Below are 57,671 nucleotides of genomic sequence, written 5' to 3' on the forward strand. Positions count from 1 at the left end.
CAGAATGGCCTTCAGAGCGCCTGTAAACGGCTCACGTTGAGAGAAAAGGGCCCGGGCCTTCAAAAAAGACGGCCAGAGCGACGCGTAACACCCCGCCAATGGGGTTGTTCAGCGATTAGATGATCGCGATGACGACCAGCAACTCGATGAGGGTGAAGCCTCTGGTTCTCATACGTACCACACCCCTCTCGGCAAGCATTTCGCGGCGAATTTTCGACAAGCGTGGCAGATTGAGTATCCACCAATACGGCCCCCGGGTCAAGCATTGAATATCTGCCGCGGTGCAGCCACGGAACACAGGTGGGCTCGGCCGAGCCGCAGCCGCATCTCTTTCCTCGGGCGGAGCGGGCAACGAGAAGAGAGGCCGCCGTTATCTCGAAGCTCGCGATAGTGGCCAAAGGCCCCGGGACATTGGCGCCCGGAAACCGCCCGGGAGCCCCGGAAGAGCAGCCGAGTCCACTGGTTCCGTTCCGCTTCGCTCCGCTGCATCCGTGGCTACCGGCTGCCGCCCGCTTCGCGGGCCGTGAGGCAAGAGTCCCACCAGCGAGATGCCAACACGCCCGGCCAGCTGAGCCCACACCAGACAGGAAGAGCGCCTGACTTCGGCAGGTCCAGACACGCCCGGAACAGGAAGGGATGACGCGCGGCTGCCTGACAACGAAACCTGATGAGCTCGGTACGTCCAGACGGATTCGGGACAGTGACAGATGACGACCAGATCACTGCAAGACTGCAATGCCACCTGTCGGCCGCATCACCCCCAAAGCTTCCGATCAAGGCTTCGGTACTGTACGGCTTCGGCGATGTGGGGCACCTTTATGTCGTCCGCCCCATCGAGGTCGGCAATGGTTCGGGCTAGCTTGATTATCCGGTCGTGGGCACGGGCCGACAGGCTGAACTGGTCAATCGCGGCCCGCAAGAGGGCCTGGCAGTCGGAAGACAAGGGGCAGAAATCACGCAGCGCCTTGGATGGCATGTCACCATTATGCCTGAAGCGGGTGCCCTGGAAACGTTCCCGCTGTCTAGTCCGTGCGGCCATGACACGCTGCTGGATCTGTGCGGAAGGCTCTCCCGGGCGGCGGTCCATGAGCTCATCCGGGGTCAGACGCGGGACCTCCATGTGAATGTCGATGCGGTCCAGCAGGGGGCCACTGATACGCTTCTGGTAGCGCTGGATGGCGCCCAGGCTGCAGTTGCAGGGCTTGATCGGGTCACCGTAGAACCCGCAGGGGCAGGGGTTCATGGCGGCGATGAGTTGGAAGTTTGCCGGGAATGTCAGGGCCATCTGCGCCCTCGAGATTGTGACCTGCCGGTCCTCCAGTGGCTGGCGCAAGACTTCCAGGGCGGCGCTGGAGAACTCAGGCAATTCATCCAGGAACAGCACGCCGTTGTGCGCGAGGCTGATCTCGCCCGGCTGTGGGATTGACCCGCCGCCCGCAAGGCCGGGCGTGCTCACCGTGTGGTGCGGCGAACGGAAGGGCCTTTGGCGGATGAGGGCGTTCTTCTTGGGGACCTGACCTACTATGGAGTACAGCTTCGTGACCTCGAGGGCTTCTTCCAGCGTCATATGCGGCAGGATGCCGGGCACTCGTCGGGCCAGCATGGTCTTGCCGGAACCCGGAGGGCCGATCATGAGCACATTGTGGCCGCCCGCAGCGGCGACTTCCAGCGCGCGCTTCACGTGCTCCTGACCTCTCACATCCGCGAAGTCGATGGCGTACGGCTCGGCCTCGAGGTCGATGTCCTCCTCGCTGACTTGCACTGGGTCTGCCATGAAACCTTTCTCCAGCAGACAGACGCAGTCATACAGCGTCTCGGCCGTATAGACCTCGAAATCATCCACGACAGCCGCTTCCTTGCCGTTATCCGGCGGAACAACGACGCAGGCCTTGCCCCAGGATTTCGCGCCAAGGGAAACAGGAAGGGCCCCACTGATCGGCCGCAAGATGCCGTCCAGCGACAGTTCGCCTACCAGCACGGTGCGGTCGAGGTCGTCATCCATGCTCACCTGCCCACTGGCGACGAGAATGCCAAGGGCGATGGGCAGGTCGAATGCCGGACCCGCTTTCTTCACATCTGCGGGCGCCAGGTTGACCACGATCTGCTCCATGGGAAACTCGAAACCCGAGTTCTTGATTGCGGCCTGGACCCTCTCCCTGCTCTCGCGCACTGCGGGGTCAGGAAGCCCCACAATGTCAAACTTCTTCAGACCCCGCGAGATGTCGACTTCGACCTCAACTGCGTAGGCGTCTATTCCGAGTATTGCGGCGGAGTGAACACGTGCGAGCATGTAACGCGGCCCCCCGGAAGTGAGATTTCCACATTCTTTTCCTCCAATCAGCGAACACAACCTCCCCGGGCCATGAAGAAACGCGGAGACGGTGCAAGGCATCGAGTCGGGACAAGACCCGGGAAATCATCCGAACCAGACCTGATACGAGCGAAACGCCTCGCCGCCAAAGGCGCCGATGAGACTCCACACCCCACCGGCGACCACGAACTGCCCCAGCACGATGCCCAGGGCCGCCGGAATCAGCCTTCGGTAAAGGCCCACTCCACCCAGACGCAATGCCAGGCCTTTGACGATGGACGCCATGAGCAGGGCAGCCCATGTCCGGTATCCACGCACAGTACCCAGGACGAATCCCAGCGGGTGAATCGGGAACCTGAGGAAGCGGTGGCGCAGGAAGGTAAGCCCGAAGGTGGCGATCAGCCCCCACAATGCCGCAATGCTTTCCCCCACATTCGGGGCTTCATGTTTCTTCGCGTACCCTTCCAGCATCTTGAAGGCGTAGCTCGCGGAGCTAACTCGCATGCCGCCGCTGTGCGCGCCGCCCTCGAGGAAGTTGGCCCCGTACTGGTAGTACGTGTGCAGCTGAATAACCAGCGAGATCACCGTGCCCATGAGGACCGCGAGAGTGAGCGCGGCACGAATGTCGAGCTTGCCCAGGCCGGCGCGCCGCGACAACTCAATGCCTTCGAACTGGTACGCCCCGAGACCGGACAGATACCCTCGCGGCAGAAACCAGGCCAGCGACATGATGGTGAGGTTGCGGAAGGTGCCGTCCACCACGAAGGCCTTGGACCCAAACAGCGCAATGAGCAGGCGGTACTGCTCGGTGACCGGAAATGCCCACTGCAGTGGGGCCCCAGCCTCGCAGCGCAGGCGCGAGTAGCTCAGGGCGAAGATGTAGATCAGGCCGAAGAATCCTAGCGCCGTGAGAGGCGACATTCCGGCAGCCCACCACCAGGCCATGCTGCCGAATGCGGTCAGGAAGAACCCAGCGATGAGCCAGGGGCGCTCGCGCCAGATACCTGCGAGATGCTCCCTTGCTGCGAAGACGATAATGCCGGCCATGGCGATGAAGCACCCCGCCGACTGGGGCTCGAGGTGCGGGAAGCGCGGGATATCGTAACCCATGGCGGCGGCGCCGACCTGCTCGCACAGCAGCAGCCCATAGGCGAAAAGTGCGGAATTGACAATCTCCAGGGGCATGAGATACCCGAAGCCCACGACCTCGGGGCGCCACCAGGCGAGGAGAGGCTGCAAGGCGTTGAGGGGGCGATCATGGAACAGCGCGCCGACGTCATAGGACACGCCGAGAGCGGGGACGCCGGGGTTGAATGCATGCAGGATATTGAGCCCGTTGTGGATCAGCGCAAGAGAGAACCCGATCCACATGACCGGGTCTCGCCAGAGCGGGGGCGTCTTGCCGCCGGCGCTCGAATCAGTGATCATCAGCGGGATCTCATTGATTGCGAAAGCCAGACGCTCGCGGTTCGCCCACTGGTCCACGAATAGCTCTGCCATGAAGTGCAGAGTGCCGAACAAGAGCAAGATGAAGACCAGCCAGGTGAACATGGGACGCAGCCAGAGCGCCCAAGGAACGCCGCCCTCGGTGGCTTCGAAGAACTGGCGGATGACTTCGTCATCAGTGGGGGCGACCCAGGCAGGGAGGAACCGGCGGAACTCGTCCCATCCGTTCTCGGGGGTCGCGAAGTACTGCAGTGCCACGAAATTCGGGGCCATCTGGCGAAGTGCGCCACCGGCAGAGAGAGCAATTCCCAGAGCCAGGTACACGTAGATGAAGAGGATTTCGCCCCGCGAAAGAGCCAGTGAGGGCCAGCGACGCCGGGCGATTCCCGCCAGGGCAATGAGCAGCACCACACCCGTCAGCGCGGGCACGGGCGGCACGCTCATGCTGACCTGGCAGGTGACCGTGAGAAGCTCGGCCTGACGCACCCAGAGGTTCCCGGCGACCAGAAGTGCGGTCCCCACGATGAACGCCCGCAGGGTAAGGCACTTTGCCCGTGGCGGGTGTGTTATTGAAGATGAGGACTGCGCGCAAGAGCCATCCATGGACAAGCCGCGAACCTCGCGCCTGCGTGCTCACGATCCGCCTGCCGGCGGGGAGGGATTATATCATGCGAGCAATGGCAGTGGCCGCTGCTTTTGCGGTCGCCGCGATGTCCGGAATCCGCGCCGAAGCGAACGCCGTGTCGCTCCAGAGGACCGTGGTCATCGACGGGCACGAACTGGTGCTGGATACTTCGCCGGTAAAGATCAGCTTAGAAGCAGCGCCGGTGTTCGAAAACGAGCCCAGACAGGCGGACCTTGCCCGGAAGCTCTTTCGCAGCCATTCCGAGGCCTGGCATGCGGCGCAGAAAGCCGGCGTCACCGTCCTGCCCTCGGTCTCGCTTGTTCAGGCCAAGTGCAAGAAGCTGGACGACGGCATCTACGCGGCCGTGGAACTTGCGGCGGAAGACGGCATCGGCAAGATCCGCCCCGGCAAGCACGAACTGCTGGTCCAGCTGCTTACCGCGGTGAACAACTCGGACGTGAGTTCCTCCTTCGGTGAAGAGGCGGCACGCCTCGCGGTCTCCCGCATCTATGGCGCCTTCAAGAACGCCGGCTTTCCCCTGGAATTCACCAGTGCACGACTGGTCGGCCGCCTGCCGGACGAGTCACGCAAGCCGGTGGGATTCTACACCTGGAACCTGCAACTTGAGCGCATCTTCAAGCGCGACACCGCACTGCAGTCCGGGTTCAACCTGACTGACCCCGAAGAGCTTGCGGCGGCGTGCCTGATCGTCAAGGCCCTGTGGGACAACCCGAGCCTGCGCGGGTCACTGGAAGCGACCTGGAACCTGTACGCGAGGCTGACCAACCCGCTCGTGAGCATCTCCCCCGAGGAAATCCGCCACCTGGCCGAGTCTGTGGGAGGGCTTGCGGCTGCGACGGATGACCCGAAATCGGCGCGCCGGCTGGCCGACAAATTCCGAGACGCTCCTGCGCCGCCCTTCGCACTTCTGCCCCGCTCCTTCTCGCGGGAAGGATCGCAGATCCAGACTGGTGGCATGGACGCGTTCATCTCATCCGTGCGCGATGGATCGGTCTCGCTGAAGCCCGACGCCGACTCCGGCTGGTACCAGCACCAGATGTTCTCACTGGAGCCGCTCCTCATGCCCGACAAGTTCCCTGAAGGCGCGAAGCTGGAACTCAGTGAAGAGTACCGGAAGCTGATGGAGGCGCAGTTCCGGTCCATCGCCAGCCAGATACGTGAGACCCACGCCAAACAGATTCCGCCCGAGGCAGCCGCGCCGCCGGTGGAGTTGCCGACGCATCTCTCCGTGGAGCCTTTCCCCACTGTCTACCAGCGGCTTGCGCAGTCCTACGAGTTCCTGTCGAAACAGCTGGTTGAGCGCATTGGCATTGAGGCGCTGTCCCTGCACGCGCGGGATGAAGGCGGCGTGGAGCGCCCCGACAGTATTGGAGATGAGGTGAGAAGACTCCGGGGTCTTCTCAGCGGGTTGGAGCTTCTCGCGCGGCGGGACATCGGCGTCGCGATGGACGGAGCAACGAAGGGTCCGGACGTCCGGGCAGAAGGCTGGAAGGAATTCGCAGAGCGCTGGCTCGCCCGCTGGCATGAGGACCCCGACATGGCCCGCGACGTGCGCATGATGGTGCCGGTGGGGCTGGACCCGCCGCGACACTGGGCGGTGCTCGGGGTGCGGCTGGCACGGATCAAGGCGAGATACCTGGAGCCGCCGAAGGTCGTGAAAGGCGACGCATACGTGAACTTTGGCGAGACGGAATACTGGCTGCCCATCGAGGAGATGGTGGAAGTCACGGGCATGCGGGAGCCACTGAACCACGAAGAGTTCCGGGCCCTGTGTGACCGCGCCGGAAGCGCGGAGGAGATCGTGCGAAGCCTGCAGCAAGCGGGCGGCCAGGCCCAACTGCCGCCAGCCGAGCAGGGGAAACAACCGGCGATACCGATGGTTTCCGGCCCCGCGTGGGTACTGCTGAGCGTGCTGATACTGGCCCTGATCGGGCTGGTGGTCTGGCGGTTGATCCAAGGGGCATTGGGGAGGTAGCGGACGGCCGGCAGTGGAGACCCTCGCCCCGCACCGCTGAGGTCGGTTGCCTGCCCCCACCAAGGGCGCACGGCCGCCCGTAGTTGCTCACTCCAGGAACGGGGAGGTTTGCAAAGGGCGAGGACGTTCCGTCGGGCGGGATGTCTGGCCGAAGGCGTGCAGCCCCGGGCTGCGACCCGGGGCGTGTATGCCGCACTGCACAGGTCCTTCCAATGCGCCCCCTCTGCTTTACTCCTGTTTCGCCCCAACCATGCGGATCAATGTGGACAACGGGAAATCCCGGCCCCGGAAGTCGTAGTTGAACTCCAGGAACAAGGCCGCGTACCCTTCCTCAGGGGTCTTCAGCAGATGCCCGAATGAGCCCTGCTTCGGCTCCACCTCGACGCTCTCCCACTTTGCTTTCCGGAAGTCGCTGGTGGGCGAGGTCGCGGTCCAGGCCAGGACATTCTTCGGCTCCACGTCGCTTCGACCGCAGATCGTAACACCCGCATCGTCCTCGTCCACTGTCCAGCTCAACTGGGGTAGCTTTGCATCCCCCGCGATGGTGGCGACGAAGCCTGCCAGCCCGTTGAGCACGCGCACCCGGTCGTCCAGACCGTGGCCGGAGTTCGGCACGTAAAGGATCCGCCGGGGCTCGGGAAGCTCAGTGAAGTAGTTGTCCGCAGCGCCCAGTGGCCAGTATGGGTCATTAGTACCGGCAATGATGAGCTTCGGCATGGTGGCGCGGTCGCGGTACGTGTAGGGGTCCACCATGGTGCTGAGCGCGCGGCCTTCCTCGCCAGCAAGCATATCGGGCAGCCCGCGCTTCGTGTAGTCGTCGATCTGCTCGCTGTACGCTCCCCACTGCCGCAGGTGGTGGGCCATCTGCGCGGGCAGATTGAGATTGTCGTAGACCATAGGCGCGATACCCTTCACTCGCCTATCGACTTCGCCGGTGAACCATGTGGTCCAGCCGCGCTTCGAGCCGCCGGTGACCACAAAACCATCCACCTTCCTGCCCCAGTCACGCTCGGAAAGACCCTGGATCGCGTCCATTGCGCGCACCGCCGCCTTGGTCATTGGGAACAGAAGCGGCCAGGATGGATCGCCTGTCTCGAGGTACTTCGTGAAGGTGTAGGAGATCGCGGCATCCTCCCGCAGTCCGTCGAACAGGGGCTGGTTGGGGATGTCCCCGAGTACTGCAATGGGCATGCCGATCATGTTCGCGATGAGGGTCGCCAGGGCGAACTCGGCACCCACAGGATTCCCGCCGGTGATCACGAGTACGCAGAGCTCGGGGTGCTTCACCTGCGCCGGGCGAGCGATAGCGATGCGGTGCTTCCACTCGCCGCCCTGCCACCGTTGCGACACCATGTTGAGGGTGGTCACTGACCCGCCGTCTGCGGCTGAGGTGGACCCTGCAACTTCCCAGGTGAAGCTGTCGTCGGGCGCGGCGACATAGTCAAAGATCGGCTGGCCGAGGGCGGAGACGGCGAGCAACGACGCAGCGAGGACGGCGAACAGGGCAAGCATACGCATGGATCGGGGCTCCTATCTGATTGGTGGGCGCGGCTGGTGCTATTGCAAGGGCGAGTTCTCGCCAACGACCCGCTCCCGGGTTTCGGCCACTGCGCCACGGAGCAGTTCCAGCTCGTTCTCAACCTCATCTGACGCTTCCTGCTCCACTCGGGCATCCATCTGCAGCCTCAACTGGGATAGTTTGAGGCGCAGGTTGTCGAGGGTTGCCTCGGCCCCGGACAGGCGCAGGAGGTAATCGGATTCCCGCTCGGCGTTCGCCTGCAGGTACTTGAGAGTCTCCTGCTTGTGTCTGATCTCCCGGGCGATCTGCTCCCGCGCGACTTCAGTATTCGCTTCCTGGAGATCATGTTCCAGTCGGTCGATATCGTCTTGTACGTCGGCTTCACTATGAACCAGGCGGGCTTCGCGGAAGGCAATGACGTGCCGCGCGAGCTCGTCCGCGTCACGGCCGAGCTGGCGCAGCTGACCGCGCAGGTGCGCCAGCGACGTTTCGGAGGTTCCAACCTCCTCCAGCGCCAGCTTCATCTTCCGCTGGATGCGCCGACGCATGGCGTGAACGTCTTCATACGGACGCCGTGCCGCGTGTCGGGAGGCCTGCACGCACGCTGTGATCACGAAGGAAAGCAGCAACAGCGGGACCGCGACGGAAGGAATGATGACCCCCAGCGGCACCGCGGGAGGGACGTACAGCAGCTCGGCCTCAAGATCCCCCGAGAGGGATTCGCGCACTTCGGAAGGGGTGCGAATGAACTCGTCCACGAGACGGTCGACGTCCACCCGAATTGTGATGGACTTGCCCGAGTGATCCTTGCCCGACACCGGTCCGAAGGTATATGTGTGCCTTGCGCTATCCTCGGCGATGGTCTCGACCGGCGGGTCCAGCACAACGAGGTCGTGGGGCTGGACGAAATCGCCGGTGGCATCCTGGCGGTATCGGGCATCGTACCTGCGACCATCGATCTCACACTCGAATGTCCCGGACAGGCGCACCTGGTACTCGCCTTTGCCCTGCATGGCAGGAAGGGAGACGACGGTGCCATCCAGGGGAATATCTGCTGCCCCCGCAGGGTGGGCACTGCGCGCGGCAAGCGCCGGGAGTGCGGACAATACCAGCAGCATGGCGGCAACGGGTGCGGCGGACATCATAGCAGTATGCCTCGCTGTTGGCGGCAAGGTCGCAGGCCCTCTCGGCATCGGAGGTTCTTCCCTGTGGACCGAATGTTCACTCACAGGTAGAAACCTGTCCGTGCCCAAGATGTTCCCACATCCACGAAGCAGGCCCCCGGTCACTCGGTCCATGTGTCGTACATCACAATTTGCTCCAACGGAATACGGGATTTCGGCCGCGGCGCATCCGCCGGATAACCCAGGGGCATCAGTTCCACCACCCGGATCTCACCCCCGCGCGGGATCCCGCAGACATCCTTCACCGCGGCCTCATCGAAGGCGCCGATCCAGCAGGTCCCCAGTCCCTCGGAGACCGCTTGGAGGGCAATGTGCTCCAGGGCGATGGCCACATCAATCGGGTAGCACAACTGGCCACAGCGCATCGTGTGACTGTCCGTCTTGGCGCAGGCAACGATGACCACAGGCGCCTGGCCTACGAACTTCTGGCCGCTTGCTGCCTGCACGAGCTGCGCCCTGAGCGCCGGGTCCTTGACCAGGATGAAGCGCCATTCCTGCCGGTTGCTGGCCGAGGGTGCAAGACGCGCTGCTTCCATCACCCGCTCAAGCTTCTCCGGCTCGATCTCCCTGTCCTGATAGGCACGCACGCTGTATCGTGCACTGATCGCCTCAAAGACATCCATGGGCTTCTCCTCCTCCAAAGGATTTGGTGTATAATTCGCCCGAAGCCCCCCGGCTCCTTTATGTTGAGCCGGAACCCGTGCAGTGCCTGCCGCCTCGGCAACAAGCGGCGGCGTGAATCTGAGGCCCGAGCGTGTGGAATCCATTTGCACCACGCCATACGGTGACGGACGTCAGCCTCGACCATGTGCCCGTGATGCAGCAGACGGAAGACGCTTTCACCACGCTGGCCCATGCGGTGGCAGCCCTGCTTCGGCTGTACGGCCGGCCGCGCTCCGTGGATGAAGCTGCGCTGCACACGGGTGACTGTTTCGCCATCGACCTGTCCACGGAATCGCCCGGTCTGGGCCTTACCGCTTCCTGCGAGTTACTGACCGAGGGCCTCCAGGACCTCGGACTACTGGCGCGTCTTGCATGCCACAGCGCAGACCCGGACCAGTACACGAGGCTGTTCACTGTGGTGCGCGCCGGACTACGTAACTACCGGCCCACCCTGGCTTGCGGAGGCTGGCCCAATCCCAGCACTACGGGCAGACGAGGCTACTTCTGGGGGATCGTCCACGGGTTCGATCTCAACACAGCGGACTTTGTGGGCTCCACGGTCCGCGACCCATTCCTGGACAAGCTGCTCGCAACGGACCTCGTCTGGCCCGTGCAGCCGGAAACAATCCGCGGCGCCTATCTTATCGAGGGCTGGCAGGAGCCGCCGCTAAAGCCCGGCAAGCTGATCCGGCGTGCATTAGCGCGAGGAGTGAGCCTTCTTGCCGGCGAGGGTGGGATCGGCGGCCTCGCCGCGTATGCGCGCCTCCTGCGAGTACTGGCGAAGGAGGAGTTGGCCCCCGATAGCCCCCTGGCGTCTCGTTACCCATTCCCAATGATGGTAGCGGTGCGGACGCAGTTCGAGCAGATCGCCCGAAACCTGGACAACGCAAGCGCAGTTGTGCCCCGACGTCTGCGAGCGACCATGTCCACATGCCGTTCGCTGGCGCACGATGCGGCCAATCTCCTGCTGAATTCGGAACCGCCGCGCGTGTATGGGCGCAGGGCCCGAGGAGCGATCCGGGCAGGCAAGTGGCCGTGGGCGGAGGATGCGTGGCAGAAGCGTGTGGAGGAACTTGCCGACCCGAGTAGTGATGCGCGTGAAGCTGAAATAGAGCGCATCGAGACACTCAGGGACCTGCACGGACGGCTTACTGAGGCGCTTGACCTTCTCGTGTCATAGACACGGAAAACGTCCCGGGCGGAGGCCCGAATAGACCTCCGCCCTCGGAAGTCTCATTTCCCCGACAGGGCGCTACTTCGACTTCGCTTCTTCCATCATTGTGATGAGTTCCTCGGGCGTCTTGAACCCCGTATCCTCGAGGACTACGCTCCCGTCGGCCTTCGCGAACACCACGTGGGGGATGAACTGAGTCCCGTACTTCTCGGGCACTTCCTGGTTCTCGTCCGAATTCACCTTGATGCACACGAAGTCCCGGGACGCGGCCACAATCTTGGGATCGGGCCAGGTCTTCTCATCCATTTGACGGCAGGGCGGGCAGTAGTCACTATAGATGTCAATCAGGACCAGCTTGCCGGACTTATCGGCCTCGTCGAGAGCCGCTTGATAGTCACTCAGCCATTTCACTCCATCATCCGCGGAGTCGGTCTCAGCGGAGGCCTCGTCGGTTCCGCCGGCATCCGTCTCGGCCTCCTGCGCTTCCGGAACGGCTGCCTGTGCTTCGGGAGCAGTGGGTGGTGTGGGATCCGGGCTGCTCTCCGGAGCCTGTACAGGAGCTTTGCAGCCTGCAGCGATGACAACAACCAGGATGGTCACTGCATACCGCCAGACGGTTGCGAACCTCACGGAGGACCATCTCCCTCGCGCGGAAGCGCAGCCCGCGCTCAAAAGGTAACTACAGAGACATAGCATGAATGCAATAACGCGGTCCGCGCGGAGAAATATCCCGCCCCTCAGTCCCATTCCAGCAAGACCCCGAGGCACTCGCCGGGGCTCTCATAGAGCAAGTCGAAGGCGTCTTTGGCCCGCGCGGCGGGGAACCGGTGTGTGATCATTGTCTCTCCGGCGATCACACCGCGCGAAAGCAGTTCCAGAGACTTGTCCGAGCACGTCGGCCGATGGGTACCGGCGCTGTTGGCGCCGATAACCCTGTGCCCCATGAGCAACGAGGCATCCAGCGGCAGGGGCTGATCCTGATACAGGCCGATGACCACAATCTGCCCGCCGTAGGCTACCATCTTCTGAAGTTGCGGGAACACTCGCGCCGCCCATTGCCCGCCGACGGCCTCATAGACAACCCGCGCGCCCTTGCCGTCGGTAGCGTCCCGCACGGCGCTCACGGCATCTGTCATGGAGGCATCGATCACCAAGTCCACGCCAAGGTCTCGAGCGATGCGGCAACGCAGGGGGAGTGCATCCACGCCAATGATCTGGGCCGGCTTCCATTCCCGAACGATCTGCGCCATCACCATGCCGATGATCCCCTGCCCGACGATCACCACTGTGTCCCCTTCGCGAATATCGCCGGCAATCGACCAGGACCAGCCGCTGGTGCCAAAAGGCCAGAATGTGCCGAGTTCCAGGGAGACATTGTCCGGCAGGCGAACAATCGACGGGTTATGTTGTTTGTCATGTTCAGGCGCGAGCACATACTCTGCATGGGGGCGCAGAGCAGCCACTCGGTCCCCTACGCGGAACCCGGTTACATCAGCTCCCACCGCCTCAACGTAACCGGCGGCCGCGTAGCCCATCACGCCAGGATCCACGGCTTTCTCGGACAAGTACCTGCCGCCAAGTTCCGAGCCGCGACTGATGAGACTGCAACTGACCTTGACTAGCACATCGCCCGGGCCAACCTCCGGAATAGGGGCAGGCTCCAGAAAAACGTTGCCGACTCCTTCGCCCTTGGCAAGCCTGAGCATAGCGGGGCACCATCCTCTCAGCGAGGTTGAGGCCGTCCGGTCAGCGTCTTCCGCGAGTACGCGTCCAACTTTCCGCCCCGTACTTCGTCTCCACGAGTTCGGCCGCTCTTGCCCGTTCTTCATCAGTCAACGGCTGTTCCGCGATGAGCACCCCGAAGGCCTCGGCGAACCCGCTCACCACGGCCCGCCCGAGTTCATCGAAGCTAACCCTCCTGCCAAGCACCTCCGCCACCGTAGCGGCGTGGCGAGACAGTCCGTTGGCATCGCCCACATCACTGGGGCGCTTCCCGAGGATCTCCAGGTGCTCGGAGGCGGCCAAGGTGATCGGGATCGACCCATGCTGGAGGATCGCCCCGGAACGCCGCATCTGGGCGCTGCCCACGATCTTGCGACCGGCGACTTCCATATCCCCGCCCAGCGAGCTTGCAAAACAGATGGCTGGCAGGTCGACGGGCTTGCGCGAGGAATCCCTGCGGCCGGCCGGAATGCCCGCACTCACTCCCAGCAAGGCGAGCCCGGCTTCGATGCCCCGGGAGATCTCCCGGTATGACGCCACCACCGAGTCACCGCAGGCAAGCTGGTCGACGCGGATGCAGACGCTGTAGGTGACTTCGTCGCGGTGGATGATAGCGCGTCCACCGGTTGGCCGGCGTACCAAGCCGTATCCGCGTCGCTGGACTGCTTCCAGGTCCACGCCCTGCTCCAGGTCCTGCGCGAAACCAATCGAAACGCCCGGCGGATCCCAGCCGTATATGCGCAGCGTGGGCGGCGCGCTGCCACCCGCTACCTGTTCGAAGAGCGTCTCGTCCACGGCCATATTCACATCAGCCGGGGCGAAGCCGCTCCACACCAGTCGCCAGACCTCGGCGTCACTCATCCCTTTACCGTCCGTGCGGCAGGAAGAAGCCCGGGATCCGTGTCAGCGATCCCGGGCGGTAAATGCGGAGCCCCTGTCTGTGGCGTGCGGCCGTCTACTCGTCGTCCTCTTCGAAGAACAGGTCGTCCTCTTCGTCCTCTTCATCGTCCTCGTCCGCACTCTCTTCCGCCACGTGCTTCTTGTATTCTTCGTAGGTCATGAGCTTGTCCAGGTCCTCGCCCTCGGCAGGCTTGACCGCGATCAGCCAGCCCTCGCCGTAGCAGTCGTCATTGACAAGCTCGGGCATGTCCGCGAGTTCCTCATTGACGCGCGTGATCGTGCCCGAGATCGGCGCGATGAGGTCCTCGACGGCTTTCGCGGACTCGATGCTGCCGAACACTTCCTCTTTCTCCACTTCGGCCCCAGCCTCGGGAAGCTCGACGAAGATGATGCTTCCAAGCTGGTCCTGCGCATACTGCGTGATCCCCACGAGTACTTCCTTACCTTCGTCGCGTACCCAGGTGTGGCTCTCGTCAAAACGCAGTTCCGACATGTCCATACGGGAGGACCTCCTTCGACCGGTTCTTCCCTTGTGGTGCGTAAGCTATTCACCGCATTCCCGGTCCCCAGAGGCCCCGGGTCAGCGCGTATGAGTGTAATACTTCACGCAACCGGGAGGCAAGGGGGTTTTTGCGGTCCTGGCCTGAAAGAAGCCGGGCGCGAGGAATTGCGTCGTCCACGGGAATCCAGTATCCTCACGATGTCCATTCAACACCACGGTCAGGGATTGGGTAGTTCATGGCCGATCAGGCGAAACGCAAGCTCAAACGTTCTCGGCTAAAGCGCGCCGAAAACGAGGCGGCTGCCAGTCTGGTTCAGTTGCTGCGCCCCACGCCAGATGCGCCGGCGATTCGACGATATGTGCCCCGGACGGACCTCGATCACGGCGAACTGCTGGCCCGACTCGGCGCTCTGGACTGGCGAGACCTGGCGCCGGACGCATCCCCCGTCGGCGTCGGGGACATTGCCGACAGGATCATCTGCGGCGACAGCGTGCTGTGTCTGCGTCGCCTTCCCGAGGCCTGCATCGCCTGTGTGGTGACCAGCCCGCCATACTGGAACGTGGTGGATTACGGCGTGGAGGGGCAGATCGGCCCGGGCACCTACGAGGCATACATCGAGGATCTACTGGAAGTCTGGCGCGAGTGCGAAAGGGTGTTGGTCCCCAACGGCAAACTGTGCATCAATGCACCGATCATACCCGTCCCCAAGGCGGTCATGCCCCACCAGCACACCCGGCACCTCAAGAACCTGAGTAATGACATCGAGGTCAGCATTTTGCAGAACCTCACCCTGCAGCGCTATAGCCTTTATATCTGGCAGAAACAAACCACTGAGAAGATGTTCGGCAGCTACCCGTACCCTCCGAACCTGCTTGAGCAGAACACCGTGGAGTTCATCAACGTGTTTGTCAAACCGGGTACCCCGCGCAAGATGTCTCCCGAGGTCAAGGCTGCCAGCAGACTGACGGAGAGCGAATGGATGAACCTCACGCGTCAGGTCTGGCACCTTTATCCGGCTGACGTGAAGCGCGAGGGGCACCCAGCGCCCTTCCCGGAGGACTTGCCCAACCGCCTCATTGCCATGTACACTTTCGCCCGTTGCGAGGACGCGGGAGTGCAATTTCCGGGCGACCTGGTTCTTGATCCCTTCTGCGGCACCGGCGCTACATGCGCGGCAGCCCGGAAGCTGGGCCGGCGGTTCGTCGGCATCGACCTGGCGCCGGATTTCGCGGTAGCCGCCGCCGAGCGCTGCTCCCGTGCCTCCTTCGACGGAAAGATCGCCCTGTCGCGAGGCAAATGAAAGCAGGTCACGTGATGTCGAGACCGATCCTTTGGCTTGTCGTGGTATTGCTGTGCGGCTCGGTGCCGGCGCAGACCGCAACCAAGCCTGCCGCAAAGCCCGGCGGGCAAGCCACCAACGGGAAGGCCGCCACGGGCAAGCCTGAGAAGCCCGAACCTCCCCCGCCTCCACCCAAAGTGAGCCCGGAGGCGATCCGTGATTTCGTGCGCCTGCGAGCGGAGCGGCGCTATGAGGCCCTGCTGGCGACGGCGAAAGCCATGACCGTTGCCGCACCCACCGACCCTGTGGGCTGGGGATACCTGGGTGAAGCGCAGATGCGCGTGGGTGACTGGCAGCAAGCAGCGCAGGCACTGCGGATGGCCGTGACACTGAAGAGCAAGAACCCCGCGGATCGGGTGAATCTGGCGACCGCGCTGGTGCAGGTGGGCATCAATCGCCTGCGGCTGGGGTATGTCGCCACCGAAGTGCAGACGCTGTGGCGTGAAGCTCTGACGCTGGACCCGGAGAACCCGTGGCCTTATGTGTGTCTGGGCGACCTGGCGCTGAGCCAGGGGGACGCCAGACAGGCGGAACGTGATTACCTGCGTGCGGTTCGGATCGACCCAACCTGCTTCGCGGCATATGCGGGGCTCGCCCGGGCGTATGATCTGCTCGGGCAGGCTGCATCCGCACAAGTGTGCCGGCAGACTGCGGAGTTGCTGTCACCGCCGGCGCGGCCGGTTGGCGCAGCGCTCTCCGCTGTTCCGGGAGACCCTCAATCCCCGGCCACGCCGGCCGTGGAGCCGGCCTCCCCCTGACGGTGACACGGCACGCGCAAACCTGCTATACTCAGGATGTGCGCCATCCACAACCCGGTATCCTCTTTCTCATGCCTGCAGCCGCCAAAATCTGCCGCGCCCAAGCCATATCCCTGATCTTTCTGGTCGGGGCGAGTTACACCTGCCATGCCCAGCCTTGCTCTGACCCGCCGCAGGTTCCCCTGGGCATGGTCGGCGACAGCAGCAGCTGGGCTGGCGAGGGCCATCATTGGCGCCGTCTGGTCCTGGAGCGCCTGCCACGTCTGGTGGTGAGACCATGAGCGGCAGCAGCTTCTCACCCAAGCCGCCAAACATGCCAGACGTTGCTTCGCTGGGGGACAGCCGGGGAATAACTATCCAGCGTGTAGGCATACGCGACCTGCACCTTCCGGTAATGGTGCTGGAGAAATCCGGGCGTCTCGCGCGGCTGCTGGGCATCTATGACGCCAGCGTTGAGCTTCCCAAGACGGAGCGCGGGACCCACATGAGCCGCCTGGTGGAAGTCCTGGCCCGCTGGAGCCGCAAGCGGGTCTCCCAGCTCGAGATGGAGCAGATGGTGCGCGAGCTTGCCCAGACCGCCGGTGCGCGAGCCGCCAGCCTCACCCTGGCATTCAAGTACTTCCTCGAAAAAACCGCCCCAGCCAGCGGTATCAAGACACACCTGGACTACGACTGCCGATTCGAAGCCGCTCTGGACGGAGACGCGTACCGCTTCACGCTGGTCACCACGGCACCAATCATCACCCTCTGCCCCTGCTCGCGGGAGATATCCGAACGTGGGGCACACAGCCAGCGCGCACTTCTGACGGTGCATGTCCGCACTGCGCCAGGGGTCTTCCTGTGGCTGGAGGACCTCATCCCGCTCTTGGAGAAGCAGGGCAGTTGCGACATCCATCCCGTACTCAAGCGCAGTGATGAGAAGGTCGTGACTGAAGCGAGCTACGACAACCCGAAGTTTGTGGAGGATGTTGTACGCGACACGATCATTGCAGTACGCCAGGTTCCCGGGGTCGAGTGGCTGCGGGCGGAATGCGAATCCATGGAATCGATCCACAACCACCTGGCCTATGCCATGGCGGAGAGTGAGGCCCGCTAATGGAGTATGCAATCGCGGTTTTCCTGGCGGCGGTGGGCGTGGGGGTGCTGTATGCCCTCTATCGCTTCTACCAGTCCACAATGAACCGCGCTGGGGCGATGTCGGCGGAGGAACTCCGTCCCGAAGTCACCGCAATCCAGGCTTCAGGAGACGTTCATTCCGACGGCCTGGTCTACCTGTTCGCCGACCAGTTCGTGGAGTGCAAGACCTCCGGGCCCATGACCCCCCAGCGTGAGAAGGCCTTCTGCCCCCTGACCGACCGAGAGCTTGACCCAGCGGACTGGTGCCTCAAGCTCCTGTACGCGGCGATCTGCGAACTGCACACCAGCGCGTGCATTGACTACCGTGTGGTCAAGCGCGACGCCACCTTCCTTCCCCCCTACCCCCACAAGGCGTGGGAACTGGAGCTGGTTCAGCGCACACCCTTCCAGCAGTCGCCGGTCATGTCGGCGCTGGAGGTGGCCTTCGATCTGATGCGCGCCCGGAAACAGCAGCGCGTCGCGCAGGGCAAGGAAGAGCCCGGCGAAGTCTGGTGTCCGCTGGATGAGTTGATTGAGCGGGCGATAAAAGTCATGCGCCAGGAAATCGGCTTCTGGGAACGCAGCGGGGTGTACGGAGACGTGCGCAACTACGTGGCCTCCGCGCTCGTGGCCCAGGGGTACCTGATCCAGCCTGCGCGCGAGACCTGGCTGGATCGTGCGCGCTCCCGCAGACCGACCCCGAATCGTGAGGAAGTCGAAAAGCTCCGTCCTGCCGCGGAGAACCTGAAGCGGACCCTGGACCAATTCCGGCGCCGGCACGGTTCGCCTTACGCTTACGGCGAGTTGGAGCCCGAGGAGGGGCAGGCCCAGCATCTGCGGAACGTGGATCCGTCGCTGGTGACCCGCGACCAAGATCTGGACGCGATGCCCTTCGATGACGTCCTGCGAATCAGCATCTTCGAGACGCTCATCAGCCTGAAGCAACTGGAACCCAGCAGCGGCTCCGGCATCTAGAGTAGAGACGTGTCCTGTCCAGCCCGATCCTGCGCGCCGCGTCGCCATCCTGGAAACCACAGGCGCACCATCCGCCATGAGAATCTCCGACCTGATAACCGTACGCGGAGCCCCCAGGGCAGTGGACCTCGCCCAGGTGTCCCAGCTGCTCGAGGCCCTGGCGCGCGAGGGCGCAGACCTCACCCTCGGCACCGCCAGGCAACTTGAGGAACTGCTGGGCGAGTACGTTTCCGCGGACGCTGAGCCGGTGGACCCATTGCGGGCATTGCTTGCCGGCATTGCCGCAGGTGGCGAGGGCGGCAGCGCGGCGCTGGTCATGGGCAGCGCAGGCTCGGGCAAGTCCCACTTGCTGTCACTTGTGGCGCTTCTTGCAAACCACCCCACCGCCTGGTCCGTATTCCTCCAGAGCCACCCTGCATACGCCGACCTGCGCGACCGGCTGGGGGGACGCAAATACCTGGTGGTCCCGATTCCCCTCTGCGAGCACCGTGGGCATGAGGAGCACCTGGAGGACATTGTCTTCGATCGCACCGAAAGAGCATTGAGCTCCCTTGCTTACGGTCTCGCGGTGCCGCTCTCCGAGCAGTCCTACGCTCTGGACCTCATCGAGCGGCATATTGTCCCCCGTTATTCCGACGAACTCGACAAGTTCACCCGCGAGCAGTCCCCGGGTGTGCGTGACTGGCAGGCCCTGCGAAAGCGCAATCCGGCGCGCGCGGCGGAGATCGCCCGGCAATTTGCGGCACAGATGAACTACCCTCTGGATTTCCGCCAGTCCCGGGTGGAGCGTTTGTCACGGCTGATTGACGTGGTCCGCGACAACTCTCTGGGCGGGATTGTCTGGCTGATCGACGACCTGACCGAGTTCCTCTCGGGTGCGGGCGCGAAAGCCGTTCACAGTGACTGCGCCTTCCTGGACTTTCTCGCCCAGCGCTGCAAGATCGCCCCACTGCATGTGGTGGCCGCGCTCAATGAGGGGCTGGAGCAGCTTACCTCAGTCGAGCCGTATCTGGTGAATGCGATCCGCGCCGGTTACCGGCACGACCTGATACTCAGCACAGCCCACATGCGCGCGGTGGCAAGGCGGCGCGTTCTGGGCCGCGTTGATCCAGAGAAGTATGAAGCGGCGATCCAGCAGGTTCGCGACGCCTGCCGCAAAGCCTTTGGGACAGTCACCTTCTCGGCCGAGGAGCTCGCTGGGTCGTACCCGCTCCACCCAGCAGCATTGGAGTGCCTCGAGAGCATCGCCGCTCGGTTCTTTGGAGCCGCCGACACCTTCGTGGCCTTCCTGCAGGACCTTCTGGGACACACCAGCCTCGCGGGGGTTCTGTCGCGGGATTACCGGCAGATCATCGGCGTGGATGAAGTCTTTGACTACCTGCGCCCACGGATCGCTTCGCATCCCGAAGTCTCGGCGTACATATACGACGTACTCGATTACTATGAGAAAAACGCCGGGGAGATACTGCCCGAGGAACCTCAACTCGTGGTGCGACTCATCCGGCAACTGGTGATCTTCCGATTGGCCAATGTCGCTGCTCCCGTCCCCCTGCTCGTGGAGTGCCTGGGGCTCGACGAATCCGGGGCGGCCAGAGCGGAATCGGCGCGAGTAATCCAGGCCCTCGAAGCCATGCGCGTCGGCGGGAGCTTCGTCGACGCCCGGAGGGGAGCAGCCGATGCCCCCGCGGTCTACCAGGTGGATGTGCAGACCTCGGTCAGTGACGTTCTTCGCAAGCGCGTTGCGGCTGCAAAGGCTTCCTACGGTCCGGGCGATGCGCGGGTCTGGAAGCACGCTCTGTCAGTATGCGATGAGCCCGCATTTCCGCTGACACACCTGCAGAAGGCCCGGACCCTCGAGGTTGAGTGGCAGAACACCTTCCGATGCATTTCGGCGGAACTGACTGATCTGGCTTCGCTCCCTTCGGGTGTAATGGCCGAATTGGTGGGCGATCTCGCAGACCCCGCAACCGTGGAAGACGTGTGCCTGATGCTCGCTGCGCCCGGTAACAGAGACGCACAGCTTGCGGCATGGCGGTCGCTCGCCGAGACTGCACCTGCCACGCGCTGGTCCGCCGCGATCCTGGCCTGGATTCCCAGAGAACTGACCGCCGCCGAGGTGGATGAGCTCAAGGAGTTCGCGGCCATCGCCGACCTGTCCCAGGACGAGCGCGCCCTGGCCGCAGACAGCGGCATGCGTGACCAGCTCGGGGAGATGTATGGCCCGGCTGCCGCACAGGCCCGGAAGATCATGCGGAAGGCTTATTACGAGGGTCAGGTCTTGTCACCGTACGGGGAGATGTTGGGGCCGGCAGCGCTGGCGCCCCTCGCGGGAGACTGGGCAGCCACGCTCCATCAGGTGACCGCGCCCGCTTTCCTTCGGGTGTTCCCCGAGTTCCCCGCGATTGCGCCGCGTCGTCCCCTGGTCTCTCGCGAGCAAGTGGACAGCATCGTCAACCGGGTCATCCGCCCTGGACGGGCCAGCCTGCCCCCCGGAGACCCCCTGCGCGAACTGGTTGACGCCTGCCTGGCGCCCCTGGGGCTCATTTCCTCCCACGCTGACGAGTACATTGTGGATGTGTCGCGCAGCAAGATCGCAGCAAGCGTGATGGCGCGCGTCCGGCAGCGAGACAACACACCTCTGCAGGAGACCGGCCGGCCAATCGCCTGCGCGGACCTGGCCCAGCATCTAGTCAAGTCTGCATCAGGGCTTCCGCCCGAGCTGTTTGAGCTTGTGGTGGCGGCGCTGATCCGCACCGGGTACCTTGCCGCGGTTCAGGGCCCCAACCAGCTTGTTCGGATGGAAGATATCCCGGTGCCACTGAGCGGATCAATCAACTATGTAGCCCGGCCACCGCTCCTTTCACATAACCAATGGCAGATTCTCGCCAGGGTGTGCCGGATCGCTCTGGACTACAACCTTCCGGTGGCGGACTTCTCCGTCCAGCAGCATGCCTGGGACCTTCTGGTGGCCGCCCGCGTGGACTACCTGGACCGCGCGGAAGCGCTGAAAGCCCGGCTGCTCGCTCACGTCGAGGAGCTTGAGCAGCGCCCATCATTGTGGCGGGAGACCCTTGCGGACATCGAGGCCCTGCAGAACACATTCCGCTGCGTGCGACCGGAACTCCACCCGGCGCCAGGGCTGCAGGAGTTCATCCAGGACGTCGAGGGCTTCATCGGCGATTCCCAGGGCGCATCGCGACTCATGGGCCTGTTCAGGCGCATTGACACCCTTGCCGCATACCTCGACCGGCTCGCGCCAGACGTAGTCCAGGTGCGCGACTACATGCTCAGTCCGGCGCTGGTTCTGCCGCCCAATTCCGACCTTGAAGCTCGCAGGCAGGCGGTGCTGGGGCTTATCGGCTCGGGCGAACAGATTCTGTCCGAGGAAATGAATCTGCGGCGCCTCGTCCAGATTTTCCTGGGCTCGTATAAGCGGATCTATGCATCCTGGCACGGACGAGTGTACCGCTCGCCAATCTATGACCAGTACCGCGCCGTGATCCAGTCACCCGAGATGCGCGCGCTGCAGCAACTGGGGAAGTTGAACTTGAATGTGCCGACAACCGCGGAAGACATGGAGCGGCGCATCGAGGAGCAGGCTGCCGGACGCTGCACCCGCGCCGACCTGTCCGAAGTGCTCGATACCCAGCCCGTCTGCCCTGACTGCCATCTGGTGCTCAATGAGGAGCCCGAACTCGTGAGCGTGGATTCGTTGGTGGCCGAGACACGCCAAGCCATCGAGGGCTATCTGCAAGCTCTGGCTGTGCCGGCGCTCCGGCAGCGGCTGCGGGAATATGCGGCCGCGGCCCCTCGACGCGGCGATCTTGGGGTCCGGCTCGAGCAGATCGCGCAGATGCCGATATCCGCCAATCCTCGCCAGATTCTGACCTACTTCACCGATGACGCCATCACCCACGTAAACCGCGCTCTTGCCGGGAAAAAGCTGGCCCCGAGGAACCTCGGTGAACTGCGCAAGTCCCTGGAAGGCCGCACGCTCACGCGTGAAGAGGCTCAGCAGCTCTTCAACAAGTGGCTTGAGGGCGACGGGACGGAGCTCGAGGACGACGGCCTTCTGCAGATTGACGAGTAGCGGCCCGAACTTAGACGCCACACTCCGGTTTGCCGCAGCAGAGGAAAAGAGCCCTCTGCCCTACCCCTCCTGCAAGTTCATCACGTCAGGCTCCCAGCCGATCCGGTCCAGTATCTCCAGGTAGTCTGCCTCCGTGATGTCGTCGGGTGGCTTGCCCAGCAATGACACCACCACGCCTTCCATCACGTTCGTGCCGAATGAGCGACCGTCCATGCGCGGGGTGGTGGTGATCAGGCGGCTCAAGCCACGTCGCCGCAGGTTCTCCACATCCTCCTCCGTGGTGGTGTTCGTGAGAACCGTCTTGCCCGCCAGATCCTTCAGAGCAAGTTGGGCCGGAGGCATGTAGCGGTTGATGAAGTGCATATCACCGGCGATGATGTCCGCCCAGTCGTAGTAGTTGCGGAAACGCGGCGTGGATTGGTGCTGTTTCTCGCCCGTGGGGTAAAGGCGCTCGAAGGGCTGCTGCACAAGGATGGGCAGCAGAGCATTGGCCGCCAGCCGGACCTGCCACAACCGGCGCAGGGGGATCGGGATCCCGAGCGCGAAGATCATGTCGCCGAAGATGGTTTGCACACCGATCCCGGCGAAGGCCTCAGCCATGCCGAATCGGTCCACCGCGCTGGTAATGAGCACACGCAAGTTCTTCACCCCGCGCGACGACTGATCGACATGCAGCAGCTCTCGCTCGGCCAGGATGCGCACCGCCGCGCGCTCCAGAGTGTGCTTCAGGCCGCTGCCATCCACCACAGGCGTCTTCGTCGCTCGAACCGCGAGCTTCGCGACATCACGCACAACGTATCTGCGGCCTCCTGCTACAAGGTATAGATCGCAACCGCCAAGACCGATGGCATCAGCCTTCCCGTCGAGCTCTGCAATCATATCCCCCGCGCGTTCGAAATCGCCGTCGGTACCGATCCGCTCGATCACGAACTGCTCGCCCAGTATCTCGTGCTCCACGGTCTTGTTGCGCTTGCTCGAACCCACACTGACGCTCACTACCCGTTTCATGCCGGTGTCTCCAAGGACGTGTTCAGCGCCGGGCATTGGCTGCTATCTCGTGCCCGTGTCCACTACCCGCTATGCCATGCCCTTCCACGTGGTCCAGTATGTTCCCGACAACGACGCACTGCCCGGCGTCGCCCAGATCGATCCCTCCATTGCCCTGGTAAACGCTGGTGCGAATCACATTTCCGGTGATGCTGTGGCCCCCTGAACCACCGGCGTCTTCCACGCGAATAGCCGCGTCGTGGGTGTTGATGAAGGTGTTCCCGTTGATGGCGAACCCGTCGCAGACCCCGACGAGCCTGACCCCGACGGGCGAGTGAATATAGTTCGAGTTGATCACCATATCTCGCGAGACCCCACGGGCCAGAACGCCGGCGGTGAAACCCTCGATGGTGTTCCCGGCGATCACATGCTGGGCGGTGCCGTCCAGGATGATTCCCTCGGCGTGGCCGTAAGCGAAGTGGTTGTTGACGATCCGCACTTCGCGGCAGTCGTAATCGAGATACACGTGTTCGAGTTGGCGCTGTCCCTCATTGCGAGAGCGGGTCTGGTTGCCGTGGAGTGTCAGGTGATGGATGTGTTCAGCGCGGAAGCCCTTGCGACAGTCCCGAGCCCAGCAGTCGCGGATGGTCACGTTGGTTCCGTGTGGCCCGAGGCGAACCGCGTGTCCCCCGTGGCCGAAGAAGAAGCAGCTGTCCACCTGGGTATCGTTGGGATACTCGACAACCAGGGCATCACCGCTGTCTCGATTGCCTTCGAAGGTGAGGTCACGCACGGTGATCTTCAGGTCAGGCCACCAGGAGCCCACAACCCCCGTGATCTGCATGAGCGGCGCGAAATCGCGGCTGGTGTTGATGAGCACACTGGCCCGTCCCTCACCGGTGATGAAGACGTGCCGGCCTTCGCAGAGCGCAAGGTGTACGGTCTGTGGTATCTCATAGCGCCCGGCCGGGAAATAGACCACCCCGCCTGATTTGGGCAGGGCGTCGAAGGCAGCCTGGACCGAGGAAAACTGGGAGACGTCGGTGCGACCGGTGGGGGCATTCATGGCAGGCCTCCCGGGGTCTCATGGAAGCAGCCGTTCCGACCTCATTGTACCCGATAGGATATCGCTGGAGAACGCAGACAGTACTGCGGCCACCGGGAGTCGCCCGTCAGTCGAAGAGCCTCAACTGCTGTGTGGCGCGGCCGGAGTGGAGGTTCGTGGTGATATCGCCCTCAGTGAGCTGAGCGTTCTCAAAGAGCCGCACAGCGATGTCGCGAAGCTTGTCAAGCTCGGATGGCTGGATATACCATGCCCGGGTGTCTGCGTTGTAGCTGCGCATCTCAAAGTCAATGGACTTCAGTGCGCGGACAACCTCATGGAAGATGCTCTGATCCGCCTCGAAGGTCACTTTGTAGACCTGCAGATCAGGTCGCCAGGTGATATTGATGGAGTTAGCCTTGCCCTTCTGCCGGGACATTTTCTCTAGCCCGCAAGGGGCGATTCAATGAGGGTGTAAGCGACCGCAACAGGATACCCGCGGCCGAGGGACAACGTCAAGGTGATGCAAGGGGCTCGTCACAGACCGAACCCGCAGCCAAAGCCGCCTGGCGTGTAATCATACCCTCGAAACTGCCATTCTCGCTCAAGACAGGCAACCGCTTAAGACCGTGTTCGGTCATGAGATTCACCGCTTCCTCAATGGGCGTATTCTCGCACACTGTCACCAGGTTTGTCTTCATTATCTCCGCAGCAGTCTTCCGCCGGGCAGCGGCGTCCATGTCCCCCCGCCTTTTCAGGTATTCCCAGAAACCCCCGCGGCGCTCCGTAAGCGCCGCAAACAGGTCGTAGTCGGTGATCAGCCCCAGAAACTTCCCTTGCTCGTCGACCACAGCCAGTCGTTGGACGCCGCTTGACCTGAGCCTATCCAGCACTTCAGCGCCGGTCGCATTCGGCTCAATAGTGTTCCTCTCACGACTCATGATATCGCGAACGAGAGTGGGTGCTCCGGCATCCGCGCTGCAGGTTCCCATTGTCCGGCGGCCCACGGACTGGCTGGCCATGGTGCCAAAGATATCAAGTCGCGCCAGCATCCCTACGAGTCGATCCCGCGCGTCGACCACGGGAAAGCGTTTGAGGTTACGTCTGAGCATAATCGCAACGGCCTGCGGCAAAGGGGTGTCAGCCTGCACGGTCACGACGGGGCTGGTCATCACGTCAGCAGCGGACAGATGCGTGACATTCGCCAGATACCCGTCCAGCTGAGCCTGTTCCAGTTCGGCAAGCAGCCCTAGACGCACAGGCATACCCGCGCGTTCGATCAGGTCTCCCTGGGTGACGATGCCCTTCGGGCGCCCCGCTTCGTCCACCACCGGAACCGCGTTGAAGTCAGCGGTGATGAGTAGCCGGATAATGTCACTGACGGGAGTTGCTTCCAGAACTGCCGTGGGGTTCGCAGTCATCACATCCCGGACCTTCAAACGTCTCGGGGTCAGCCCGTTGCTCACCCGGTGGAACACGACCTCGCACGGTCCCGAAACCACGATGCCGTCGGTCACTGTGGCCGAAAGCCTTTCCACAAGCGCCTCACACTCACCGGCAGGCAAGATGATCTCAACCTTCACCGGCATGTTATATGACAAGACTTCCAGGCGGCTGCTGGCCTGCTCACCGCTCTCGTACAGCCCGGCCACCCCTTTGAGCACAATGCAGCGAGCCGCGCACCGGGCTTTCCTGACCTGCTCGACAACGGCCTCCCAGACCGGCCGCCCGTGGCTCCTGGCATCTTCGCTGGTGTAAACGTTGATTATTCGGTAGTCCATGGAATGGCAGGCTCCTCACAGTTGCCGTCCGATCCAGAGTCCAGCAAGCACAAGCAGCAGTCCACCCACATTGTTGGCGGCGATGTTAGCGAGCCCCGACGCCCACTGAGCATCGCGCACGAGGCCGATGGTCTCTATGCCGTAGCTGGAAAAAGTGGTGAGACCGCCGAGGAACCCGGTAACGAGAAGGAGACGGAACTCCGGGCTGATAGCGGCACGTTCGACCCCGAGGGCGAAGACGAGACCGATCAGGAAACAGCCGGCAAAGTTGACGCCGAGCGTACCCCAGGGAAAGCTGTCGCCGTATATGCGGGCTGCCGCGAGACTCAGGATGTACCGGCAGGCTGCCCCGACTCCACCGCCCAAGAACACGAGCAGTAATTGCATCTCGCTTTCCGTCTCTCTCTACTGCGGTGTCTTGGCTGGGGTCGGCCGCAAACGCGGCGCATATATACGATGACCCCTCCGCACCGCGTGGTGAGCAGGGGTCATCAGTCCGAAGACGGTCTGGCCTCGAAGGCCGGGCGAACCCCATCGCCACTGAGGGAAGTATACCCGCGGCCCTTTCGCCAGTCAACATGAGCCCGGATTGACACAGTTCGGGGGCGCATGTAGTCTTACCCTGCGGATCCATCCGGACGGATGTCGCTCAGCGGAGAGCCGAGATGACCCTTTCAATGACCATACGGCACGCCCGCATCAACTCCCTCGTCCCTTGCATCGTCGCAATCTGTCTGCCCCTCTGCGCACACGCGCGGGTCACGATGGCGCAGGTGGAGAGAGATATCGCCTGGCTCATCAACACCGAGCGCGCCCAGGCCGGCCTCTCCCAACTTGCGACGGACGCAGACCTTGCCGCGGTGGCCCGGGCACACAGCGCTGAAATGCGCGACAAGGGCTTCATGGGCCACGAATCCCCTGTTGCAGCCCACAAGACACCCAGCGACAGGTACCGCCTCAAGTTCGGTGTCAACCCCGCCACGCTTCGCGAGAACGTGTCCCGCACCGAGTTCGCGGCGATCAATCAGACAGTGGCGCAGACCGTACATATGGGTTTCATGAACAGTCCACCCCATCATGACAACATCATGGCTGCGGATATCTCGCTCATGGGCATCGGCTGCGTCTCCGATGACGACGGCACGGTCTGGACAACGGAGCTCTTCTCGGTGCCGCCACCGCCCGTTCCGACCGAACCCGCTCCGGCAACTCAAGCTCCGGCGACCAGTGCTCCTGCACAGCCCGCCACGGCTGCGGCGACCGTCGCTGTGACTGCCGGCGGCGTAACGTTGCCCGTTCAGGTGCGGATCTGGTACGTGTCCGCGGGGCCCAACGCGCCCGCACAAGTGAAGGCCGACGTCAGCGCTGGGGATGCCATCCGCTGGGGTGCAACAACTGACGGCGAGCAGGTGTTCACGGTGTCGGCGGCTATTCCCGGGCGTGAGGGCCTGACAGTCATGCCTGCCGCCAGTCTCCACGAGATGCCCACAGCATCATTGGCGGGCGCCGATGGCGAGTTGATTCTGACCGTCAGTGCGTCCGAGGCCGTTCACTGTCGCATTATCCTGATCACCGGCTCGCTGACCGCGGTTCGGCAGTACGGCTCGGGGATGCGAACTGCGACCGCTCTCACGCCGGGGACACTGACAGCGGCAAGTCTCGGCGACGGCGGCGGAACCGAGGTCTTCACAATATCTAACACCGGCGCGCTGTGTGAACTGCGCGTCTCCTGGCTCTACCCGTCCCCAAGGGCCGCCCAAGTGTCCGTGTATGATGAACTCGATGAAAGGGTCTGGAGCGGCGCACTGGTGGGCGCGGAATGCCTGCGAATGAACCTCGCCGACGCTCCTGCTGGACACTACACTGTTGTGATCACCGCTCCCGACATGCACGCAGGCCAGGGCGATCTCACGATAGGCGTCTTCCCCACGGATGAGTAGTGCAGTCAACGACCTGAGCGGCGATAGCTCGCCAAAACGTGTTGCGCTGGATGGGTCACATGCTCAAGAGCCCCTGCGCGTCTGGTTTTGGGCAGCGGTCATAATCGGGCTGCTGGCCACAGGGCATGCCGCTTTCAGCCCTGCGATCCTTGCCCACTACGCAGACAGCCCTGATAGCGTGGACATCACGCGCTGGGCTGAAAAAGCCACCGTTGCGGATATCCCCCTGTGGTGGAGCGGATCGTGGATACAGCGCTCGTCCCCGTATTTTCGCCCCCTGTCCAGCATGGTCTTCTGGTTCGAGTACCTGGCATTCGGGTGGAACTTCCAGGGGCATGTGGTCATTTCCTGGCTGCTTCACGGGGGCATCTGCGGGCTGGTATTTCTGCTGGGGCTTGCGTGGTTCCCCGGCAGGCCCGGGCAGCGTGTGGCCAGCGCCTTGCTTGCGGTGGTCCTCTTCAATGTGCGTCTCGGGCCGCAAGGACCTGGCTGGCTGCCTGCGCCGGTCGCGTACGGGGTCGTGGCCTGGTGGCCCGGACAGACCGATCAGTGGTCTCTGTGTTTCTCGCTTTGGGCGCTGCTGAACCTGGACCGCTGGCTGGTGCGAGACAACTCTCGAGGCTTGCGGAACGCCATCGTCCTGTGGATCGTCGCCCTGCTGTTCAAGGAGATGGCGGTCTCCCTGCCGCTTGTGGCCGGGCTGCTGGCCTGGTACCGCAAAGGGCGGTCCGCTGTGTCACTCCGCGCCATTGGTATCCAGAGTGCGCCGGCTGCCGGACTGTCCTGGAAGCTGGCCGTGCCCGGCCTGCTGCTGGTTGCCGGGTTCCTTGCCTTGCGGTCCCTACTCGTCCCCGGGGCCTGGGGGCCCAAAGTGCGCACCTTTGACTACTTCCTCTCGAAGGCCGTCTGGTACGCCGCCGAACTGCCCAGAGCCATCGTAATTGCGCGCGGCATCTGGGTGGTGGCGATCGCCCTGTTCGTTGCCCATTGCATCTACGCGTATGTCCGGCTGCCAAAGCGTCCCGCGATAGTCTGGCCCATACTTGTTTCGGTGGTCGGGGCAGGAGCCCTCGCGCAGTGGTTGTATGGGAACTTCGCGGTCATCACGATCCCCAGTGAGTTGCTGGCCATCGCCAGGCTGACCCTCTTCGCTCTGGGCCTGATGGTTCTGATCCACACGCACCGCGGCCCAACCTGGCCTCTCCTGGGCATGCTGGCGGCCATTCACGTGCCGGTATTGCACGTGCAGGGCCCCCACTATTTCTACTGGCCCGCCGCATTCTGGGGTCTGTTCAATGCCAGCCTGCTGCTGCATGTGTGGCAGCGGTCTGAAGACGGGACCATCCGCTGGGCCGCCCGGGCAGGCAAGGCACCGAGCCCAGCAGGAGCGGACGCACACGCATGCCGAGACGACACCATCACTCAGCAAAAGTCTGGCCACGAGGATGAATGACCGATGCAGATCGCACACTGGATGGTCTACGAGATCGAACTCACAACCAACCGGGAATATGCAAACCCGGTAGCCGAGTGCACGCTGGTCGGGGTTTTCACATCGCCCACCGGCGCCGAAAAGCGGATTGAGGGTTTCTGGGACGGCCGCGGCCTTTGGAGGCTCCGCTTCTGCCCTGATGAGTTGGGCGACTGGACCTGGCGCACCGAATGCTCGGACATCGGCAATGCCGGCCTGCACGGCCAGTCCGGCCGGTTCCAGTGCGTGCCCTACGACCGCGACAACCCTCTTTTCCAGCACGGGCCGATCGCGCTGTCGGAAGACCGCCGGCGATTCCTTCACGCTGACGGGACGCCGTTTTTCTGGCTCGCGGACACTGCCTGGAACGGCGCGCTGCGGTCACGGCCGGAGGACTGGGAGCGCTACCTGAGCACCCGCCGTGCCCAGCGCTTCACAGCGATCCAGTTCGTGAGCACCCAGTGGCGCGGCTGCTCGAAGGACCCTTTCGGCCAGGTCGCGTTTGAAGAAGAAGAAGACCCCGTCCGGATCAACCCCTCGCTGTTCCGCCGGCTTGACGCACGGATCGAAGCCATCGTCCAGCACGGCCTCGTGCCGGCTCCCGTGTTGCTCTGGGCGCTCCTGGAGACCGACCCAGGCCGGAAACTGAGTGTCGACAATTGTGTCCGCGTCGCAAAGTACATCGTCGCGCGCTGGGGCGCGCACCCGGTGATCTGGCTTCTCGGCGGCGATGGGCACTACTACGGCGAGCACGCGGAACGCTGGCGTGCCATCGGCCGAGCTGTGTTCGGTGAGCGCCACGACCGTCTGGTCACGCTCCACCCGTGCGGGCTGAGCTGGGTGGCCGAGGAGTATCGTGACGAGGAATGGTTCGATTTCATCGGCTATCAGAGCGGCCACGGAGATGGTGAAAAGGACATTCGCTGGCTCACTGAGGGGCCGCCGGCGACAGGCTGGCAGAGCGAGCCGGCGCGGCCTGTGATCAATCTCGAGCCAAACTACGAGGGCCATCCGGCATACCAGAGCAAGCGGCCCCATGGTAGCCACGCCGTCCGGCGCGCAGCCTACTGGAGCTTGCTGAACGCCTACCCGGCGGGGGTTACCTACGGGACCAATGCTATCTGGGTCTGGCCGGAAGAGGTCGAGGATGCCGAGGGCCATGCGGGACTCACAAACATCCCGCCCTGGCATGAGGGACTGGTCCTGCCGGGCATCCGGAACATGACCACACTGCGCGACTTGTTCGATCACATCCCGTGGACTCAGCTTACCCCTGACCCGTCGCTGGTGCGTGACAATCCCGGTGCAGCCGATCCCGAACGCCACATTGCTGCGGCGCGCACGCCCGATGGCGACTGCGCCGTGGCGTATGTGCCGGTCGGTGGTCAGGTGTCGCTGGACCTGTCCACGCTGAAACTGCCCGCCGAAGCGCGGTGGTTCGACCCACAGACCGGCTGGTGGCAGGGCGAGACCCGTGTCGAAGCGGCGCAGGTCGAGCTCACCACCCCGGATGACCGGGACTGGGTGCTGGTGATTGGCGGCCCACCCGTTATGCGCTGAACTGGACAGCTACGCGGCCCTTATCCCTCGCCCGCCGGGATGCGGTAGCTCCACAGGTGCGAGCGGGATGCATAGTAGAGCCGCCCATCATGGATGACGAGACCCGCGCTGATCGCTGCCGGCGGACTGGCCAGTTTCTGGTGCCTGAAGGTGCCGGGCTCGATGCGCACGATCGCCCCGCTGAATCCCGCGTAGATCATACCGTCCGGCCCCAGCGCGAAGAGCTTGCGCGGGGTGCCCCCGTACGCGCTGAGATTCTCCTCGTGCACCACGTCACCCGTCTGCGGGTTGAGCACGAAAAACCGGCTACCCGAGGCCGCGCCGTAAACAAGCCCGTCCGGCCCGACAATGACCGCCGGTATCTCGGGCGCGCCCGGCACCGGTACGAAAGTGGACTTGACCTTGCGGGTGGCCCAGTCCATCACGTAGACCGCCGCTTCCTTTGCCTGCGGGTGGCCGCCGCCCGGGGTCGAGATGCTGGTGCCGCCCACCACGTTCCCGTCGGGGAGGGCATCCAGGGCGATGGTGCTCTGGAAGGGCACCAGGTTCTCGTGGGTAATCAATTGGACTTCTCCGGAGGTCTGGTCGTAGATCGCCATTCCTCCGCCGCACATCCCATAGCCCGCGAATCCGGCCATCATCACATGCCGGCCGTCGGGATGGGCCAGACACGCTCGCGGGCGGGTGATGTCGCCCGGGTACGCGCCAAGCAGTCGGGGGTTCGGATTGTCCCCTGTCTCGTTGTTCCACGGTCGCGTCGTGTCGTACTCGTAGAAGTGCCCTCCCGCGTAAGCCGCCCCATAGACGAACTGCCCCAGGCTGTCCATGGCGCAGAAGTTCCCGCCGCCAACTCGAGGCACGGGACCCCAGTCGGCAAGCTCGCCAGTCTCCGGATTCAGCGCCACGAAGTGCATCGGGTGGGCCGTAGAGGCGTACACCATCTTGTCCGGCCCGAGCACAAGCGAGGTAATGTCCGCGCCCTCAGACTCGTAGTCCAGGTCCAGGCGCGTGGTCTGCCCCTGTGGGTCGGTGATCTCCATCCACCGTTCTGGCAGGTTCACGGTCTTGACTTTACCGCCGCCTGGCAGGTCCGATGACTTGCGCCCCCAGTCGATCGCCCCGGTCGGCTTCGCGCTCGGGACACTGGCGGGATCCACTTTCACCGCTTCGCCCCCGCGCATCCGATACCAGCTTTTCCCGGCCTGGCCGTACACTTGCCCATCAGTACCCACGCGCACGCTGCCTGAGCCCAACACCCGGTCTTCCTCCTGCGCGATGTCTCGGCGTTCACCGGTGGCGGGGTTGAATGCCACGATGTTCTGCCGTGCCGTCCCGATCCCCGCGTAGAGCCAGCCCGCATCGTCGGCAACCAGGCTCATGACGTAATGCTCCGCATCATCCAGACGTCCGTAGTCTTTCATCTCCCGCTTGGCCGGGTCATAAGAGACCAGCCGGCAGTTGGGGTAGCTGCCTGCGTAGATCAGACCGCCCGGTCCGTCCGCCATCGCCGAGCCGCAGTAACAGCTCTCGCTCTTCGCGGGTACCCCACTGAACAGCCACTTGCGGTCCTCCACGTCGAACTCCAGCAGGACGTTCCCCGCGAACGTGTAGAACCGCCCGTTCGTGCTCATCAGGGAGGCGAAGGGCGGCGAATTGGGCACGCCTTCGGGGTAATAGAACTGCTCTGACGTCCCGGTCTTCACGTCTGTCAGCAGGATCCATCCCCGCGGGCTGTTGTCGAGGCTCAGTGTGATGACCACAGGATTGCCATCGGCGTCGGATGCCGCCACAAGCCCCCGGGATTCGGCCACCGGCGCTCCAACGCCGTGATCGATGAAAGGCTCTTCGGCGTCGGCCAGACTCACGAGCAGATGCAGCACCACAAGCAGTATCAGGAGTTCCATCGGGAGAAACCTCCAGGGCCGATGACTGCGAGATGTACGGGATTTCCCCAGACCCGGCAGCGTCACCTTGTCGAGTCTGCAGGAGGGGACGCGCGCAGAGGCGAATGAACTTCGCGGTCCAACGAACCGCCCACCGAGGGAGATGATCGAGATGAAATACGAAGAGCTCAGGCCGCGCCAGTTGGATGCGATTATCGAGGAATGTCCTTTCGCCATCATCCCCTGGGGCGCCCACGAATGGCACGGACTGCAAAACCCGGTGGGGCTGGACACGATCAAAGCTTACAACATGGCTCTGGACCTGGCGCGCGAAGTGGGCGGCGTCGTGCTGCCACCCGTCTACTGCGGCTACCAGACCATGAAGCCGTACAAGGAATTCCGACACACACTGGAGTTTTCGCGCGAGATCGTGTACTCGCTGGCACTGAACTACCTGGACCAGCTCTACGATGAGGGCTTCCGTGTGATCCTGATCATCATGGGACACTACGGCGGCGCGCATGTGGAGACAATTCAGGAGGCGGTGCAACGGTTCAACACCTGCCACTCACACGCCCAGGCTATTGCGTGGCAGGATTACGTGCCCGCCGGATGGGTGGATGTCAAAGGCGGCGACCATGCAGCGCGGAATGAGACATCGCTCCTGCTTCACTACCGTCCGGACCTGGTTGACCTGAGCGAATTGCCGGCCGAAGGTGAGATCGATCTCGATACCCAGGGGATCAACGGTGAGGACCCGCGGCAGTCCACGGCGGATCACGGGAAGATGCTGGCGGAGTTGTTCGTGGAGCAGGCAGCGCCAAAGATCCGGGAGATGATCGACCGGATGCTGGCGGCCCGGGAGCGGTCTCGCAGGAAGGTGTGACCGGTCCGGACCGGCTTCTCCTTACAGCTCACGGGGCTCTGCTAGTGGCAGCTTGCCCTGGCGGATCCCGCCAAGCAGATAGCCCGGCGTGAAGACGATCAGCAGCTGGCCAAGGTTGAAGATGAACCAGACGCCGGTGTCTACGAGGAACCACTTGTTCCCGCGGAACACGTAGCTGCCCAGCAGTACGTCCGACACGATCAGCAGCGCGGCGCCTATGAAAGACAGGGCGAACCGCGGCTGCTGCAATGCCAGCGCCAGGGCGGCCCCTGCGCTGCCAGACAGAAGCACACAGTACCCCAGCGCCCCGTAGTTGCGCAGGTTACCTGCATGGGGCGCCTGCACAAGGAGGTACCAGCACGCGATGCCTGCGAGGACCACGAGGGTCACCGACGCCAGCCACGGCTTCCAGTTGGTCAGCCGGAGTATCCCTGCTATTCTCCGCCAGGCCGCAATGTAGAAGATGTGGCACAGGCCGAACCAGATCATGCCGAGAATCAGTGGGTCGAGTGGTGGGATTACGAACCACCGCGCCATGGTCAAGTCGCCAAGGAATCCGAAGGACATGCCGATGCACAGCAGCATCGCGAATCCACGCAGGCGCCCCAGCAGGTAGTCCCACCAGATCGCTGCGCAGACAGCCAGGATGAAGGTGCAGGTGAGGCAGACAGGGATCGGGATCTTCTGGGTCATGGACTCGTTGAGCGGCCCGAAGATAAGGCCGCCGAGAATGAGCCCCAGCCACAGCAGCAGCAGTACATGAATTGTGCGGTGGGGATTGCCGGAGGGTAGGCAGGTCATCAGTCGGCTGGTCCTCGTTTCTCGCCGCGAGATAACGATTGGGTCAGACAGTCCCGGCAGCACCCACGAGCCCTGTGCTGATTGGGCCGGCCTCGAGCGACCGCTCCACGAAGCGCGCGATCTCAACGCCCTCGGGAATCGATGTAGCGGACCGGAAATGACCTCGAAGCAGTGCGATGGTGGGATAGCGCGAGACCTCCACGCTCCCCGCCTGGAAGGGCCCGTGATTGGTTTCGGAGTACGCCACATGGACAGCCAGCAACCAGACGCTGTCGTTGTCCGCCATCTCCATCAGTTTCACGACCTCTGGAACAATGCGTGCAGAATCATTGCACCAGGTTCCGTACACGAGGAGCAACGTCACTGGTTGTTCGATTGACCGGAAGAGCTGCACCAGGTCTTCCGGAGGCTCGTATTTCTCATAACGGTCGCGGTAACCGGGGGCGCGCAGCAGCCGGAGCGGATCGCAGCAGACCTCCATTGGAGCACTTTTCCTCCTATGTGTACTGGCTCACGCCGGACGGCACGAATTGGTCGATCGGTCCGCAGTAATCCTCAGACACAGCGACCGCCAGCCGGAGCGAATGTCGGGCATCCTGCAGGCAGCAGTCGGGCAGCACCCCGGTGCGCACCGCATCCAGGAACGCCAGGTGTTCGCCCAGTATGCCCCCTGCGACCAGCGCATCCTCCTCCACAGGGGTCTCGGATGCGATTGTATTGTCTGCGTAGACCCGCTCGCCACGGAACAGCGCCGGGCTGGTGTAGCCATGGCCGACCGTCGACTCCATCATCCGATCCTCGCCCTGCGCCAGGTACAATTCGCGCGATACCCCGGCGCAGACCAGGATTGCCAGGTCAGCGAGAATCCCCGTATCGAACTGTATCCGGACCAGGAGATCTCGCACCCGGGTCTCACCATACCACCGGGAACGGGTCTCCACCGTGACCACATCTCCGCACAGGAACCGAAGACAGTCCAGCGCGTGAATGCCGGTACCCACGGCGAACTCGGGCTCGGTGCGGCTCTTGCGGATCATCTCGGCCCGCAGGTAGCGTATGGGGGCGTTCTCGTCCATCCAGTGCTTGAAGCGGCGCAGTCCCGGGACCTGCCGTCGGTTGAAACCGACGTAGGTGATGGTGCCGTGCTCATCTGCCAGAGCGGCCAGCTTCTCGGACTCCGCGACAGTCACCCCTGGTGGCTTCTCGGTGAAAGTGGGAATGCCGTATGGCAGAACTTGCGCCAGCACCCCGGCGGACTTCGCGGGATGGACGGTGACGTAGAGCGCCTCCGGCTGGACTTCCGCGATCATCTCATGCAGGTCGGTATAGACGGCGCTGTACCCGAAGTCCTGCTGGAAAGCCTCGGCTTTCGCGCGGTCCAGGTCGCAGATCGCCTCCAGGGATACGACAGGCTCATCGCTGGTTGAAAGACGCTTCAGCGCCGGCGAGTGATTGGCGCGGCTGAAGGGCCCCGCGCCGATATGGGCGATGCGGATCGGTTGGCTCACCTTCGTGGCTCCCCTTGCGGACTATTTTGAGCGGATCACGGCTCGTAACGCACGCGGCTCCCACCGATGATGCCGACCTGGCCGGGGACGCCTCTGGCATCCAGTGAGACCACGGCTATGCGTCCGTCGGTGACGACAGGCCCGAGGGCCTGCTCTGCCCCATCTTCAGCGGAGTTCAGTGCAATCACATCGGCCGAACCGTCCGGGCGAGCCACGCGTAGGCAATCCCCTGATGGACTTGACAGGAGTGTGTCCACCGACAAGGCAGGCTGCTCCGAAGGCGATGGAGCGAGCACGTACACGTTCCGCACCGGCCCGGCTGTCTTGTTGCGATACAGTGCCGTGGGCACGGCGCGCCACGGGTAATTCGCCCAGCCCTGCACGGGTTCCTCGGCAATCCCCTTGACCACCTCGACGGTGAGGTCTGGGCCGGCTCCGACCAGGTCCAGCCGCCGACCATCCGCCACCGCGAAGACTGCACTCCCTTGCGTCTGTGCAGTGTCAGCGTTGATGTGGAAGATGGTTTCATACTCGTGCACCGCGTCGTCCTTCGGAGTGAAGCTGTCTACGATTACCCAGTAGTCGGGTTTCACGAACAGTACTTCGCGCCGGTGGGTCACCTGGATCTGCCCATCCTTGCCGTAGCCGGTGTCATACACGCCGGATACATAGTCCAGCGAGTCATTGCTGACCCAGGGGTTGTCCAGGGGCTCAAAGGGGGGCTTGAGCGCGAAGGTCGAGCGGTCTCGACGGCTGTTCTGGTCTTCGCCGTCCACCCGCGCCGTGTTGTGCGCCCGGGTGGACAGTACGTAGCGCCGCCAGCGGGAGTTGTCGTACATGTAGCTGCCGCCCTCGACGATCCACCAGCGCCCGTGGGCCTGCATGGTGAAGCCCAGCTTATCCTCGTGCTGGTGCCCCGAACCGAAAGGACCGGCGTCCAGGAACAGAAACCGGGCGTCGCGGGTCCAATCGCTGCGCATCACGTAGTGTCCTGAGTACGGAAATGCGTAGGAAGTCTCGGTGGGTCTGTCGCCGTGCGCTCCACGGGTCAGGACCCACTGAAAGTCCGTCCGATGCGGGAAGTAGGTGAACCCCTTCTGGAGCGCGGCGTCAGGCGCTGTGTGCCCGGAGTCATTGAGCCCCGGCACGCGCCAGTCGGGGCCGGTCGCGTAAAGCAGGTAGTTGTACATCCGCTCCAGAAGGTCTCGGAAATTGCCCGGCACCTCTTCGGCCCGGGCGTTCGCCAGCATCAGGTCGTAGATGTCACTGTAGTTCCGAAGGACCCACAGGTTGTAGCCCAGGGCCAGTTCGTTCTCCAGGCCGTCCGGGTAGATCTCCTCCGCCATCTGCGTGTACAGGCGCTGGATGCCGGTGGCGCGCCAGTTATCCGCTTCCCGCATCTCCGGCAGGAGTGTGCCCACAATGGTGAGCGCCTTTGACTCGGCGGTCAGCCAGTTCGCCCTGGTGGGCCATTTCAGCAGATGCCGCGCGTGTTCAACCAGGGACTTCAGCACAGTGGTGAGCGAGTCGGCATCCCAGCACGGCGCGTCTGCCGTGCGCCAGAGAGCATCGATCCATGTGTCTCCCGCACGCACCGCAGTATTCAGGGTCTCCCAGGCGTAGTGGTAAGGGCCGTTGCCGCTGCCGAACAACAGGAGCGGGGAATCCTCGATCCAGTCCAGCATCATGTCTCTTATCTCGGCAGCGTACTTCTCCTCGAGAGTGCCAGTGTACGCGTCGGCCAGGTAGTCGAAGAAGAAGTGGCGGTTGAGTGATGCATTCCACTCAATGGTCGCCGCCTCCCCCTTGTCCCTCTGGTTCGAGGCCCAGTCAATGTCCTCGCCCAGTTCGTATCTCTCCCCGTCGAAGTAGTATACGTGGGCCAGCGTCTCGTCCGCTCGGCCGGTATTGGGGCGCTTCTCGGGAGGAGCCGGGCGCTCCCACCAGTTGCTGAACCAGCGCACATCGCGGCGCGCCAGGAAGTACTCGCGGAAGCGCTCCTTTGCCGCGGCAATGTCCCCGGCCTCGACGGCTTCACGCACTCGTTCCAGGCCGGGCCGCGCCAGATCCATCGCCCCGAAGAACTCCTCGTCGGTCATGCGTTGCCCGGTATCGCTCATGGTGATCACCCGTACGTCGTCGAGCACCCACACATCCTCCGCAGACGCGCTGGCGCCCTTGTCCCACGCAGAATGCAGTTGCAGGGAGTCAATGTTGTGCCAGCCGACCGGGTGGCGCACCCGGGCCATCACGCTGAAGGGCAGGAGCACACGCTTCCAGCCGGTCCAGTCCACAGGCAGTGACTGCGCGAAATAGTCCGGGCCATCCTGGTTGGGATCCTGGGAATCCACGATGATCCAGACGCGGGAGCCCGTGGCTTTCGCGCTGTGCAGCCAGAAGGCCAGGCAATTCCCCCCGGTCCAGTCGTGCGGAATGGCGCTGCTGGACAAGCCTGCTTGCTCGGAAGGCACCCAGCGGACAGCGCCTGTTCCCTCGCGGAAGGTCTTCGTCTCCTGTTCGCCACCGCGCCAGACCGAAGCATCGTCGCAAGTGCTGATGACCAGATCACCCTGGGCCAGGCACAGCGAAGCGAACGCCATGATGAAAATGCATGAGGCCGGTCTGCACCCGATTCTTGGTGACCGATTGGTGAGTTTGCTGTTCACGGAGTTCAGTTCGGCTCCCCTCTGAGTTCCCGCGCTGCCTGTTCGGGAGTGGGCGGCCAGTCCCCCTGAAGCAGTAGGTCGCCGCTATCTTGCATCCAGGCCTCCACCCTGCCGCGCAGGTCATCAAGGATTTCTGCACTGCCCGGATCGCGTGCAATGTTCCGCGTTTCCAGCGGACCGGCGCGCAGGTCATACAACTCTTCCGCCGGCCTGCGCGCTCCGTAGTACTCCTCGCGCATCTCGGCCCCGGCAGGACCATTCCAGATATCAAGCGGGATATACACCAGTGGCCGGTCGCCGAAATTGCGGATGTACTTGTGGGTCTGTGTTCGGACCGCGCGCATCGGATTGTACTTGTCGTGCCAGGTCATCTCACAGAAGATGCTGTCCCGCGGCTCGTACTCGGTGCCATCGAGAAGCCCACGAAAGCTGCGGCCATCCGCGTCGGGAATTGGGCTTTCTCCAATCAGGTCGAGGATCGTGGGTGAAAAATCGCAGTTCGACAGCAAGGCATCGCACCGCCGACCGCCCTCGATCCTGCCCGGCTGATGGATCGCGAGGGTGGTCTTCGTGCCAGGATCGTAGCACGTGCCCTTCGCCCGGGGCATCGCGGTCCCGTGGTCGGTGGTGAAGATCAGGAGAGTGTTGTCCGCGAGGCCAGTCTCTTTCAGGCAGTCGCGCACGCGCCCCACATGCTCGTCCAGATGCCGGATCATACCGTGCAAGCCCGCGCAGTCCTCGCGGATTCCAGGCCGGTCGGGCAGCCAGTAGGGAACTTCCAGCGTCTCCGGATCATCCCGCGGGTAGCCTTCTGTGTCGAAGGGCCGGTGGGGTTCGAAGGTCCCCATGCAGGCGAAGAACGGTTTCGAATCGCCGGATGCCGCGCGCCGGCGCAGGAACTCACATGTCGCGGGACCTGACTGCGCAGCTGCATTGCCTTTGACATAGGTGTCGTAGCCCAGCGTTGATGGGTGGTCGGTGGTCTCGTGCTGGACGCCGAACAGGTGGGTGGAGTACCCGGCATCGCGCAGGCGCATCTGAAGCGTGATCTGGCCGGGGCTGTAGCGCCAACCCAGGTGAGCCAGGCCGATGAGACCGTTATTGTGAGGGTACAGCCCGGTGAAAATGCTGCCCCGGCTGGGTGTGCATTGCGCGGCAGTGCAGTGGTAGTTGGTGAACCAGACGCCGTCGCGACCGATAGAGTCAATGTGGGGCGTATCCACGGGCGCACCGTACAGGCTGCAATGCTGGCCCAGATCGTGGCAGATGATCATCAGGATATTGGGACGATCAGGCGACATGTCGCACACCTCCTCGCACGGGAAGGGTTCGACGGGAAATCGGGGCAGACCTTTGGCGCAAATGAAACACCCTCCCGGTGTGGGAGGGTGCATTCCGTACTTGCCAATGGTCCGAGCGCTATGCCACCGGCAGGTCCTTTACCGTGAGCAGGCCCGGCTTGGCCTCGACGGTCAAACGCAGAATCTTTGCCGTGCAGCCGGCGGTCGCCGTGTCGCCAAAGATGCCGTTCTCAATGCGCATGTTCACCGGCGGGTCGCCGTCAATCTCAATTTCATCCCGCGGATCCGCTTCGCCGTGGGTCATGCGGCAGACGAGATGGATCTCCTTGCCATCCGGGCCCGCCACACGTGCTTCCTGGTGGCTGCCCATGACTTGCCCCGGCTCGATAGTGAAATGCTCGGTGCCTGTCTGCTCCGTAGCAATCACGGGAGCGATGGTCTCATCCACCGACACCGGCGCCCATCCCAACCCGGCGGCCAGCATCGCTGCCGACTCAGCCAGCCCGACGTGCCCCACGAGCCCCTGGTCTGCGAGTTGGCGGTACTCTTCGGGGCTCATCGCCGAGCCCACTTTCCTCTGCAATTGCGGTCGGCGCAGGGATACGTTGACGATGCGGCGCGCGGTGACCCTGCGAATATTCAGCGATGGCCGGCAGAGCAACAGGGGCAGCAAGTCCAGGAGGAGGCCGGGGTTGATGCCCGTGCCCACCACTGTGACGCCCCGGTCTTTCGCTCTCGCATCGATCTCATCCGCGAGATCAGGCGAACGCAGCCAGGGCCAGTTGAGCTGCTCCGAGGTGGATACTACGTTCAGCCCTCGGTCGACGCAGAGCAGGATTTGGTCGGCGATGTCTGGCAGGAAAGATCCCGTGGCCAGGACCACCACATCTGCACCTTCACCGTTTTCCGCGTCAGTGATTGCTGACTCAAGGTCGGGACGCACAAACACTGCATCCAGCTCGGGCCGAATCAGCACCTGCCCCAGGGGACAGCCGCAGAGCTTCGGGTCGATGTCCGCCGCGGCAACAGGCCGGGCGATGCGTTCGTCAACAGTTGCGGCAAGTATCTGCAGACCGATGGGTCCCAGACCCGTGTGAATACTGCGAATCATTGCCCGCTCACTCCTCCGGGTCTCACCGATTAGTGCTGCCGGCGCCAGATAGTGCCCTCGGCAGTGTCCTCGATGATGATGCCCCGCTCCGCAAGAAGGTCGCGGATCTTGTCGGCCCGGGCGAAGTCACGGTTCTTGCGGGCTTCGCCGCGCTCCGCGACAAGGGCATCAATCTCGGCATCATCTTCCGATGATTCTTCAGACAGCGCGGGGCCCATGAACCCCAAGACGCCATCCATCTTCGCCAGCGTAGTCAGCACCGCGCTCCGGTCCCCCTCGCGGAGATCCTCGATGCGCGGGTTCAGTTCCTTCAATATCTCGAAAGCCGCGCCCACGGCGCCGGGGACATTGAGGTCATCGTCCATGGCTTCCTCGAAATGCTGCATGGCCTTGGCCAGCACATCCGAGACCTCCGGTGTCTGGCCTGCCGCCAGCGGCAGCTTGCGCAGGCGGTCCACGAAGGTCTTCAGGCGCTCCAGCGCTGCCCTGCTCTGTTCCAGACCCTCGAGGGTAAAGTTCAGCTGCTTGCGATAATGCGCGGTCAGCAACTGGTGCCTGATGGCCATGGGCTCAAAGCCCTGCTTGAGCAGATCGCGCAGGGTGTAGAAATTGCCCAGCGATTTGGACATCTTCGTCCCGTCCACCAGCAGGTGAGCCGAGTGCACCCAGTAGCGCACGAAAGGCTTGCCAGTGGCTGCCTCGCTCTGCGCGATCTCGTTTTCGTGGTGCGGGAAAAGCAGGTCCACGCCGCCGTTATGGATGTCGATGGTGGGCCCCAGGTACTTCATGGACATGGCTGAGCACTCGATATGCCAGCCGGGCCTGCCCTTGCCCCAGGGGCTGTCCCAGGACGGCTCATCTGGCTCTTTCTGTGCTTTCCAGAGCACGAAATCGCTGGCTTCCTCCCGCTCGTACTCGTCTTCAAGGCGGCCGAAGCTGCTATCTCGCGCAGATGACCCGGCCTCCACCCCCGACAGCCGACCGTAACCCTCGAAACTGGAGATGTCGAAATACACGCTGCCCTCGGCGACATACGCGTGTCCGCGCTCGATGAGGGTCCGGACAAGGTCGATCATCTCGGGAATATGCTCAGTGGCGCGCGGATACTTCCAGGCGGGCTCGATGTTCAGGGCCGCGAGGTCCTCACGGAAAGCCTCTTCATAGCGCCGGGTGAAGTCCTGCAAGGGGATGCCCTCGCGGCGCGCGCCGTTGATGGTCTTGTCGTCCACGTCGGTGATGTTCATCACCTGGCGGGTCTCGTAGCCCCGGTAGCGCAGCCAGCGGCAGAGGATGTCGCCGAACATGAAGGCCCGGAAGTTTCCGATGTGCGGGAAGTCGTACACCGTCGGTCCGCAGCTGTAGATGAGCACCTTGTCATCATGCAGCGGCTCGAAGTCCTCAAGGCGGCGCGAGAGGGAGTTGTAGAGCTTCAGCATTCCGTGCCTCCTGGCTGACCTGCGGGGGCTATGCAATCGTCCTGCCCCGTGATGGCGTGCAAAGAGAAAGCGGAGGCTTTCGCTGGCCTCCGCCCCATGCTCCCACTACGGCGCTCTCCTAGGGGGCGAGCTTGCCGGAGATGACAGAGACGAACTTGCGGACGGTGGTGCGGTGCTGGGAGCTCTGGGCTTTGGTCATCGTCACCTCGCACAGATACTTCCCGCGCGTACAGCAGCCCAGACTGATCGATCCAAGGGTACCTACGAAGGCCTTGTCCTTGATAGTCGTGCAGACGATCAACGGCTTCGCCTTGCGGCTCTCGGAGAGCTTCGCGGCGTAGAGATTGCTCGCCGCGGCCTTGCTTGCCAGCTCATACACGTCCACCGTCACATACTGCCCGGTGGATGCGTTACGGTACATCCGTTGTGCGAAAGCCACGATGCCTTTGCTCTGCAACTCCTCCACAGCGCCGTCGTAGGCGTCGTAGCTGGTCTTGCTGCCCATCCGTCCTGACCGGGTGCTGTCGGCCATGATGCTCCAACCGGGAGCAATGGAGGCCGCCGGCAGCGCGCCCAGGCACGTAACTGCCTTCGCCTCGCGCGCAAGAGCAAACAATGCCAGCGCGACGGCGGCGTACGTAAGTATCCGGGATGCCAGTGACATCAGATTGCCCCGCAGATTCCGACTGGCCGTCACTAGGCGTGCTTCTCCTGTTCGCTCTCTCGGTCAGGGTCGGCGAGTTCCCTGAGTTCATCAGTGGCCTGCTGCGAGATCTTGCGGAACTCGCGCAGCCCCTGTCCCACGCCGCGCATGATCTCGGGTATCTTCCGGCCGCCGAACAAGATCAGGACGATGACCAGTATGACAATGAGCTCTTGTGGTCCGAGACCGAACATGGTCTACTCCTTGGGCGAGTCTCCCCGCACTTGTCCTGTACATTGTAGCATAACGACGCACGCAGACAAATGGTTCGCGTGGGGTCAGGGGGCCTCGGGGAGCTCGGGAGACGCCCCCGAAGCTGGCGCGTCCTCGCCCAGGCGACGCACTACAACGCTGGATACCATACGCGCAACCTCCTTCGGGTCGCTCATCACTGGGCCAAATGTCACCGCGCAGACCGCACCGGCTGCCACCGCCCACCGGATGCGTTCTGGCAGGCTCAACCCGCGCAGGGTCGCCGCTGCGTATGCTGCCACGGTTGCGTCGCCACAGCCCACCGTGCTCACTACCTGGACGGTGGGCGCATCCGCCTGCCAATCCCCTTCAGTTGCACTAGCAACGATCGCCCCCCGAGCGCCGAGAGTACAGAAGACTGTCTCGATGCCGGTGGCGACGAGGCTCCGGCAGGCTGTCAGAACGCCGTCGGGCACTGCAAGTTCGCTCTCCATGAGCACGCCCAATTCCGCGAGATTGGGTTTGATCATGGTGGGCAAGGCCTGGACACCGTAGGCTAGCATCTCGTCGTGAGCGTCGAGGATCACGGGAACGCGCCGCTTGCGGGCTGATATGATGAGATCCGCGTAAAGATCGAAGGGGACCCCGCGAGGCGCGCTGCCGGAGATGATCATCATCTCGCTGCGTTCCAGCAGGCGCTCCCAGGTATGGCGCAGCATCTGGACTTCCGAGGGCGTGACCAGAGGGCCGACCTCGTCCAGGCGCGTCTGGGTCTTCCCTCGGCTGTCCACAATGTTGATGCATAGACGAGAGTCTTCCTCGATCTTCACGAATGAGGGGATGATCCGGGACTGGCGCAGGGAAGCGACAATATACTGCCCGACGCTCCCTCCCGCGAAGCCGGTGACCGCCACTTCCTGCCCAAACAGCCGCAGGATGCGCGCGACATTGATACCCTTGCCCCCGGGGGAAGTCTGGACGCGGCGAGGGTGGTGGAATGCGCCGAGTGCGAAGCCCTCGACCTCATAGGTCTTGTCCATGCCCGCGTTGGCGCACAGAACCGTAATCAAAACGCTTCACTCCGTTCGTGGCGACGCGATACCCCCTTCACACCGACCGGTGCTCCACCGCTTTTCGCGAAGGGAGCCGCCGGAACGGACACGGCGGCTCCCCCTCTTGTCATCGCCGCTTTACTTGGGGTTCGCGGCTACCCAGTCGCGGATGCGCCCCAGGGCCTTCTGCAGGTTTTCCACGGAGTTCGCATAGCTGAAACGCAGGTAACCGTCTCCGTATTCGCCGAACGCAGTCCCCGCGAGGCAGGCGACCCCGGCTTCATCCAGCAGGCGCGTCTGAAGCTCCTTGGAAGTGTAGCCGGTGCCTGTGATGTTGGGGAACACGTAGAAGGCACCTTTGGGCCGCAGGCACTTGATGCCCGGGATCTGATTCAGCCCGTCCACGATCACGTCGCGGCGGCGCTTGAACTCGGCGACCATGGCGTCAGACTCATCGAAGGGGCCCTTCAGCGCCGCGATGCCGGCACGCTGGGTGAACGCGACCACGCAGGAGGTGCAGTTGGTCTGGAGCTTCGCGATATGCTCGGCCAACCACGCGGGGGTCGCACCCCAGCCCAGGCGCCAGCCGGTCATAGCGAACATCTTGGAGAAACAGTCCAGCAGGATAGTGCGCTCCAGCATACCCGGGATAGCAGCGATGCTGTGGTGAGTGCCCTCGTACAGTATCCGCTCGTAGGGCTCATCGCTCATGATCCAGAGGTCCTTCTCGATCGCAAGCTTCGCGATCTTCTCCAGGTCGGACATCTCAAGCACGCCGCCCGTGGGGTTTTGGGGCGAGTTGATGATGATCATGCTGGTCTTGTCGGTCACGAGTGAGGCCAGCTCATCCACGTCGAAGCGGAAATCGTTCTCCTCGCGCAGCGGGCACGGCACGGGCTTAGCGCCCACGAAATTGATCATGGACTCATAGATCGGGAAGCCGGGGTTCGGGTAGATGACCTCGTCGCCTTCGTCCACGCAGGCGGTGATTCCCCAGTAGATGATGGGCTTGGCGCCGAAGACGACGGTGATGTTTTCCATCTTGTAGTCCGTGCCACGCCCGCGGTTGAGGTGCCAGGCAATGGTCTCTCGGAACTCGGGATCGCCGGCGCTGGGGCCGTAGTGGGTATAGCCCTGGTTCATGGCTTCGCAGGCTGCGTCGATGATGTGCTGGGGGGTATCGAAATCGGGCTCGCCGATCTCAAGGTGTACGATGTCGCGCCCCTCGCGCTCCAGCTGCTTTGCCCTCGCGAGAACAGTGAAAGCAGTCTCCGTGCCCAAACGTTCCATGCGCTTTGCCAGTTTCGGCATGTCAGAATCCTCCCGGAATGGTGGTGTAAGCAGATTGTTGGGTGCTTGCACGGCAGGGAACTGTGTCCCGGTCGGGGCGCCCAGGCACTAATGCCTGGGCTGAGTAGAGCCGCCCTGGGTGACAGCGACGCCCTGGTAGCAGAAGATTGTCGAACACGTCGGGGTATAGTCGATCATCGGTTGTCTCAGGCCGTTGTGCGGTCTGTCATTCGTCCCGGGGCTGCTCACCCACGGTCGTCTGGGATTGCATGGCCCGCGGACGGTGAAGATTACCACGGAGTGCCCCCGGAGGCAACCCCCGGAGGCGCTCCCATCAGTGGCAGCCAACGATCTCCACGGTGTCCATGGCGATCATCAGCTCTTCGTTCGTCGGGATGACCAGCACTGCTGCAGTGGCATTGTTCTCAGAGATATCGCTCACCGGGTTGCGCTTATCCACCTTCTCGTTCTTGTCCACATCAACGGCCACGCCCATAAACCGCAGGCCTTCGGTGCTCAGACTGCGGATGAGGGGCTCATTCTCGCCAATGCCTGCTGTGAAGACGATTGCATCCAGGCCGCCCAGCGCGGCCGCATACGCGCCGAAGTACTTGCGGACGCGGTATGCGAATACTTCGATCGCCGCCACGCAGCGGTGGTTGGGTTCTTCGCCGAATGCCGCCGCCTTGACGTCGCGCATGTCGCTGCTCACGCCGGAAATGCCAAGCAGACCGCTGCTCTTGTTGAGTATGCGGTCGATGTCTTCGGAAGACAGGTTCATCTCGGCCTGTAGGAAGGGCAGGATCGCCGGGTCCAGGTCGCCACAACGGGTGCCCATGATCAGGCCTTCCAGAGGGGTCAGCCCCATACTCGTGTCCACGGACTTTCCGCCCAGAACCGCAGCCATCGAACAGCCATTGCCGAGATGGCAGGTGATGATCCGCTGTTCGTCGATAGGGATCCGCTTCTCCGCTAGCAGCCATTCGCCGGCCTTGAGGGTGACGTAACGGTGCGAAGTGCCGTGGAAACCGTATCGACGAACCCCCAGGTCGGTGTAATACTCGTACGGCAGGCCGTAAAGGTATGCCCGCTGCGGCATTGTCTGGTGGAAGCCCGTGTCGAAGACCGCCACCTGGGGGATGCCCGGCAGTGCGTCGGTGCAAGCCCGGATTCCCTGGAGATTCGCGGGGTTGTGCAGCGGAGCGAACTTGTTGCAGTCCTCCACCGCCTCAATGACCGGCTCACTGATGAGCACCGACTCGGAGAACTTCTCGCCACCATGGACCACACGATGCCCCACCGCAGCGATCTCATCGAGGGAGGCGATGACCCCGTGTTCCGGGTCGGTCAGTGCTTCCAGCACATAGCGCATGGCTACACTGTGGTCAGTCATAGGGTTCTCGGCGATATACGCGTCTCTCCCGGACGGCCGGTGCTTGAGGACCGCACCGGTGCCGCCGTTGACGGAGACCCGGTCGGCCACGCCGTCTGCCAGGACCGATTGGGTCTGCATGTCAATGAGGCTGTACTTCAGGGACGAACTACCACAATTGATGACAAGGACGATCACAGGGACCTGCTCCCAACTCGTGTAAGTATAACGGCCCGGCGATCTCATCGCCGGGCCGGACGTCACGCGTTTATTCCAGGTCGTGGGCCGAGCGGCCCTCTGCCCTGACCCCTTGCTGTGTCGTAGGGCCAAGGGCTTTCTTTGCCTGGTCAAGGATGCCCTGGGTACGGGTCATGTAGTTCTCCAAACGCTCAATGACCCCGCGTACCCACTGCTCGGCTTCGGCGCGAGTAGCGTCAGCTTCGGCCTGAGCTGCGCGCAGCAACTCGTCTGCTTTGGCCTCGGCCTCACGGACCAGTGAATCGTTGGAGATGAGCAGCTGGGCCTGCTCGCGAGCGGCTTCGAGGATCTTGGCGCGCTCCTCATGGGCCTCGCGCACGATTTTCTCCCGGTCGCGCGCCACCTGGTTCGCAGTGGTCAACTCGTCCGGCAGGCTGGATCGCAACTGGTGAATCAGGTCGAAGAAGTCGGCAGCATCAACAACCGTCTTCCCCCACAGGAAGGGGAAGACCTTGCAGTACCAGCGCTCCCCCTCATCACCCATGGCTTCCAGTTCGTCGAGAAGTTCAAGAATCTCCATGCGCGAGCCTCCCGGTCACTGCGCCCACAACGCCAAGTGGCGCTGCCCCCTGCGATTATCTCACGACGTAAGACCGCACGCGCCGCGCTGCCCGCTGCAACTCGCGGCGTTGCTTCTCGCGCGGACGGACACCAGCCGACCAGATTCTCCCCGGCGGCTATCTACCGTTGCGCGCGTCCAGCATTTCCAGTACAAACGGGTGCACGAACGCGGACACATCGCCGCCGAGTTTGTGCACATGCTTGACGAGACTGGAACTCAGGAACGTGAACTGCGGCATGGCCATGAGATACAGGGTGTCCAGATCGGGCGCCAACTGGCGGTTCATCGTGGCCATCTGCATCTCAAGCTCGAAATCGGAAACAGCGCGCAAGCCTTTGACCAGTGTCTGCGCCCCGCACCGGCGCGCATAGTCTACCACAAGACCTTCAAAGCTATCTACGGTGATATTCTCGATGTCCCCGCACGCGCGGCGCGCCATGGCCACACGCTCATCCACGCTGAACATGTGCTTCTTCTCGGCATCGACGGCCACGGCGAGGATCACCCTGCCGAACAGTCTGGAGGCGCGCTGGGCCACTTCGACGTGCCCCAGAGTAATGGGGTCGAAGCTACCCGGATAGACGGCGACGTGCTGTAGGGTGGCGCCCGCCTGGTCCACGACTCGCCCGCTCCTCAGTCCATCTCGTACATGAGCATGACCGTCTCGCCATGCTTCTTGATGCGCGATGGTTCGGGAAGGCCCAACTGCTCCCACGACGCCCCGTATTGTAGCACGACCAGCCCGCCCGACGCCACACCCTCCCTGTCCACTACCAGGCGCCGGGCAACCTCCGCGAAACTCGCAAGGCCGTAGGGAGGATCGGCGAAGACGATGCCGAACCCGGGCGATTCCTGGGCGATGCGCGCCCAGATGCGCTCCACGAAGCCTCTTGTCACCGTCGCGCCCTGAGTCAGACGGGCAGCCTGCAGGTTGGCCCGCAGAACCTGGACGCACCGCGGATCCTGCTCGACGAAAACGCAGCTCGCGGCACCCCGACTCAGTGCCTCGATTCCTACGCTGCCGCAACCGGCATACAGGTCAGCGAAACGTGCCTCAACAACGCGACCGGCAATGCTCGCAAAGAGCGCCTCACGCATGGCGTCGGTGGTCGGGCGAATCCTCGCCTTCGACGGGTACTTCAGCGGTATTGACTTCGCCGAACCGGCAATGACGCGCACGAGACAGTCGCTCCCGGCGAGTTCTGACTGGGCACAAAGGGTCCGATGCCGTATGATGTGTTGCGACCGCTGGATTATACGGCTTGGAAGGGACGCTGTCACGATGATGAGCCTTGTCTGCGATATCGTGCGGGAGGCCGGGTCACTGGCTATGCTCTCACGGCACCGCGCAAGGGCCCAGAACAAACAGGACGGCACATGGGTCACCGATGCCGACCGGGCGGTTGAACGGCTCATTCGCGACCGGTTGATCAACGCGTTCCCGGCAGTTCCGGTGCATGGGGAGGAGTTTGGCGGGGCCGACCTCGGGACCCATCAGCGCATCTGGGCCGTGGATCCGATCGACGGCACCGGCAACTATGTCACCGGGCTGCCCGCATACGGCGTCTCCATTGCACTGCTGGAGTCCGGCCGGCCGGTGCTCGGTGTGGTCTACCTGCCGGAGCTGGATGTGCTCTTCCAGGCCGAACGGGGCCGTGGGGCGCTCATGAACGGGTCCGCGATCCACGGTTCGCCTCGTCAAACGCTGGGTACGAACTCGCTCGTGGGGGTGAACTCCGAAGCCGTCGCACGCCTGGCCCCGGTGCTTCCCGGCAAGCTAAGAAACCTGGGCAGCATGGCGGCTCACGGATGTTACGTCGCCTCAGGCGGGCTGGATGCCGCAATTTTCCACCGTTGGCACGCCTGGGATATAGCCGCGGCCCTTTGCGTCGCGTGGGAGACTGGTGCTGAAGCGCGGCTTGCGGCCACAGGCGAACCGCTGTTGAGCATGGAGCGTCCGTGCCTTGAGGGCGACGACACGCTCGTCATCGGCCATCCCCACATCGTGCGGGCGCTGCTGGACCTGCCCCTCCCAGGGGCCCGGAACTAGTGACATGCTCCGAATCGCTGTGCTATAATTGTCACGTCACGGGCGCCACGGGCGTCCGTTATTGGTTAGTGTCGCAAATTTACGCCGTCGGGGCAGTCCGCGCTGGAGGGAACTGTGCGTCTGCGCAAGATCGAGGCGGCCCTTGAACGTGCATTGGAGGGCGCATTCGCCCGGGTTGCGGCGGGACCCCTGCCGCCGGTGGAGATTTACCGGGTCGTGTGGCGCGAGTTGGAAGACGGCGTGATCCTCTCGCGGGATGCGCGGTACGCCCCGAACCGTGTCACGATTCGCCTCAATCCCGCCGACGCCCAGGCGCTCGAGGGTACCCGAGAACAGATCCTGGCTGAATTCACGTCCGCCGTTGAGCAGGAGTGCGATGAAAACGGCTGGGTGTACGGGGTGCGTATCTGCTTGCGGTTCGCCGAGGATAGCTCCGTACGCCAAGGCACCGCGGCGGTAGACTGCCGTTTCGATGACAGCCCGATTCCCGCGGTACTGGAAGCCGAATCGGGCCCGTGCGCCGGCCAGAGGTTCGTGTTGACGCCGGGTGCGGTGTTGGGGCGAAGCCCCGAGTGTCACATGATCATTCCCGACAGCGCTGTATCCAGGCGACATTGCCGATTCGACTGGACCCTTGATGGGTACCTGGTGAGCGACCTGGACAGCAGCAACGGAACTTTTGTCAACGATGTACAGGTTACAAGGTATGTGCTCCAGCACCGCGACATGCTTCGGGTTGGAACGGTCCGTCTGCTTTTCGTATATGAATTCGAGCGGGTGTGGGCGCACTGACCGCCGACACATGGCGCCTCGCGGGGCGCTGCCTGTGGTGATTCCCCGTTGACTCCTGGAATAATCCTGCTGGTCGGCAAGATCGTCTTCCTCGCCGCCCTCTACGGCTTCATCTACACCGTCTTTCGTGGCCTGGTGGCTGACACCCGGCTTCTCCAGGGCGCGACAGGGCGTGGTGTGCCTGGCGCCGCTCGCGCGCGCCGGCCCGGAAGCAAGCCCGCCGGCGGGCCGGTTGTCCTGCACCCTCCCACCCAACGCCCGACACCCGCGGTCCTGACGCCTGCCGCTGCGCCGGTCGTGTTGCCACCTCCAGCGCCTCCACCGTCTCTGCCCGTCACTGAGCCAGAGCAGACGCCTGAACCTGCGCCTGAGCCTGAGCCAACGACGCCCGAGCCGGAAGCGGAGGCCACTGAGGCTGCGCCTGAGCCAGAACCCGCTGCCGCGGAGGCCCCAAAAATCGAACCCGAGCCCGAAGTGGCGCTGGAGCCGCCTGTGGTGCTCATACCCGCTCCCGAACCGTCGCCCGTGTCCCAGGCGGCGCTGGTGGTGCTGAGTTCTCCGGAGGCCAGCCTTGCCGCCGGCGAGCGCATTGCCCTGTCTGACGGCGCCACTATAGGGCGCGCAGACACGAACGACATCGTGCTCAAGGACCGCTTTGTCTCCTCTCATCACGCCCGGGTGACCGTGCGCGGGGACCAGTATTTCCTTGAGGACTTAGGCAGCACGAACGGCACTTTCTGTAACGGAGTGCGAGTCCGTGGGGAGGTTGCCCTGCAGGACAAGGACCGGGTGGGCATCGGAACCACCGTCTTCGCATTCCGCCTATGACCACCCGGGCGTTTCTTTCACCGGCTCTAGACCAAATGGATACCCTGCGGCGTAACGAACTCGTAATGCTATGCGCTGCTGGAGTGCTCACCACTCTGGGCATGGCCCTTGTGTGCGCCGCACTCGGCGACAGCCCGGTGCGAGCCACCCGCGGATTCTCGCTGGTGGCGGCGTTGATTGTGGTCTGCTTCCTGATGGACCTCACGGGCCAAAAACGCGACCGCCTGCTGATGCCGGTTGTCGCGATGGCCGCGGGCATTGGCCTGATCCTGTTGTGGCGTCTGGACCCGTTCCGCGCCTCGAAGCAGATCATCTGGATGATGATGGGCAGCGCCGTCATGCTGGCCACGTACCTGATGATCACCGATGTGCGCTCGCTAGGCAGGCTGAAGTACTTGACCGGCGTATGCGCCCTCTTGCTCCTGCTCGCAACCATGATCTGGGGCGAGGAGCGTTATGGCGCGCGCCTATGGCTGGACGTGGGTGTGCTTCCGCCTTTCCAGCCCACGGAGATCGCCAAATTGCTGCTTGCGATCTCACTGGCGGGCATTCTGGCCGACCGCGGCCCGGTGATCCGCGAAGTCTCACGGGGGCGAGTCATTCCCCGGCTGGCTGAACTGCGTTATCTCGGCCCAACGGCGCTGCTGGTGGTCTTCTGTCTGGCCATTTTCGTCACTCAACGCGACCTGGGGGCCGCCGTTCTATTCCTGGGGCTGACCATTGCCGTGCTTTATATGGGGACGCGACGCAAGACCTACGTGGTTTTCGGCCTTCTCGCCTTCGCGCTCGGGGCCGTGGTGGCGCCGCAGCTGCTGGGATATGTGGACAAGCGAATGGTGGCGTGGCTCAACCCGTGGAGCGACCCGTCCGGCGCGGGTCTCCAGCCCCTTCAGGCCATGTTTGCACTGGCCGAAGGCGGGCTTCTCGGCACTGGCCTGGGGCTGGGCATGCCCTACAAGATGCCGGCGGTGGAGACAGATCTGATCCTGGCCGCAATAGGCGAGGAGCTGGGGCTTGCAGGCACTGCTGCGACCGTCATGCTTCTGGCGCTAGCCACCTTTGCGGGTTTCCGCATTGCCTGGCGCTCCACTGACCGTTTCGGCATGCTCCTTGCGGCCGGGCTGACCAGCGTCTTCGCCCTGCAGGCCCTGGTCATCACCGGCGGTGTCCTGCGACTTCTGCCGCTGACGGGTATCACGCTCCCATTCGTAAGCTATGGCGGGACGTCGGTAATCGCGAATTTCATTGCGGTGGGACTGTTGCTGGCTGTCTCCAGAGATTGCGGGCCCAGGCCCGGTGTCGTTCATCTGACCAGGAAAGCGCCTGCCGACCGCTGAGGGTGGCTCCCCCAATTCATGCGCGAGATCGATCATTTTCGGGCCAATGTGCTGAGCCTTGCGCGCGCCTTCACCATCGCCTTTGCGGTGATGGCGGTCGCTCTCGCCTACTGGCATGTAGTGCGAGCCCCACAATTGCGGGCTGACGCCCACAATCCGCGAACCCGCGAGCGCATCAAGCTCACGGAGCCCGGTCGTCTGCTGGCGTCTGACGGCTCGGCGATCCTTGAGGGCGTCAATCCCAATGGTGAATGGTACCTGGAGTACACCGAACCCGAGGTCTACTGCCACCTCACAGGGTACAACGAACGTACCGGACTACAGGCGTCCCTGCGTGACCCACTGTATGGGATGGGCGAGTATGAGGACCCCTGGGTGCGCCTGCTGCGGGGTCGCCCCCGTGGCTGCGATGTGCATCTCACCATCAACGCAGAGGCGCAGCGTCTCGCCGCGACGCTGATGAAGGGGCAGCGCGGAGCAGTGGTGGCGCTGGAACCCTCCACCGGGAGACTGCTGGTCATGGTCAGCGCCCCGGCGTATAACCCCGCTTTCGTCCTGGCTTCCGCCGCCGATTACGCAGCCTTCACCCAGAGCGACGAGAAATACGAGCTCAATCGGGCTCTGCAGGGACAGTACGTACCCGGGTCGGTGCTGAAGATCCTCACTGCCGCTGCGGCGCTGGATAAACAGTTAGTCAGTACAGACGATCAGTTTTCATGTAGCGGCACCCATGAGGTGAACGGGGCCATCATTCGGTGCCGCAGAAAGTCGGGGCACGGAACCATCGACCTCGAGGAGGCGCTGGCAGATTCGTGCAACGTGGTTTTCGCGCAGATCGGCCAGGCTCTGGGGGCCGAAGAGTTCAAGAAATACGTCAATGCCTTCCACCTGCTGGACCGACCGGATCTACCGCTTCCTGCAAACGGGGGACGCATCGCCGCCATGGAGGGCCCGGAGGCCGAAATCGAGGTCGCGGAGGCTGCCTTCGGCCAGGGAGCCACTCTCGTATCGCCCGCTGCCGTCGCGCGGCTCGCGGCGACCATTGCCAATGATGGCTCGGTGCCGCGCCTGTCGTTGATCGATCGTATCGTCGGACCCAACGGTAAAGAACTGTTCCGCAATCACCCTGAGTCTCTGGGGCAGGCCGTGAGTTCTACAGCCGCGCAGGAGGTTGCAGGGATGATGGTTGAGGTTGTGGAACGAGGTACTGGTCGCAGCGCTCGGATTCGCGGGGTCAAGGTGGCCGGGAAGACAGGTTCGGCGCAGAACCCCTCCGGTGCCCCGCACGCCTGGTTTGCTGGTTTTGCCCCGGCGGACGCGCCGAAAGTCGCCATCGCCGTCATCATCGAGCACGGCGGGGCCGGCAGCTCGATCGCGGCCCCCGTCGCTCGTCAGGTCATGGAGCGCCTGCTGTAGTGAGCCAGTCACATGACCGTGCCGGCGCACGCGCAGACGCCGGCCATTCCGGACCCAAACCTCGGAGAGACTACCCATGAGCCAGGCCAGACCGGGTATGGTAATCGCGAACCGATACCGGCTCGACGTCCTGATCGGCGAAGGTGGCATGTCCACCGTCTGGAGAGGTACCGACCTGTCTTTGGCGCGAGACGTCGCCATCAAGGTGCTGCGGGAGGAGATCGCGGGCCAGGCCGACGCCGTGAGCCGATTTCGCCGCGAAGCCCATGCCGCTGCGAAGCTGAACCACCCCAATATCGTTCAGATCTTCGACACCGGCATGGATGGTGACATCCATTTCATCGTCATGGAGTACCTGCCCGAGCCCGACCTGAAGAAGGTCATCAAGGGCTGGGCGCCGCTCCCCGAAGAGCGCGGTGTGGCGGTTGCCATCGAGTGCTGTCGAGCGCTGGCTTATGCCCATCGAAACGGCATTGTCCACCGCGACGTCAAACCGCACAACATTCTGTTTACCGACGAAGGCCGCGTGAAGCTATCGGACTTCGGCATCGCCGCCGCCCTGGGCGCGCCGGGATCCGATTCCGAGGGCTTTGTGCTGGGGTCGGCACACTATATCTCTCCGGAGCAGGTCCAGGGCAGCCCTGCAGGACCGCATTCCGACCTGTACTCCCTGGGTTGCGTGTTGTATGAGGCTCTGACGGCACGCACACCCTTCAGTGGCGTCTCGGATGCAGAGATTGCCTCCCGCCGCCTGCGTGAGCGTCCCACGCCCATTCGCACACTCAACCCGGCTATCTCGCCGGCCGTTGAGTTCATCATCAACAAGGCCATGGCCCGGGACGTTGCTCAGCGGTACCGCAGCGCCGACGAGATGCTGGCGGATCTCGTCAAGCTCTCCGGAGGTGGCGAATTCGAGCGCACCGGCGTCCTCGTTTCCCCCGATGCGGCCACGACGCGCCTTGAGCCGGATCTGTCTATCTCTCCCCCGGGGGTGCGCTCGGGCAACATACGGGAGCGTTTTGCGGCAGGATCCGGCGAGGATGAAGCCCCAACGGTTCGTCCCCCGCGCAGCGCGCCGGTGGTGCGGCCTCAGCAGGCGAAGCCGACGCCAATCGGGCCCATGGTCGCAATCGGGGTCGTTGCCGCGCTTGTACTGCTTCTCGTGGTCTGGTTGCTGAAGCTCGCATTTTACTCCGGCGATGCGGGGCCAAAGGTGCAGGTGCCCATGGTCAAGGGCAAAGAGCGGGCCGAGGCGCGAGCGATCCTGGAAGCCAATCACCTCGTCGAGGGGGTCGTGACCACCGAGGAAGACCCGATGCAGCCCGAGGGCGTTGTTATACACCAGAGCCCGGCGGAAGGCTCCACGGTGGAGGCGGGGACCCCAGTCGACCTGGTGGTCAACCGGGGCACGGAGATGGTGGTCACGGTTTCAGTTGAGGGGCGGACCCTGGAGGAGGCCAACGAAGTGCTGGAACGCGCCGGCCTCAGCCTGGGCGAGGTCTCACACATCTACCATGCAACGGTCCCGACGGGCATCGTTGTCAAGCAAAGCATCAAGCCCGGCACCAAGGTTGAGCGACGCACGGAGATTGACTTGACCGTAAGCAAGGGGCCCGAGCCCCAGACCACTACCGAACCTCCGCCAGGCGGCCAAACTGGCGCCGTAGAGGTGGTCGAGCCTGAAGTCCAACTGACCCAGGACACCAAGTACATCCCCAACACTCCCGGGGAGCGCAGGTGGCAAGTCACCGTCACTGTGCAGGGCCGTGAGTTGGGGCAAGATATTCAGGTGGTCAAACAGGATGACAGCGGGGCGCGCGTGGTCGTGTTGTCTGAGAAGCTGAACCCCAGCGAGACTTACAAGGTCCCGGTGGTGACTGAGGGTGCGGCGATCATCGAGGTCATCCACAACGGGCGCGTTGTGTTCCGCCAGGAAGAACCAGCACCCGCCGGGTCTTCGAAGACCCAAGACGAGCCGTCAGGCGAGGAGATCATGCCTGACGAGTAGGGGAACCACATCCCTGCCGGACCTGTCTAAGACCTGTGCAGCGGAGGAATACAGCAGGAGGAACCTCATGTCCCGCATTTTCGCAGCAACCGGTGCATTCATCATTGCACTGTTATTGGTATCTTCGGGAGCTTTCGCGGCTGCCGGGGTCGTCGCCGGTGCTACCAACATCGCTGCCGCGGCCAACGGCGGCGTGATCGTGGCTGTCTCGGACCAGGCCAAGGACGCTAACGGTCAGATCATGCCCAATTGGCAGGCCGCGAACGCCATCGACGGCCTTTATGTGGTAGGCAACCACACCCCCCCGAACTCGTACGGCTGGTCCACCGACACTCCACCGTCCCCCGGAAAGCCCCACTGGATCGTGATCGCGTTCGGCAAGGAACACAAGACCCGCCTGATTAGCCGGGTGGTCATTGATCCAACGACCGACGACCCGCTTTACATCGGCCGCTGGGTGAAGAACATCGAGATCCAGGTCTCCAGCACCGACAAGGATGGGCCTTACAAGTCGGTTGGGCGGTACCTTGTCGTCAACAAACCGATCAAACAGGCCTTTGACTTCCCACCCGTAGAATGCCGCTACCTTCGCATTCTCATTCACGACAACCACGGCTCCGACCGCTGCGTGGAGCTTGGGGAGATCGAGGTCTACGAGGCGATCGTTGGCGAGAACCAGCTTGAGGAGATGATCCTGCGCCTGGAGAACCTGCTGCAGGACCTCAAGCGCTATCGAGACGCTCGCAGTTATGAGCAGCAGAAAGCTACCCTTGAGGCGGTGACCCGCAAGGAAGAGCCTGCTCCCGCTCCGGCGCCTGTTGAACCCGCCGCCTCCGGGCAATAGCGGCAGGATGGTCCGTTGACAAGCGAAACGGCCAGGTCATCCGCGCAGGATGCCTGGCCGTTGTCGTGTCTGCGACTGCTTCTCTTCAGGCCTGCTCCACTTCCCCTGCGGCCACAAGCTGCACCCCGAACTCAATCTCGATGTCCATTTCCAGCAGGCGTCGCCAGGGCAGCCTCAGCCGGCTCTCCTCCAGCTCTGCCAGTACCAGTGCTGTCTGCTCCTCGCCATCGTGACCGGTGCCCAGTACCACACATTGCCTGCCGAGGAACTGGT

50 protein-coding genes (1 of these 50 running past the window's edge) are annotated in these 57,671 nt (G+C 63.4%); 18 read left to right on the forward strand and 32 right to left on the reverse strand.

Translation table 11 applies throughout. From position 1 onward, the window contains the following. Window positions 1-115 precede the first annotated feature (115 nt). The 3 genes from HPY44_20880 to HPY44_20890 form a co-directional block, all read right to left on the reverse strand. Window positions 116-220, reverse strand: coding sequence for a prepilin-type N-terminal cleavage/methylation domain-containing protein (locus HPY44_20880; GenBank protein NSW58472.1), 105 nt, complete (start codon window positions 218-220; stop codon window positions 116-118). A 534-nt stretch (window positions 221-754) separates the two neighbouring features. Beyond that, window positions 755-2,290 carry a YifB family Mg chelatase-like AAA ATPase gene (locus HPY44_20885; protein NSW58473.1) on the reverse strand — a complete coding sequence of 512 codons (1,536 nt, stop codon included), beginning with the start codon at window positions 2,288-2,290 and terminating at the stop codon, window positions 755-757. Between the two features lie 126 nt (window positions 2,291-2,416). Further along, complete coding sequence (locus HPY44_20890; protein NSW58474.1) at window positions 2,417-4,279, reverse strand: hypothetical protein; 1,863 nt, start codon at window positions 4,277-4,279, stop codon at window positions 2,417-2,419. Window positions 4,280-4,425: 146 nt separating this feature from the next. Here HPY44_20890 and HPY44_20895 point away from each other — a divergent pair, with 146 nt between their 5' ends. Next, window positions 4,426-6,378, forward strand: coding sequence for a hypothetical protein (locus HPY44_20895; protein ID NSW58475.1), 1,953 nt, complete (start codon window positions 4,426-4,428; stop codon window positions 6,376-6,378). A gap of 228 nt (window positions 6,379-6,606) precedes the next feature. Here the strand turns inward: HPY44_20895 and HPY44_20900 are convergent, their stop codons facing one another. The 3 genes from HPY44_20900 to HPY44_20910 form a co-directional block, all read right to left on the reverse strand. Then, the gene (locus HPY44_20900) at window positions 6,607-7,896 is read right to left on the reverse strand and encodes a hypothetical protein (protein NSW58476.1); all 1,290 of its coding nucleotides are present in this window, start codon (window positions 7,894-7,896) and stop codon (window positions 6,607-6,609) included. A 39-nt stretch (window positions 7,897-7,935) separates the two neighbouring features. Further along, window positions 7,936-9,042: a hypothetical protein gene (locus HPY44_20905; protein NSW58477.1), complete on the reverse strand. Its 1,107-nt coding sequence runs from the start codon at window positions 9,040-9,042 to the stop codon at window positions 7,936-7,938. A 140-nt stretch (window positions 9,043-9,182) separates the two neighbouring features. Then, window positions 9,183-9,704 carry a nitroreductase family protein gene (locus HPY44_20910; protein ID NSW58478.1) on the reverse strand — a complete coding sequence of 174 codons (522 nt, stop codon included), beginning with the start codon at window positions 9,702-9,704 and terminating at the stop codon, window positions 9,183-9,185. Between the two features lie 131 nt (window positions 9,705-9,835). Between HPY44_20910 and HPY44_20915 the strand changes: the two genes are divergently transcribed. After that, window positions 9,836-10,924: a hypothetical protein gene (locus HPY44_20915; GenBank protein ID NSW58479.1), complete on the forward strand. Its 1,089-nt coding sequence runs from the start codon at window positions 9,836-9,838 to the stop codon at window positions 10,922-10,924. 72 nt (window positions 10,925-10,996) lie between these two features. Here HPY44_20915 and HPY44_20920 read toward each other — a convergent pair whose 3' ends face one another. From HPY44_20920 to gcvH, 4 genes are all read right to left on the reverse strand, one after another. Continuing rightward, window positions 10,997-11,548: a thioredoxin family protein gene (locus HPY44_20920; protein ID NSW58480.1), complete on the reverse strand. Its 552-nt coding sequence runs from the start codon at window positions 11,546-11,548 to the stop codon at window positions 10,997-10,999. 107 nt (window positions 11,549-11,655) lie between these two features. After that, window positions 11,656-12,624 carry a zinc-binding dehydrogenase gene (locus HPY44_20925; GenBank protein ID NSW58481.1) on the reverse strand — a complete coding sequence of 323 codons (969 nt, stop codon included), beginning with the start codon at window positions 12,622-12,624 and terminating at the stop codon, window positions 11,656-11,658. 40 nt (window positions 12,625-12,664) lie between these two features. Further along, the gene (locus tag HPY44_20930) at window positions 12,665-13,501 is read right to left on the reverse strand and encodes a lipoate--protein ligase family protein (protein ID NSW58482.1); all 837 of its coding nucleotides are present in this window, start codon (window positions 13,499-13,501) and stop codon (window positions 12,665-12,667) included. Between the two features lie 94 nt (window positions 13,502-13,595). After that, window positions 13,596-14,033, reverse strand: coding sequence for a glycine cleavage system protein GcvH (gene gcvH, locus HPY44_20935; GenBank protein NSW58483.1), 438 nt, complete (start codon window positions 14,031-14,033; stop codon window positions 13,596-13,598). 245 nt (window positions 14,034-14,278) lie between these two features. On the opposite strand from gcvH, the gene HPY44_20940 reads away from it, so the two are divergent. The 5 genes from HPY44_20940 to HPY44_20960 all read left to right on the forward strand — a co-directional run bounded on the left by HPY44_20940 (window position 14,279) and on the right by HPY44_20960 (window position 22,321). Further along, a complete protein-coding gene (locus HPY44_20940) occupies window positions 14,279-15,343 on the forward strand; it encodes a site-specific DNA-methyltransferase (GenBank protein NSW58484.1) in 1,065 nt (354 codons plus the stop codon). A gap of 14 nt (window positions 15,344-15,357) precedes the next feature. Next, complete coding sequence (locus HPY44_20945; GenBank protein NSW58485.1) at window positions 15,358-16,140, forward strand: hypothetical protein; 783 nt, start codon at window positions 15,358-15,360, stop codon at window positions 16,138-16,140. A gap of 313 nt (window positions 16,141-16,453) precedes the next feature. Continuing rightward, window positions 16,454-17,236, forward strand: a complete 783-nt coding sequence (locus tag HPY44_20950; protein NSW58486.1) for a GTP cyclohydrolase I FolE2 — start codon at window positions 16,454-16,456, stop codon at window positions 17,234-17,236. After that, window positions 17,236-18,231: a hypothetical protein gene (locus HPY44_20955; GenBank protein NSW58487.1), complete on the forward strand. Its 996-nt coding sequence runs from the start codon at window positions 17,236-17,238 to the stop codon at window positions 18,229-18,231. The genes HPY44_20950 and HPY44_20955 overlap by 1 nt, the downstream gene beginning before the upstream one ends. A 76-nt stretch (window positions 18,232-18,307) precedes the next feature. Then, window positions 18,308-22,321 (forward strand): hypothetical protein, encoded by a 4,014-nt coding sequence (locus HPY44_20960; GenBank protein ID NSW58488.1) that lies wholly within the window; start codon window positions 18,308-18,310, stop codon window positions 22,319-22,321. 60 nt (window positions 22,322-22,381) lie between these two features. Here HPY44_20960 and HPY44_20965 read toward each other — a convergent pair whose 3' ends face one another. The 5 genes from HPY44_20965 to crcB all read right to left on the reverse strand — a co-directional run bounded on the left by HPY44_20965 (window position 22,382) and on the right by crcB (window position 26,518). Continuing rightward, window positions 22,382-23,329 carry a quinate 5-dehydrogenase gene (locus HPY44_20965; protein ID NSW58489.1) on the reverse strand — a complete coding sequence of 316 codons (948 nt, stop codon included), beginning with the start codon at window positions 23,327-23,329 and terminating at the stop codon, window positions 22,382-22,384. Between the two features lie 22 nt (window positions 23,330-23,351). Next, the gene (locus HPY44_20970; protein ID NSW58490.1) at window positions 23,352-24,374 is read right to left on the reverse strand and encodes a right-handed parallel beta-helix repeat-containing protein; all 1,023 of its coding nucleotides are present in this window, start codon (window positions 24,372-24,374) and stop codon (window positions 23,352-23,354) included. A 106-nt stretch (window positions 24,375-24,480) separates the two neighbouring features. Next, window positions 24,481-24,789: a hypothetical protein gene (locus HPY44_20975; protein NSW58491.1), complete on the reverse strand. Its 309-nt coding sequence runs from the start codon at window positions 24,787-24,789 to the stop codon at window positions 24,481-24,483. 76 nt (window positions 24,790-24,865) lie between these two features. Continuing rightward, window positions 24,866-26,131: a DUF190 domain-containing protein gene (locus HPY44_20980; protein NSW58492.1), complete on the reverse strand. Its 1,266-nt coding sequence runs from the start codon at window positions 26,129-26,131 to the stop codon at window positions 24,866-24,868. A gap of 15 nt (window positions 26,132-26,146) precedes the next feature. Continuing rightward, complete coding sequence (gene crcB, locus HPY44_20985; GenBank protein ID NSW58493.1) at window positions 26,147-26,518, reverse strand: fluoride efflux transporter CrcB; 372 nt, start codon at window positions 26,516-26,518, stop codon at window positions 26,147-26,149. Window positions 26,519-26,796: 278 nt separating this feature from the next. Here crcB and HPY44_20990 point away from each other — a divergent pair, with 278 nt between their 5' ends. Genes HPY44_20990 through HPY44_21000 form a run of 3 tightly spaced genes read left to right on the forward strand, consistent with a single transcriptional unit; the run spans window position 26,797 to window position 31,102 of the window. Then, window positions 26,797-28,071 carry a CAP domain-containing protein gene (locus HPY44_20990; protein ID NSW58494.1) on the forward strand — a complete coding sequence of 425 codons (1,275 nt, stop codon included), beginning with the start codon at window positions 26,797-26,799 and terminating at the stop codon, window positions 28,069-28,071. Further along, window positions 28,064-29,524 carry a hypothetical protein gene (locus tag HPY44_20995; GenBank protein ID NSW58495.1) on the forward strand — a complete coding sequence of 487 codons (1,461 nt, stop codon included), beginning with the start codon at window positions 28,064-28,066 and terminating at the stop codon, window positions 29,522-29,524. Before HPY44_20990 ends, HPY44_20995 begins: the two co-directional genes overlap by 8 nt. A gap of 3 nt (window positions 29,525-29,527) precedes the next feature. Further along, window positions 29,528-31,102: a DUF4038 domain-containing protein gene (locus tag HPY44_21000; GenBank protein NSW58496.1), complete on the forward strand. Its 1,575-nt coding sequence runs from the start codon at window positions 29,528-29,530 to the stop codon at window positions 31,100-31,102. 20 nt (window positions 31,103-31,122) lie between these two features. Here HPY44_21000 and HPY44_21005 read toward each other — a convergent pair whose 3' ends face one another. Then, the gene (locus HPY44_21005) at window positions 31,123-33,006 is read right to left on the reverse strand and encodes a hypothetical protein (protein ID NSW58497.1); all 1,884 of its coding nucleotides are present in this window, start codon (window positions 33,004-33,006) and stop codon (window positions 31,123-31,125) included. Between the two features lie 151 nt (window positions 33,007-33,157). Here HPY44_21005 and HPY44_21010 point away from each other — a divergent pair, with 151 nt between their 5' ends. After that, on the forward strand, window positions 33,158-33,871 hold the full coding sequence (locus HPY44_21010; protein ID NSW58498.1) for a creatininase family protein: 714 nt from the start codon (window positions 33,158-33,160) through the stop codon (window positions 33,869-33,871). Between the two features lie 21 nt (window positions 33,872-33,892). On the opposite strand, the gene HPY44_21015 is transcribed toward HPY44_21010, so the two are convergent. From HPY44_21015 to rsmD, 15 genes are all read right to left on the reverse strand, one after another. Next, a complete protein-coding gene (locus HPY44_21015) occupies window positions 33,893-34,672 on the reverse strand; it encodes a hypothetical protein (GenBank protein ID NSW58499.1) in 780 nt (259 codons plus the stop codon). 43 nt (window positions 34,673-34,715) lie between these two features. Continuing rightward, a complete protein-coding gene (locus HPY44_21020; protein ID NSW58500.1) occupies window positions 34,716-35,153 on the reverse strand; it encodes a thioredoxin family protein in 438 nt (145 codons plus the stop codon). 16 nt (window positions 35,154-35,169) lie between these two features. Further along, the gene (locus HPY44_21025) at window positions 35,170-36,180 is read right to left on the reverse strand and encodes a Gfo/Idh/MocA family oxidoreductase (GenBank protein ID NSW58501.1); all 1,011 of its coding nucleotides are present in this window, start codon (window positions 36,178-36,180) and stop codon (window positions 35,170-35,172) included. A 35-nt stretch (window positions 36,181-36,215) separates the two neighbouring features. Then, a complete protein-coding gene (locus tag HPY44_21030; protein ID NSW58502.1) occupies window positions 36,216-38,780 on the reverse strand; it encodes an alginate lyase family protein in 2,565 nt (854 codons plus the stop codon). Window positions 38,781-38,851: 71 nt separating this feature from the next. Then, window positions 38,852-40,147, reverse strand: coding sequence for a sulfatase (locus HPY44_21035; GenBank protein ID NSW58503.1), 1,296 nt, complete (start codon window positions 40,145-40,147; stop codon window positions 38,852-38,854). 118 nt (window positions 40,148-40,265) lie between these two features. Next, window positions 40,266-41,258 carry a dihydrodipicolinate reductase gene (locus tag HPY44_21040; GenBank protein NSW58504.1) on the reverse strand — a complete coding sequence of 331 codons (993 nt, stop codon included), beginning with the start codon at window positions 41,256-41,258 and terminating at the stop codon, window positions 40,266-40,268. A 29-nt stretch (window positions 41,259-41,287) separates the two neighbouring features. Beyond that, window positions 41,288-42,694 (reverse strand): cysteine--tRNA ligase, encoded by a 1,407-nt coding sequence (locus HPY44_21045; protein NSW58505.1) that lies wholly within the window; start codon window positions 42,692-42,694, stop codon window positions 41,288-41,290. Between the two features lie 118 nt (window positions 42,695-42,812). Continuing rightward, complete coding sequence (locus HPY44_21050; protein NSW58506.1) at window positions 42,813-43,391, reverse strand: hypothetical protein; 579 nt, start codon at window positions 43,389-43,391, stop codon at window positions 42,813-42,815. After that, complete coding sequence (gene tatA / locus HPY44_21055; GenBank protein NSW58507.1) at window positions 43,391-43,591, reverse strand: twin-arginine translocase TatA/TatE family subunit; 201 nt, start codon at window positions 43,589-43,591, stop codon at window positions 43,391-43,393. The genes HPY44_21050 and tatA overlap by 1 nt, the downstream gene beginning before the upstream one ends. Before the next feature lie 84 nt (window positions 43,592-43,675). Then, window positions 43,676-44,659 carry a 1-phosphofructokinase family hexose kinase gene (locus HPY44_21060; GenBank protein NSW58508.1) on the reverse strand — a complete coding sequence of 328 codons (984 nt, stop codon included), beginning with the start codon at window positions 44,657-44,659 and terminating at the stop codon, window positions 43,676-43,678. 120 nt (window positions 44,660-44,779) lie between these two features. Beyond that, window positions 44,780-45,952 (reverse strand): pyridoxal phosphate-dependent aminotransferase, encoded by a 1,173-nt coding sequence (locus tag HPY44_21065; GenBank protein ID NSW58509.1) that lies wholly within the window; start codon window positions 45,950-45,952, stop codon window positions 44,780-44,782. 313 nt (window positions 45,953-46,265) lie between these two features. Then, entirely contained in the window at window positions 46,266-47,501 is a 1,236-nt protein-coding gene (locus HPY44_21070) for an acetate kinase (protein NSW58510.1), read from the reverse strand. A gap of 70 nt (window positions 47,502-47,571) precedes the next feature. Next, window positions 47,572-48,081, reverse strand: a complete 510-nt coding sequence (locus HPY44_21075) for a hypothetical protein (GenBank protein ID NSW58511.1) — start codon at window positions 48,079-48,081, stop codon at window positions 47,572-47,574. A 157-nt stretch (window positions 48,082-48,238) separates the two neighbouring features. Then, the gene (gene coaD, locus HPY44_21080; GenBank protein NSW58512.1) at window positions 48,239-48,742 is read right to left on the reverse strand and encodes a pantetheine-phosphate adenylyltransferase; all 504 of its coding nucleotides are present in this window, start codon (window positions 48,740-48,742) and stop codon (window positions 48,239-48,241) included. Between the two features lie 14 nt (window positions 48,743-48,756). Next, a complete protein-coding gene (gene rsmD / locus HPY44_21085; protein NSW58513.1) occupies window positions 48,757-49,302 on the reverse strand; it encodes a 16S rRNA (guanine(966)-N(2))-methyltransferase RsmD in 546 nt (181 codons plus the stop codon). Window positions 49,303-49,405: 103 nt separating this feature from the next. On the opposite strand from rsmD, the gene HPY44_21090 reads away from it, so the two are divergent. From HPY44_21090 to HPY44_21120, 7 genes are all read left to right on the forward strand, one after another. Next, window positions 49,406-50,173: an inositol monophosphatase gene (locus HPY44_21090; GenBank protein NSW58514.1), complete on the forward strand. Its 768-nt coding sequence runs from the start codon at window positions 49,406-49,408 to the stop codon at window positions 50,171-50,173. Window positions 50,174-50,287: 114 nt separating this feature from the next. Beyond that, a complete protein-coding gene (locus tag HPY44_21095) occupies window positions 50,288-50,965 on the forward strand; it encodes a DUF3662 and FHA domain-containing protein (protein ID NSW58515.1) in 678 nt (225 codons plus the stop codon). Window positions 50,966-51,013: 48 nt separating this feature from the next. Beyond that, entirely contained in the window at window positions 51,014-51,793 is a 780-nt protein-coding gene (locus HPY44_21100; GenBank protein ID NSW58516.1) for an FHA domain-containing protein, read from the forward strand. Window positions 51,794-51,828: 35 nt separating this feature from the next. Continuing rightward, the gene (locus HPY44_21105; GenBank protein ID NSW58517.1) at window positions 51,829-53,130 is read left to right on the forward strand and encodes an FtsW/RodA/SpoVE family cell cycle protein; all 1,302 of its coding nucleotides are present in this window, start codon (window positions 51,829-51,831) and stop codon (window positions 53,128-53,130) included. A gap of 18 nt (window positions 53,131-53,148) precedes the next feature. Further along, on the forward strand, window positions 53,149-54,546 hold the full coding sequence (locus tag HPY44_21110; GenBank protein NSW58518.1) for a hypothetical protein: 1,398 nt from the start codon (window positions 53,149-53,151) through the stop codon (window positions 54,544-54,546). Between the two features lie 76 nt (window positions 54,547-54,622). Next, a complete protein-coding gene (gene pknB / locus HPY44_21115) occupies window positions 54,623-56,554 on the forward strand; it encodes a Stk1 family PASTA domain-containing Ser/Thr kinase (GenBank protein ID NSW58519.1) in 1,932 nt (643 codons plus the stop codon). Window positions 56,555-56,621: 67 nt separating this feature from the next. Next, window positions 56,622-57,398, forward strand: coding sequence for a discoidin domain-containing protein (locus HPY44_21120; GenBank protein NSW58520.1), 777 nt, complete (start codon window positions 56,622-56,624; stop codon window positions 57,396-57,398). An 85-nt stretch (window positions 57,399-57,483) separates the two neighbouring features. Here HPY44_21120 and HPY44_21125 read toward each other — a convergent pair whose 3' ends face one another. Further along, window positions 57,484-57,671, reverse strand: partial view of a DUF4127 family protein gene (locus tag HPY44_21125; GenBank protein ID NSW58521.1) — the final stretch only. 1,516 nt of this gene lie beyond the right edge of the window; only the last 188 of its 1,704 coding nucleotides appear in the window; its start codon lies off the right edge, out of view — the gene reads right to left on this strand; its stop codon occupies window positions 57,484-57,486.

This window comes from Armatimonadota bacterium, assembly GCA_013314775.1.
Taxonomy (GTDB): Bacteria; Armatimonadota; Zipacnadia; order Zipacnadales; family JABUFB01; genus JABUFB01.

Bases quoted from the DNA above. Each gene is read 5' to 3' on its own strand.
- HPY44_21000 (NSW58496.1), top strand. From the start codon at position 29,528: ATGCAGATCGCACACTGGATGGTCTACGAGATCGAACTCACAACCAAC.
- HPY44_20970 (NSW58490.1), bottom strand. From the start codon at position 24,374: ATGAATGCCCCCACCGGTCGCACCGACGTCTCCCAGTTTTCCTCGGTC.
- HPY44_20960 (NSW58488.1), top strand. From the start codon at position 18,308: ATGAGAATCTCCGACCTGATAACCGTACGCGGAGCCCCCAGGGCAGTG.
- HPY44_20965 (NSW58489.1), bottom strand. From the start codon at position 23,329: ATGAAACGGGTAGTGAGCGTCAGTGTGGGTTCGAGCAAGCGCAACAAG.
- HPY44_20950 (NSW58486.1), top strand. From the start codon at position 16,454: ATGCCAGACGTTGCTTCGCTGGGGGACAGCCGGGGAATAACTATCCAG.
- HPY44_20940 (NSW58484.1), top strand. From the start codon at position 14,279: ATGGCCGATCAGGCGAAACGCAAGCTCAAACGTTCTCGGCTAAAGCGC.
- HPY44_20945 (NSW58485.1), top strand. From the start codon at position 15,358: ATGTCGAGACCGATCCTTTGGCTTGTCGTGGTATTGCTGTGCGGCTCG.
- HPY44_20930 (NSW58482.1), bottom strand. From the start codon at position 13,501: ATGAGTGACGCCGAGGTCTGGCGACTGGTGTGGAGCGGCTTCGCCCCG.
- HPY44_21035 (NSW58503.1), bottom strand. From the start codon at position 40,147: ATGTCGCCTGATCGTCCCAATATCCTGATGATCATCTGCCACGATCTG.
- HPY44_21075 (NSW58511.1), bottom strand. From the start codon at position 48,081: ATGGAGATTCTTGAACTTCTCGACGAACTGGAAGCCATGGGTGATGAG.
- HPY44_21010 (NSW58498.1), top strand. From the start codon at position 33,158: ATGAAATACGAAGAGCTCAGGCCGCGCCAGTTGGATGCGATTATCGAG.
- HPY44_21065 (NSW58509.1), bottom strand. From the start codon at position 45,952: ATGCCGAAACTGGCAAAGCGCATGGAACGTTTGGGCACGGAGACTGCT.
- HPY44_21040 (NSW58504.1), bottom strand. From the start codon at position 41,258: ATGATTCGCAGTATTCACACGGGTCTGGGACCCATCGGTCTGCAGATA.
- HPY44_20955 (NSW58487.1), top strand. From the start codon at position 17,236: ATGGAGTATGCAATCGCGGTTTTCCTGGCGGCGGTGGGCGTGGGGGTG.
- HPY44_20980 (NSW58492.1), bottom strand. From the start codon at position 26,131: ATGGACTACCGAATAATCAACGTTTACACCAGCGAAGATGCCAGGAGC.
- HPY44_21090 (NSW58514.1), top strand. From the start codon at position 49,406: ATGATGAGCCTTGTCTGCGATATCGTGCGGGAGGCCGGGTCACTGGCT.
- crcB (NSW58493.1), bottom strand. From the start codon at position 26,518: ATGCAATTACTGCTCGTGTTCTTGGGCGGTGGAGTCGGGGCAGCCTGC.
- HPY44_20900 (NSW58476.1), bottom strand. From the start codon at position 7,896: ATGCGTATGCTTGCCCTGTTCGCCGTCCTCGCTGCGTCGTTGCTCGCC.
- HPY44_21015 (NSW58499.1), bottom strand. From the start codon at position 34,672: ATGACCTGCCTACCCTCCGGCAATCCCCACCGCACAATTCATGTACTG.
- HPY44_21005 (NSW58497.1), bottom strand. From the start codon at position 33,006: ATGGAACTCCTGATACTGCTTGTGGTGCTGCATCTGCTCGTGAGTCTG.
- HPY44_21030 (NSW58502.1), bottom strand. From the start codon at position 38,780: ATGGCGTTCGCTTCGCTGTGCCTGGCCCAGGGTGATCTGGTCATCAGC.
- HPY44_21110 (NSW58518.1), top strand. From the start codon at position 53,149: ATGCGCGAGATCGATCATTTTCGGGCCAATGTGCTGAGCCTTGCGCGC.
- gcvH (NSW58483.1), bottom strand. From the start codon at position 14,033: ATGTCGGAACTGCGTTTTGACGAGAGCCACACCTGGGTACGCGACGAA.
- HPY44_20990 (NSW58494.1), top strand. From the start codon at position 26,797: ATGACCCTTTCAATGACCATACGGCACGCCCGCATCAACTCCCTCGTC.
- HPY44_20905 (NSW58477.1), bottom strand. From the start codon at position 9,042: ATGATGTCCGCCGCACCCGTTGCCGCCATGCTGCTGGTATTGTCCGCA.
- HPY44_21020 (NSW58500.1), bottom strand. From the start codon at position 35,153: ATGGAGGTCTGCTGCGATCCGCTCCGGCTGCTGCGCGCCCCCGGTTAC.
- HPY44_20885 (NSW58473.1), bottom strand. From the start codon at position 2,290: ATGCTCGCACGTGTTCACTCCGCCGCAATACTCGGAATAGACGCCTAC.
- HPY44_20925 (NSW58481.1), bottom strand. From the start codon at position 12,624: ATGCTCAGGCTTGCCAAGGGCGAAGGAGTCGGCAACGTTTTTCTGGAG.
- HPY44_20975 (NSW58491.1), bottom strand. From the start codon at position 24,789: ATGTCCCGGCAGAAGGGCAAGGCTAACTCCATCAATATCACCTGGCGA.
- HPY44_21120 (NSW58520.1), top strand. From the start codon at position 56,622: ATGTCCCGCATTTTCGCAGCAACCGGTGCATTCATCATTGCACTGTTA.
- HPY44_20895 (NSW58475.1), top strand. From the start codon at position 4,426: ATGCGAGCAATGGCAGTGGCCGCTGCTTTTGCGGTCGCCGCGATGTCC.
- HPY44_20995 (NSW58495.1), top strand. From the start codon at position 28,064: ATGAGTAGTGCAGTCAACGACCTGAGCGGCGATAGCTCGCCAAAACGT.
- HPY44_21045 (NSW58505.1), bottom strand. From the start codon at position 42,694: ATGCTGAAGCTCTACAACTCCCTCTCGCGCCGCCTTGAGGACTTCGAG.
- HPY44_20910 (NSW58478.1), bottom strand. From the start codon at position 9,704: ATGGATGTCTTTGAGGCGATCAGTGCACGATACAGCGTGCGTGCCTAT.
- pknB (NSW58519.1), top strand. From the start codon at position 54,623: ATGAGCCAGGCCAGACCGGGTATGGTAATCGCGAACCGATACCGGCTC.
- HPY44_21105 (NSW58517.1), top strand. From the start codon at position 51,829: ATGGATACCCTGCGGCGTAACGAACTCGTAATGCTATGCGCTGCTGGA.
- tatA (NSW58507.1), bottom strand. From the start codon at position 43,591: ATGTTCGGTCTCGGACCACAAGAGCTCATTGTCATACTGGTCATCGTC.